The organism is Streptomyces sp. NPDC054796 (assembly GCF_053611545.1).
In genome coordinates, this window is the sequence record NZ_JBSHAO010000042.1 from 1 (window position 1) to 57,208 (window position 57,208).

At 71.2% G+C, this 57,208-nt stretch carries 51 protein-coding genes and 3 tRNA genes (1 of these 54 cut by a window edge); 34 read left to right on the plus strand and 20 right to left on the minus strand.

From position 1 onward, the window contains the following. Positions 1–29: 29 nt before the first annotated feature. Both ACWGJ2_RS28580 and ACWGJ2_RS28585 read right to left on the minus strand, forming a co-directional pair. Positions 30–1,034, minus strand: coding sequence for a hypothetical protein (locus tag ACWGJ2_RS28580; RefSeq protein ID WP_453349146.1), 1,005 nt, complete (start codon positions 1,032–1,034; stop codon positions 30–32). Next, on the minus strand, positions 1,031–1,636 hold the full coding sequence (locus tag ACWGJ2_RS28585) for a PadR family transcriptional regulator (protein ID WP_453349147.1): 606 nt from the start codon (positions 1,634–1,636) through the stop codon (positions 1,031–1,033). Before ACWGJ2_RS28585 ends, ACWGJ2_RS28580 begins: the two co-directional genes overlap by 4 nt. 240 nt (positions 1,637–1,876) lie before the next feature. On the opposite strand from ACWGJ2_RS28585, the gene ACWGJ2_RS28590 reads away from it, so the two are divergent. Further along, entirely contained in the window at positions 1,877–2,884 is a 1,008-nt protein-coding gene (locus tag ACWGJ2_RS28590) for an alpha/beta hydrolase (RefSeq protein WP_453349148.1), read from the plus strand. An 81-nt stretch (positions 2,885–2,965) separates the two neighbouring features. On the opposite strand, the gene ACWGJ2_RS28595 is transcribed toward ACWGJ2_RS28590, so the two are convergent. Next, positions 2,966–4,363, minus strand: coding sequence for a PucR family transcriptional regulator (locus tag ACWGJ2_RS28595; RefSeq protein WP_453349149.1), 1,398 nt, complete (start codon positions 4,361–4,363; stop codon positions 2,966–2,968). Positions 4,364–4,549: 186 nt separating this feature from the next. Here ACWGJ2_RS28595 and ACWGJ2_RS28600 point away from each other — a divergent pair, with 186 nt between their 5' ends. Together ACWGJ2_RS28600 and pruA are read left to right on the plus strand one after the other, a co-directional pair. Continuing rightward, entirely contained in the window at positions 4,550–5,476 is a 927-nt protein-coding gene (locus tag ACWGJ2_RS28600) for a proline dehydrogenase family protein (protein WP_453349150.1), read from the plus strand. A 111-nt stretch (positions 5,477–5,587) separates the two neighbouring features. Next, positions 5,588–7,219, plus strand: a complete 1,632-nt coding sequence (pruA, locus tag ACWGJ2_RS28605) for an L-glutamate gamma-semialdehyde dehydrogenase (protein WP_453349151.1) — start codon at positions 5,588–5,590, stop codon at positions 7,217–7,219. A gap of 100 nt (positions 7,220–7,319) precedes the next feature. Here pruA and ACWGJ2_RS28610 read toward each other — a convergent pair whose 3' ends face one another. Continuing rightward, complete coding sequence (locus ACWGJ2_RS28610; protein ID WP_453349152.1) at positions 7,320–8,057, minus strand: nitroreductase family protein; 738 nt, start codon at positions 8,055–8,057, stop codon at positions 7,320–7,322. A 58-nt stretch (positions 8,058–8,115) separates the two neighbouring features. On the opposite strand from ACWGJ2_RS28610, the gene ACWGJ2_RS28615 reads away from it, so the two are divergent. Next, a complete protein-coding gene (locus ACWGJ2_RS28615; RefSeq protein ID WP_453349153.1) occupies positions 8,116–8,880 on the plus strand; it encodes an HAD family hydrolase in 765 nt (254 codons plus the stop codon). A 244-nt stretch (positions 8,881–9,124) separates the two neighbouring features. Continuing rightward, the gene (locus ACWGJ2_RS28620) at positions 9,125–9,265 is read left to right on the plus strand and encodes a hypothetical protein (protein WP_453349154.1); all 141 of its coding nucleotides are present in this window, start codon (positions 9,125–9,127) and stop codon (positions 9,263–9,265) included. A gap of 74 nt (positions 9,266–9,339) precedes the next feature. Here ACWGJ2_RS28620 and ACWGJ2_RS28625 read toward each other — a convergent pair whose 3' ends face one another. Further along, entirely contained in the window at positions 9,340–10,983 is a 1,644-nt protein-coding gene (locus tag ACWGJ2_RS28625) for a purple acid phosphatase family protein (protein WP_453349155.1), read from the minus strand. A gap of 204 nt (positions 10,984–11,187) precedes the next feature. Between ACWGJ2_RS28625 and ACWGJ2_RS28630 the strand changes: the two genes are divergently transcribed. Further along, positions 11,188–12,225, plus strand: coding sequence for a 3-isopropylmalate dehydrogenase (locus ACWGJ2_RS28630; RefSeq protein WP_453349156.1), 1,038 nt, complete (start codon positions 11,188–11,190; stop codon positions 12,223–12,225). 237 nt (positions 12,226–12,462) lie between these two features. Beyond that, positions 12,463–13,566, plus strand: a complete 1,104-nt coding sequence (locus tag ACWGJ2_RS28635) for a branched-chain amino acid aminotransferase (protein ID WP_453349157.1) — start codon at positions 12,463–12,465, stop codon at positions 13,564–13,566. 65 nt (positions 13,567–13,631) lie between these two features. Here the strand turns inward: ACWGJ2_RS28635 and ACWGJ2_RS28640 are convergent, their stop codons facing one another. Genes ACWGJ2_RS28640 through ACWGJ2_RS28650 form a run of 3 tightly spaced genes read right to left on the minus strand, consistent with a single transcriptional unit; the run spans position 13,632 to position 16,437 of the window. After that, the gene (locus tag ACWGJ2_RS28640; protein WP_453349158.1) at positions 13,632–14,108 is read right to left on the minus strand and encodes a hypothetical protein; all 477 of its coding nucleotides are present in this window, start codon (positions 14,106–14,108) and stop codon (positions 13,632–13,634) included. 55 nt (positions 14,109–14,163) lie between these two features. Then, positions 14,164–15,933 carry an alpha/beta hydrolase gene (locus ACWGJ2_RS28645; RefSeq protein WP_453349159.1) on the minus strand — a complete coding sequence of 590 codons (1,770 nt, stop codon included), beginning with the start codon at positions 15,931–15,933 and terminating at the stop codon, positions 14,164–14,166. A gap of 9 nt (positions 15,934–15,942) precedes the next feature. Next, positions 15,943–16,437, minus strand: a complete 495-nt coding sequence (locus tag ACWGJ2_RS28650) for a hypothetical protein (RefSeq protein WP_453349160.1) — start codon at positions 16,435–16,437, stop codon at positions 15,943–15,945. A 466-nt stretch (positions 16,438–16,903) separates the two neighbouring features. Between ACWGJ2_RS28650 and cimA the strand changes: the two genes are divergently transcribed. Further along, a complete protein-coding gene (gene cimA / locus ACWGJ2_RS28655) occupies positions 16,904–18,517 on the plus strand; it encodes a citramalate synthase (protein WP_453349161.1) in 1,614 nt (537 codons plus the stop codon). Positions 18,518–18,545: 28 nt separating this feature from the next. Here cimA and ACWGJ2_RS28660 read toward each other — a convergent pair whose 3' ends face one another. The 5 genes from ACWGJ2_RS28660 to ureA form a co-directional block, all read right to left on the minus strand. Continuing rightward, entirely contained in the window at positions 18,546–19,166 is a 621-nt protein-coding gene (locus ACWGJ2_RS28660; protein ID WP_453349162.1) for a TetR/AcrR family transcriptional regulator, read from the minus strand. A gap of 135 nt (positions 19,167–19,301) precedes the next feature. After that, positions 19,302–20,555 (minus strand): cytochrome P450 family protein, encoded by a 1,254-nt coding sequence (locus ACWGJ2_RS28665; RefSeq protein WP_453349163.1) that lies wholly within the window; start codon positions 20,553–20,555, stop codon positions 19,302–19,304. Positions 20,556–20,712: 157 nt separating this feature from the next. Then, positions 20,713–21,744, minus strand: a complete 1,032-nt coding sequence (locus ACWGJ2_RS28670; protein ID WP_453349164.1) for an agmatine deiminase family protein — start codon at positions 21,742–21,744, stop codon at positions 20,713–20,715. Positions 21,745–21,807: 63 nt separating this feature from the next. Further along, a complete protein-coding gene (locus tag ACWGJ2_RS28675) occupies positions 21,808–23,532 on the minus strand; it encodes an urease subunit alpha (protein ID WP_453349165.1) in 1,725 nt (574 codons plus the stop codon). After that, the gene (ureA, locus tag ACWGJ2_RS28680) at positions 23,529–24,395 is read right to left on the minus strand and encodes an urease subunit gamma (protein WP_453349166.1); all 867 of its coding nucleotides are present in this window, start codon (positions 24,393–24,395) and stop codon (positions 23,529–23,531) included. Before ureA ends, ACWGJ2_RS28675 begins: the two co-directional genes overlap by 4 nt. A gap of 416 nt (positions 24,396–24,811) precedes the next feature. On the opposite strand from ureA, the gene ACWGJ2_RS28685 reads away from it, so the two are divergent. Beyond that, the gene (locus ACWGJ2_RS28685) at positions 24,812–26,419 is read left to right on the plus strand and encodes an acyl-CoA carboxylase subunit beta (protein ID WP_453349167.1); all 1,608 of its coding nucleotides are present in this window, start codon (positions 24,812–24,814) and stop codon (positions 26,417–26,419) included. 64 nt (positions 26,420–26,483) lie between these two features. Next, on the plus strand, positions 26,484–26,708 hold the full coding sequence (locus tag ACWGJ2_RS28690) for an acyl-CoA carboxylase epsilon subunit (protein ID WP_453349168.1): 225 nt from the start codon (positions 26,484–26,486) through the stop codon (positions 26,706–26,708). A gap of 137 nt (positions 26,709–26,845) precedes the next feature. Here ACWGJ2_RS28690 and ACWGJ2_RS28695 read toward each other — a convergent pair whose 3' ends face one another. Then, a complete protein-coding gene (locus ACWGJ2_RS28695; protein WP_453349169.1) occupies positions 26,846–27,031 on the minus strand; it encodes a hypothetical protein in 186 nt (61 codons plus the stop codon). Between the two features lie 571 nt (positions 27,032–27,602). On the opposite strand from ACWGJ2_RS28695, the gene ACWGJ2_RS28700 reads away from it, so the two are divergent. The 13 genes from ACWGJ2_RS28700 (at position 27,603) to ACWGJ2_RS28760 (ending at position 41,595) form a co-directional block, all read left to right on the plus strand. Next, a complete protein-coding gene (locus ACWGJ2_RS28700; protein ID WP_453349170.1) occupies positions 27,603–31,556 on the plus strand; it encodes a nitrate- and nitrite sensing domain-containing protein in 3,954 nt (1,317 codons plus the stop codon). A 9-nt stretch (positions 31,557–31,565) separates the two neighbouring features. Next, positions 31,566–31,979: a roadblock/LC7 domain-containing protein gene (locus ACWGJ2_RS28705; protein ID WP_453349212.1), complete on the plus strand. Its 414-nt coding sequence runs from the start codon at positions 31,566–31,568 to the stop codon at positions 31,977–31,979. Positions 31,980–32,046: 67 nt separating this feature from the next. Then, positions 32,047–32,460 carry a DUF742 domain-containing protein gene (locus ACWGJ2_RS28710; protein ID WP_453349171.1) on the plus strand — a complete coding sequence of 138 codons (414 nt, stop codon included), beginning with the start codon at positions 32,047–32,049 and terminating at the stop codon, positions 32,458–32,460. After that, on the plus strand, positions 32,441–33,055 hold the full coding sequence (locus tag ACWGJ2_RS28715) for a GTP-binding protein (protein WP_453349172.1): 615 nt from the start codon (positions 32,441–32,443) through the stop codon (positions 33,053–33,055). The genes ACWGJ2_RS28710 and ACWGJ2_RS28715 overlap by 20 nt, the downstream gene beginning before the upstream one ends. Before the next feature lie 443 nt (positions 33,056–33,498). Then, on the plus strand, positions 33,499–36,651 hold the full coding sequence (locus ACWGJ2_RS28720) for a nitrate- and nitrite sensing domain-containing protein (RefSeq protein WP_453349173.1): 3,153 nt from the start codon (positions 33,499–33,501) through the stop codon (positions 36,649–36,651). 10 nt (positions 36,652–36,661) lie between these two features. After that, a complete protein-coding gene (locus ACWGJ2_RS28725) occupies positions 36,662–37,075 on the plus strand; it encodes a roadblock/LC7 domain-containing protein (RefSeq protein ID WP_026057603.1) in 414 nt (137 codons plus the stop codon). 130 nt (positions 37,076–37,205) lie between these two features. Beyond that, on the plus strand, positions 37,206–38,042 hold the full coding sequence (locus ACWGJ2_RS28730) for a DUF742 domain-containing protein (protein WP_453349174.1): 837 nt from the start codon (positions 37,206–37,208) through the stop codon (positions 38,040–38,042). Next, a complete protein-coding gene (locus tag ACWGJ2_RS28735; RefSeq protein ID WP_453349175.1) occupies positions 38,023–38,607 on the plus strand; it encodes a GTP-binding protein in 585 nt (194 codons plus the stop codon). The genes ACWGJ2_RS28730 and ACWGJ2_RS28735 overlap by 20 nt, the downstream gene beginning before the upstream one ends. Before the next feature lie 172 nt (positions 38,608–38,779). Further along, positions 38,780–39,562, plus strand: coding sequence for a fumarylacetoacetate hydrolase family protein (locus tag ACWGJ2_RS28740; RefSeq protein ID WP_453349176.1), 783 nt, complete (start codon positions 38,780–38,782; stop codon positions 39,560–39,562). Next, a complete protein-coding gene (gltX, locus tag ACWGJ2_RS28745) occupies positions 39,555–41,078 on the plus strand; it encodes a glutamate--tRNA ligase (RefSeq protein ID WP_453349177.1) in 1,524 nt (507 codons plus the stop codon). Before ACWGJ2_RS28740 ends, gltX begins: the two co-directional genes overlap by 8 nt. Positions 41,079–41,320: 242 nt before the next feature. Further along, a tRNA-Gln gene (locus tag ACWGJ2_RS28750) sits at positions 41,321–41,392 on the plus strand. A gap of 32 nt (positions 41,393–41,424) precedes the next feature. After that, a tRNA-Glu gene (locus ACWGJ2_RS28755) sits at positions 41,425–41,497 on the plus strand. 25 nt (positions 41,498–41,522) lie between these two features. Then, positions 41,523–41,595: transfer RNA gene (locus ACWGJ2_RS28760), tRNA-Glu, on the plus strand. Between the two features lie 137 nt (positions 41,596–41,732). On the opposite strand, the gene ndgR is transcribed toward ACWGJ2_RS28760, so the two are convergent. Beyond that, on the minus strand, positions 41,733–42,449 hold the full coding sequence (gene ndgR, locus ACWGJ2_RS28765; RefSeq protein WP_453349178.1) for an IclR family transcriptional regulator NdgR: 717 nt from the start codon (positions 42,447–42,449) through the stop codon (positions 41,733–41,735). Between the two features lie 181 nt (positions 42,450–42,630). Here ndgR and leuC point away from each other — a divergent pair, with 181 nt between their 5' ends. From leuC to ACWGJ2_RS28785, 4 genes are all read left to right on the plus strand, one after another. Further along, complete coding sequence (gene leuC, locus ACWGJ2_RS28770) at positions 42,631–44,055, plus strand: 3-isopropylmalate dehydratase large subunit (protein ID WP_453349179.1); 1,425 nt, start codon at positions 42,631–42,633, stop codon at positions 44,053–44,055. Positions 44,056–44,058: 3 nt separating this feature from the next. Then, positions 44,059–44,652, plus strand: a complete 594-nt coding sequence (gene leuD, locus ACWGJ2_RS28775) for a 3-isopropylmalate dehydratase small subunit (RefSeq protein ID WP_453349180.1) — start codon at positions 44,059–44,061, stop codon at positions 44,650–44,652. A gap of 113 nt (positions 44,653–44,765) precedes the next feature. Further along, positions 44,766–45,020 carry an SCO5555 family protein gene (locus ACWGJ2_RS28780; RefSeq protein WP_453349181.1) on the plus strand — a complete coding sequence of 85 codons (255 nt, stop codon included), beginning with the start codon at positions 44,766–44,768 and terminating at the stop codon, positions 45,018–45,020. 127 nt (positions 45,021–45,147) lie between these two features. After that, on the plus strand, positions 45,148–45,840 hold the full coding sequence (locus ACWGJ2_RS28785; RefSeq protein ID WP_453349182.1) for an HU family DNA-binding protein: 693 nt from the start codon (positions 45,148–45,150) through the stop codon (positions 45,838–45,840). 230 nt (positions 45,841–46,070) lie between these two features. On the opposite strand, the gene ACWGJ2_RS28790 is transcribed toward ACWGJ2_RS28785, so the two are convergent. Both ACWGJ2_RS28790 and cofC read right to left on the minus strand, forming a co-directional pair. Continuing rightward, positions 46,071–46,274: a hypothetical protein gene (locus tag ACWGJ2_RS28790; protein ID WP_453349183.1), complete on the minus strand. Its 204-nt coding sequence runs from the start codon at positions 46,272–46,274 to the stop codon at positions 46,071–46,073. 61 nt (positions 46,275–46,335) lie between these two features. Further along, entirely contained in the window at positions 46,336–46,995 is a 660-nt protein-coding gene (cofC, locus tag ACWGJ2_RS28795) for a 2-phospho-L-lactate guanylyltransferase (RefSeq protein ID WP_453349184.1), read from the minus strand. Between the two features lie 224 nt (positions 46,996–47,219). Here cofC and ACWGJ2_RS28800 point away from each other — a divergent pair, with 224 nt between their 5' ends. The 3 genes from ACWGJ2_RS28800 (at position 47,220) to ACWGJ2_RS28810 (ending at position 50,378) form a co-directional block, all read left to right on the plus strand. Beyond that, positions 47,220–48,128, plus strand: a complete 909-nt coding sequence (locus ACWGJ2_RS28800; protein WP_453349185.1) for a lysophospholipid acyltransferase family protein — start codon at positions 47,220–47,222, stop codon at positions 48,126–48,128. Next, positions 48,125–49,126, plus strand: coding sequence for an NAD(P)H-dependent glycerol-3-phosphate dehydrogenase (locus ACWGJ2_RS28805; protein WP_453349186.1), 1,002 nt, complete (start codon positions 48,125–48,127; stop codon positions 49,124–49,126). The genes ACWGJ2_RS28800 and ACWGJ2_RS28805 overlap by 4 nt, the downstream gene beginning before the upstream one ends. A 115-nt stretch (positions 49,127–49,241) precedes the next feature. Beyond that, a complete protein-coding gene (locus ACWGJ2_RS28810) occupies positions 49,242–50,378 on the plus strand; it encodes a D-alanine--D-alanine ligase family protein (protein WP_453349187.1) in 1,137 nt (378 codons plus the stop codon). A gap of 108 nt (positions 50,379–50,486) precedes the next feature. Here ACWGJ2_RS28810 and ACWGJ2_RS28815 read toward each other — a convergent pair whose 3' ends face one another. Both ACWGJ2_RS28815 and ACWGJ2_RS28820 read right to left on the minus strand, forming a co-directional pair. Further along, positions 50,487–50,969, minus strand: a complete 483-nt coding sequence (locus tag ACWGJ2_RS28815; protein ID WP_453349188.1) for a DUF3515 domain-containing protein — start codon at positions 50,967–50,969, stop codon at positions 50,487–50,489. Positions 50,970–50,989: 20 nt separating this feature from the next. Then, positions 50,990–51,223, minus strand: coding sequence for an Lrp/AsnC family transcriptional regulator (locus ACWGJ2_RS28820; protein WP_355948010.1), 234 nt, complete (start codon positions 51,221–51,223; stop codon positions 50,990–50,992). 144 nt (positions 51,224–51,367) lie between these two features. On the opposite strand from ACWGJ2_RS28820, the gene ACWGJ2_RS28825 reads away from it, so the two are divergent. After that, on the plus strand, positions 51,368–52,378 hold the full coding sequence (locus ACWGJ2_RS28825; protein ID WP_453349189.1) for a thiamine-phosphate kinase: 1,011 nt from the start codon (positions 51,368–51,370) through the stop codon (positions 52,376–52,378). A gap of 14 nt (positions 52,379–52,392) precedes the next feature. Then, positions 52,393–53,253 carry a bifunctional hydroxymethylpyrimidine kinase/phosphomethylpyrimidine kinase gene (gene thiD / locus ACWGJ2_RS28830; RefSeq protein ID WP_453349190.1) on the plus strand — a complete coding sequence of 287 codons (861 nt, stop codon included), beginning with the start codon at positions 52,393–52,395 and terminating at the stop codon, positions 53,251–53,253. Positions 53,254–53,392: 139 nt separating this feature from the next. Here thiD and rpmB read toward each other — a convergent pair whose 3' ends face one another. Next, complete coding sequence (gene rpmB, locus ACWGJ2_RS28835; RefSeq protein WP_453349191.1) at positions 53,393–53,578, minus strand: 50S ribosomal protein L28; 186 nt, start codon at positions 53,576–53,578, stop codon at positions 53,393–53,395. Between the two features lie 240 nt (positions 53,579–53,818). Here rpmB and ACWGJ2_RS28840 point away from each other — a divergent pair, with 240 nt between their 5' ends. Next, positions 53,819–55,675 carry a DAK2 domain-containing protein gene (locus tag ACWGJ2_RS28840; protein WP_453349192.1) on the plus strand — a complete coding sequence of 619 codons (1,857 nt, stop codon included), beginning with the start codon at positions 53,819–53,821 and terminating at the stop codon, positions 55,673–55,675. Positions 55,676–55,735: 60 nt separating this feature from the next. Continuing rightward, positions 55,736–57,208 carry the 5' portion of a helicase-related protein gene (locus tag ACWGJ2_RS28845; RefSeq protein ID WP_453349193.1) on the plus strand. Its footprint extends 1,788 nt past the window's final position, so the window shows 1,473 of its 3,261 coding nt (coding positions 1–1,473); it begins with the start codon at positions 55,736–55,738; the stop codon falls past the right edge of the window.

Consider the following 57,208-nt stretch of genomic DNA (forward strand, 5'->3'; position numbering starts at 1 on the left):
GAGCCGGTGTGGTCCGGCCCGGCTCCGGCTCAGCCGCCGAGCGTGTCGATCAGCTCGCGGTACGCGGCGAACGCGGGCTTGGGCGCGTAGTCGTCGGTGAGCAGGCCGAAGCGGTGGAACAGTCCCGTCCGCGCGCTGTCCGCGTCGCGCAGCGCGAAGTGGGTGTAGCCGCTGAGCCGCAGCTCCCGCGCGTGCGCCCCGACCGTGCCGACCACCGTGCGGACCACCTCCGCCTGGCGTTCCGGGGAGCGCTCGGGGCCCGTCGGCCAGCCGTGCTCGGTGATGTGCAGCGGCAGACGGCCGAGCCCGGCGGGCGTCAGCACCGTGTCGCGGTGGTGCCGCAGCAGCCCCGCGACCGCGTCGGCGAGCTGATCGGCGGCGACGGGGCGGAACACGTCGGGGAAGAAGTCCAGGCCCACGTAGTCGAGGTCGTCCAGGAACCCGGTGCTCTCGCGCCCGGCCAGCTCCGTCAGCCCGGAGATGAAGGAGGCGCCGGGCCCGAACAGCGGGGTGGTATTGAAGCCGACGCGCAGATGCCCGTGGCCGAGCCGCCGGGCGTGGGCCTTGGCCGCGCTGACACCGCGCACAAGGGCCTGGGCCACGTCCGGGTAGTAGCCGTCCAGCGTCGGGTTGCCGGTGACGTTGGGCTCCTCGGTCACCTGGAGGGTGGACGTGACGGCCCCGTACTGCTCGACCAGCTCGCGCAGGTAGCGGCAGTAGCCCTCGACGTCCCCCGCCGCCGACTGGTACTGCGCCACCAGGTCGAGCGATCTGCCGCGGACCGCGTAGCGCGGCGCGTTGGCCGGTGCGGCGGTCGGGTGCGGGCCGCCGACGCGTGTGCCCCCGAGGCGTGTGCCGTCGTCGAAGCCGGTGTAGGCGCGCACCAGGAAGGGGCGGCCCGGCCGTCCCTGGAGCTGGTCCAGCGCCGTCGTTATCCGTTCCGGGGCGTCGGGCGGCCCGGACGCGAGGCCACCGGTGTCGTCTCCGGCGACCCCGCCCGGGTACACCCCGAAGAGCAGGCTCTTTGACGTCATGGCTGGGTGGTCCTCTCTTCGTGGGGCGCCGTGCCCTCGGGCCACGGCAGGGAGCCGGTGCGGATCTCCTCGACGGTCGCTTCGGTCCAGGCGAGTTCGGCGCGGGCGAGGCAGAGCGCGTACTCGGCCTCGATCACGTGCAGCCGCGGCACGCCGGACGCGAGCACGTCGGCCAGCCGCCGCTCGTCGGACTCCGTACGCTCCCGCAGGCGCGCAGCGCGCTCGCCCAGCGCGGCGACGGCGCCCTCGGGGCCGAGCGCGCCGAGGTAGCTGACGGCGCCCAGGAACCGCGAGAACTCCCGCGCCGGGTCACGGATCTGCGCGTCCAGGCGCCGCACCAGTTCCTCGCGACCGCTCTCGGTGAGCGCGTACACCGTCTTCTCCGGACGGTTCCCAGTGCGCTCCCGCCCCTGGGGGCCGATCCATCCGGCGGCGACAAGGGCCTCGACGGTGTTGTAGAGGGAGCCCCTGCTGATCACCGCCGTGTGGCCCTCGCTGCGTTTCCGCAGCTCGGCGAGCATCTGGTACGGGTGCGTCGGCTGCTCGACGAGCAGTCCGAGCACCGCGAGGACGAGGGGGTTGTCCAGGGCGCGACGTGGCATGGTCGAAATCTAACAGTCGAAATAGACTATGTGCGAGTCCGGTCTCGGGCCCGCGCCCGAGACCGTGCCCGAGCCTCGCGCCCGTCCGTGCGCGCTCTGGCGGGCCGGGGGAGCCCGTGGTTTCCTCTGCTGCGGCTACCGGCGCGTAGGTGCGGCGGCCCCGCCCGGCGCGGAACCCGCCCGTCCGTCACGTCCGTCGCGTAGCCGCGTCCGTGTCACTTCCCGACCAGGAGGCCCGCGTTGGGCGAGCACCGACCCACCCGCAGAAGTGTCTTAAGGACCGTCGGAGGCATCTCGACGGCGATGGCCCTCGCCGGAGGCGGCGTCGTCGCGTCCGCCTCCGGCGCCGCCGCGGCGCCGAAGGCTCCGGCGGCCGACGACGGCTTCGGGCTGCGCATCGTCGACCGCAACGAGAGCGACCCCCGCATGTGGTACTACCGGTTCGCGACCGACGCGGTCGAATGGGACCCGGGCGTCAACGTCCTGCTCCCCGACGGCTACCACACCAGCGGACGCACGTACCCCGTCCTCTATCTGTTCCACGGCGGCGGCACCGACCAGGACTTCATCACCTTCGACCGGCTCGGTATCCGCGCCTGGACCGAGGGCAAGCCGCTCATCGTCGTGATGCCCGACGGCGGGCACGCGGGCTGGTACTCCAACCCCGTCAACTCGTTCACCGGGCCGCGCAACTGGGAGACCTTCCACATCAACCAGCTGCTCCCGTGGGTCGAGGCGAACTTCCGCGCGTACGCGGAGTACGACGGGCGTGCCGTCTCCGGGTTCTCGATGGGCGGCTTCGGCGCGCTGAAGTACGCGGCCAAGTACTACGGCCACTTCGCCTCGGTGAGCGCGCACTCGGGTCCTGCCAGCCTGCGCCGCGACTCGGGGCTCGTCGTCCACTGGGCCAACGCGACCTCGGCGGCGCTGGACCTGGGCGGCGGCACGGTCTACGGGGCCCCGTTCTGGGACGAGGCCAGGGTCAGCGCGGACAACCCGGTCGAGCGCATCGAGAGCTACCGCAACAAGCGGGTCTTCCTCGTCGCGGGCACCAGTCCGGACCCCGTCAACTGGTTCGACACGGTCAACGAGACCCAGGTCCTCGCGGGCCAGCGGGAGTTCCGGGCCCGCCTCGGCGATGTCGGCATCCCGCACGAGTGGTACGAGGAGCCGGGCGGGCACTTCGTCCGCGAGCACCTGTTCCGGCGCGACCTCGACGGGATCATCGCGCGGCTCCGCCCGGCGTAACGCCTGTAACACCTGTAACGCCCGTAACGCCCGTGGTGCCGCCCGGTCCGCCGCCCCGCCCTGACATCCGCTGACCCGTCCTCACATCCGCGCCGCCTTCAGCGCCATGTGCAGCAGCAGCCGGTCCTCGCCGTCGTCCAGGTCGAGGCCCGTGAGCTGTTCTACGCGCGAGAGGCGGTAGTAGAGGGTCTGCCGGTGGATGCCGAGCGCCGCGGCCGTGCGTCCCGCCTGGCCCGCGCAGTCGAGGTACACCTCGGCTGTGCGGGCCATCTCGCGGTGCGCGGGCCGCAGCAGTTCGCGTACGGCGGGGTCCGGGACACCGCCCGGAGGCAGCGCGGTGAGCAGTCGGTACGGGCCGATCGACGCCCACTCGGCGGGCGCGCCGAGCGAGGGCTCGGCGTGTGCGGCGCGCGCCGCGGCCACGGCCTCCCGCCATGCGGCGGGCAGTTGGGCGAGCCCGGTGCGGGACGCGCTGATCCCGGCGCTCGCGCCCGTCGCACCCGTCGCACCCGTCGTGCCCGCCCCGCCCCCGCCTCCCGGGTGCGAGCGCAGCAGCCGCTGTGCCGCCGTACGGGCCGGGCCCAGGCCGTCGGAGGAGCGCAGCCGCACGAGCACGGCGAGCGCGGACGTGCCGGAGCCGTCCCCGCCGCCCCCTCCCGCTTCGCCCTCGCCCGCGCCGGGGCCGCTCGCGGCGTTCCGTGACGTCGCGTCGCCGTCCGCCCCGTCGGCACCGCCCACGGCCCCGTCCGCGGGCCCGCCTCCGCCGCTCCCGCCGTCCCCGTCCGGCCCTGCCACGGGCACCACGCACTGCGCCGCCACGTTCGGCATCCCGGCCGTGCCGCCGGGCACCGCCGACGGCGCCGCGCCCTCGCCCCCGCCCGCCCCGGTGCCGCCCCCGCCCGGCGCCCAGGGCGTGACCGCCAGCATCGCCATCGGGCCCTGCGCGCCCTGCCCCAGCACGCGGCGCAGCTCGGCGACGGTCTCGTCGCGGCGCCCCGAAGCCGCGGGCCCCGTCAGCAGTGCCCGCAGCAGCTCGCCCGTGCGGGCGCCCGCACGGGCCTCGGCCGCCAGCAGCGCGCCGATGCGCGAGGCCGACTCCATGGCGGCGGCCAGTCGCGGGCCCGCGAGGTCGAGGGCGCCGTCGTCGAGCAGCCAGATGTAGCCGTACGCCACCCCGCCGCTGCGCGCCGGGAGGCAGACGCGGCCGTGCACCACACCGGCGGCGGGCTCGGGCGGGATGCGGACGGGCCCCGTCGCGCGTGTGATGCCGAAGCTCTCGAACCAGGCGCGCACCTCGGCCGTGGAGCGGCGCTGGAGGATCGTGCGGGTGCGGACCGTGTCCAGGGCCAGGTCAGGGCTCTCGCCGTCGCTCTCGTGGGCGCCGAAGGCGATCAGCCCGAAGTCGCGTCCCTCCAGCGTGGCGGGGGTGCCCAGCAGCGTGGACACCTCGTCGATGAGCGCCTGGTAGTCCTCGCGCATGTGTCCCCGTCGCCCTCTCGTGTCCCGCTCTTCTCCACCGTCACGGACCATTCTCGTACAGCCTCATACAGATGTCTGAGATCCGGGCCACGGAAGCGTGACAGGTGTCGATGGTCCCGCGATGGCGCGATCCTTATGTTCTGGGTGGCTTCCCTGCCGTTGAAAAGATCATTTGTGGAGGTGCCCGTGCTGGGTCCCGTGCTTCTCGCCGCCGCGCGCAGCGACAGCATCCGTCGCGTCGTCTCGGCCGCGCCGGTCACCCGTCCCGTCGTGGACCGTTATGTGGCGGGCGAGCGGCTCGACCAGTGCCTCGAAACCGTGCGGTCGCTGGCCGGCCACGGCATGGAGGTCACCCTCGACCACCTGGGAGAGGACATCACGGACCGGTCCGAGGCGCTCCGCAACCGCGACGCCTACCTCGCCCTCGCCGACTCCCTCGCGAGCGAGGGCCTGGGCCCCCGCGCGGAGATGTCCGTGAAGCTGTCGGCCTTCGGACAGGCGCTCCCCGGCGGCGACGACCTCGCCTACGCGAACGTCCTCCCCGTCGTCGAGGCCGCGGCCGCCGCGGGCACGACGGTCACCCTGGACATGGAGGACCACACCACGGTCGACTCCACCCTCGCGATCCTCGCGAAACTGCGCGAGCGCTTCCCGCAGACCGGCGCCGTCGTGCAGTCCTACCTCTTCAGGACCGAGGACGACTGCCACGCGCTGGCCGGTGAGGGCTCGCGGGTGCGCCTGGTGAAGGGCGCGTACAAGGAGCCCGCCGAGGTCGCCTTCCAGGACAAGCGCGAGGTGGACAGGGCGTATGTCCGCTGCCTCAAGATCCTGATGGCGGGCGACGGCTACCCCATGATCGGCTCGCACGACCCCCGGATGGTCGCCATCGCGCAGGAGCTGGCACGGCGCTTCGGCCGCAAGCCCGACGAGTACGAGTTCCAGATGCTGTACGGCATCCGCGCGGCCGAGCAGGAGCGGCTGGTGGCGGAGGGTCACCGTATGCGCGTTTACATCCCATACGGGACAGACTGGTACGGGTACTTCATGCGCCGTCTCGCCGAGCGCCCGGCCAACCTCGCGTTCTTCCTGCGCTCACTGGCCACACGCGGCTGAACCCGGGGCCGCGCGCCCGGGGCCGCCGACGCTCGGGCGTCACCGCCCCGGCACAGACCCTGAAACCTGAGATACCTGACAGTTCGCACGAGTGAAGGAGGCACGGCAGTCATGGACGCTGTGACCCAGGTTCCCGCCCCGTACAACGAGCCGGTCCACACCTACGCGCCCGGCAGCGCCGAGCGCGCCCGCCTCGAACAGCAGCTCAAGGAGCTGGCCGAGAACCCGATCGACCTGCCGATGACCATCAACGGCGAGAAGCGCATGGGCGGCGGCGAGCGCGTGGACGTCGTGCAGCCGCACAACCACAAGGCCGTCATCGGCAGCTACCGCAACGCCACCCGCCAGGACGCGCAGGACGCGATCGACGCGGCGCTGGCCGCGGCCCCGGCCTGGCGCGCGCTGTCCTTCGACGACCGCGCCGCGATCATCCTCAAGGCCGCCGAGCTGCTGTCCGGGCCCTGGCGCGAGAAGATCGCAGCGTCCACCATGCTCGGCCAGTCCAAGACCGCGCAGCAGGCCGAGATCGACGCGCCCTGCGAGCTGATCGACTTCTGGCGCTTCAACGTCCACTTCGGCCGCGAGATCCTCAACGAGCAGCCGCTCATCCAGCCCAAGGGCGTGTGGAACCGCATGGACCACCGCCCGCTGGAGGGCTTCGTCTACGCGATCACGCCGTTCAACTTCACCGCCATCGCGGGCAACCTCCCCACGGCCCCCGCCCTCATGGGCAACGTCGTGGTCTGGAAGCCCTCCCCGACGCAGACCCACTCCGCGATCCTCCTCATGGAGCTGCTGGAGGAGGCGGGTATGCCCAAGGGCGTCATCAACCTGGTGACGGGCGACGGCAAGGACGTCTCCGAGGTCGCGCTGCCGCACCCGGAGCTGGCGGGCATCCACTTCACCGGCTCGACGGCCACCTTCCAGCACCTGTGGCAGCAGGTCGGCAACAACATCGCGGGCTACCGCTCGTACCCGCGGATCGTCGGCGAGACCGGCGGCAAGGACTTCATCGTCGCCCACCCCAGCGCCGACCGGGCGATCCTGAAGACCGCCGTCACGCGCGGCGCCTTCGAGTACCAGGGCCAGAAGTGCTCCGCCGCCTCCCGCGCGTACATCCCGCGCTCCATCTGGGAGGACGGCTTCAAGGAGGAGCTGGCCCAGGAGGCCGACGGGCTCACCATGGGCGACGTCACCGACCTGTCCAACTTCATGGGCGCCGTCATCGACGACCGCGCGTTCGCCAAGAACAAGGCCGCGATCGACCGCGCCAAGGAGGACCCGACCTGCGAGATCGTCGCGGGCGGCACCTACGACGACTCGGTCGGCTACTTCGTCCGCCCGACCGTCATCGCCTGCTCCGACCCCGAGAACGAGGTCTTCAAGACCGAGTACTTCGGCCCGGTCATCGCCGTCCACGTCTACGAGGACGGCGAGTTCGACGCCATGCTGGACCAGATGGAGTCCGCCTCGGCCTACGCGCTCACCGGCGCCGTCCTGGCCCAGGACCGCGCGGTCCTGGCCGCGGCCTCCGAGAAGCTGCGCTTCGCGGCGGGCAACTTCTACCTGAACGACCGGCCGACGGGCTCGATCGTCGGCCAGCAGCCCTTCGGCGGCGCCCGCGCCTCGGGCACCAACGACAAGGCGGGCTCGAAGTTCAACCTGCTGCGCTGGTCCTCCCCGCGCGCCATCAAGGAGACCCAGGTGGCCCCGACGGACTACCGCTACCCGCACATGGGCTGAGGTCTCCTGGCCCCCCGGCCCCGGCGGCCCCTTGCACGGGCCGCCGGGACCGGCGGCGTACGGGTCGCGCCGGGACCGGCGTACGGCACCGGCGTACGGGTCACCACCGGTCGCGGTGGATGACCTCGCTCACGGGACGGCGGCTGACGGGGCCGAACCTGCCCTTGGGCCAGCCCACCGGGACGACGCCGAAGGTGTGGATGTCCTTCGGGATGCCCAGCACCTCCTTCCACTCCCGCTCCAGGAACAGGTGCCAGACGGTCAGCGTGGCCCCCAGACCCATGCCGCGTGCCGCGAGCAGCAGGTTCTGCACTCCGGGGTAGACGCTGGACGCCTCGGCGATCGAGCCGAACACGTTGCCCCGCAGCAGCCGCGCCGTCGCGTCCGCGCCGAGCGCGTCCTCCATCGCGCGCAGCCCCTCGGCGCTGCCCTTGTCCTGGAGGTAGCGGTAGCAGGGCATGATCAGCGCGGGGGTCTCGGCGAAGTGGTCGCGCTGGTACTCGATGGCCGCGACCATGCGCCGGTAGGCGTCCGCGTCCATGGTGGGCGGGGTGGCCTTGCCCGCCGAGCCGAGGTACGCGTCCACGCACCGCTTCCACAGCGGGGCGAGGCGCGCCATCACCTCCCGGTCGGTCACCACGAGGTAGTGGAACTGCTGGAGGTTCGAGCCGCTCGGCGCCCAGACGGCGGCCTGGACGAGCCGCTCCAGCATCTCCTCCGGCACGGGATCGGGCTTGAGCCGCCGCATCGCGCGCATCGTGGACATGGTCTCGAAGAGCGGAGGCCCGGATCCGGGCACCGGCTCCGTGGCGTGGTCAGTGGCCTGGTCATCTGTCATGGCCGCGCAGTCTAGGTCCGTCGGATGACGGCGCGGCAGCCCCTGTTACCGTCCTGACATGCCGATTCGCGCCGTCCTGTGGGACGTTGACGACACCCTCTTCGACTACACGAACTCGGACCGTGCCGCCGCCCTGCGGCACATCGAGACCGAGGGGCTGCTGGAGCGGTACGGCTCGGCCGAGGAGGCGCTGACGCGCTGGGCGGCGGTGATGGAGGAGCAGTTCGGGCGCTTCGTCGCGGGCGAACTGGGCTTCCAGGAGCACCGCAGGGAGCGGGCCCGCGCCTTCCTCGGCACTCCGCTCACCGATGCCGAGGCCGACGCCTGGTTCGGGCGTTACGTGACGCTCTACGAGGAGGCGTGGACCCTCTTCCCCGACGCCCTCCCGGCGCTCGACGCGCTCACCCCCGGCTACCGGCACGGCGTCCTGTCCAACGCCGCCACCACGGTCCAGGAGCGCAAGCTGCGCACCCTCGGCATCCGCGACCGGCTGGAGCTGCTGCTGTGCGCCGACCGCGTCGGCCACGCCAAGCCCGCGCCCGAGGCGTTCCTCGCGGCCTGCGAGGCGCTGCGGCTGCCGCCGGGGGAGGTCGCGTACGTCGGCGATCGCGCCGACATCGACGCGCTCGCCGCCGAGGCCGCGGGCCTGCGGGGCGTCTGGCTGGACCGCACGGGCCCTGAACCCGCCCCTGCCCCCGCGTCCGCCGCTGAGCCCGCCCCCGAAGCGGAGGGGGCCGCGCCGGATGCCGTCGCGCCGTCGCTGCGGATCACCACGCTGGCGGAGCTTCCCGCCCTGCTCACGGGCCTTTCCCGGGCGTCCTGACGCCTTCGCCGCGAGGCAAGAGAGGGTGGCGTTCGTCTCAGATAGTAGGAAGGCCAACTAATTGGCGAGACATCACGGCTCATGGCTTCTACCTTTGTAGGAGCCGAACGTCTCGCTTCATCAGCGAATGGCGGGTGAGGCTTGGTGCCCCGAGGCAGGTGACCCCTGCCGCACCTGATGCCCCCGCCCCTTCCGGCGCGTTGAGTCCCTTCTTCGTCCATGTGTGCAGAAGGAGTTGCCGATCATGAACGCGACCACTCGCCGCCGCGCCCGCCACGCCGCCGCCGTCCGTACGGACGGCCAGGACGCCGACCGCAAGAACGCCGCCGCCGCGCTCCAGCGCGCGCTCGACCGCCGCGACAACGGCGGCGCGACGGGGCACTGACCTCCACTTTCCCGCCGCACCCCGTCCCGTCCGTCCCTCCGTCCCGTCCGCCCCGTCCCGCGAGTGCCGAGGGCTCACTGAGCCCGGCGCGTCACCCTGAAGTGGTCGACGCGCTCGCCCGACTCGGCCAGGGCCGTGACGTCCAGCGAGGGCGGACGCCCCGAAGCACCCGGGTCGGACTCGACGGCCAGGAACGAGAAGCCCGTGTAGCGCACCCGCGACCACTCGACGCGGTCCGGGTTCGGTACCCGGCTCTCCGTCCAGTGGAAGGTGCGCACGCTGTCGCGGTCGTCCACGTGACCCTCGTAGCTGTCCGGCACGGGGAAGTCGTAGAGCTTCTTGCCCGCGCCGCCCGCCGTCACGTACACCGTCCCGTCCCTGGTGGGATCGGTGGTCTCGCCGACCGGCAGCTTCCTGGTGGGCTCGCCGCCCCGCACGGGGTCGGTGCGCTCGTAGACGTGGTTGTGGCCGTTGACGACGAGATCCACCTCGTGCTTCTCGAAGAGGCCGACCCACGCGTCGCGGACGCCGCCGTCCGAGGCGTGGGTGCTCGTCGAGTACGCGCAGTGGTGGAAGAAGACGACGATGAAGTCCACCGCGTCCGAGGCCCGCAGCTCCTTGAGGCGCCGGGCCAGCCAGCGCGTCTGGGCGCCGTCCGTGTAGCCCTTGTTGGCGGGGATCTCGTAGGAGACGTCGTTGGCGTCCAGCGCGATCACGCCCACGTTGCCGTAGACGAACGAGTAGACCCCCGGCGCGTTCCTGGCGTCAGGGCCGTTCTCCGGCAGTGACCAGCGTGCCGACTGGCCGCCGTACCCGTTCGGCGAGTACCACGCCTCCATGTCGTGGTTGCCGGTCGTCACCATCCACGGCACCCGCGCGGCCACCGACTCCGTCTGCGCGAGGAACTGGTCCCACACGCGCGCGTCGTAGTGGTCGGACTCCTTGCCGTGGCCCGAGTCGTCGGCGTAGCAGATGTCGCCCGCGTGCAGATGGAAGGACGGGTTCTGGCCGAGGATCAACTGGTCGTTGGCGAGCGCGTCGTAGCTGACGCCCTGGTCGCCGAAGGCCGTGAACACGAACTTCTCGCCGGAGCCGGCCGGGGCCGTGGTGAAGGAGCCGATCGTGGCGAGCCGGTCGGCCGCCGTCGGGTCGAAGCCGTCGTGTCCGACGCCGTAGTAGTACGTGGTGCCGGGCCGCAGCCCGTCCAGCGCCGCGTGCAGATAGAGCTGGTCGACCTCGGGCAGTTCCTTGGACAGCGACGGGGTGTGCAGCGCGCGCACCTCGGCCTCGATCTTCTTGCCGAGGTCCCACGGCGCGCGCCCGACCCGCAGATAGGGCCGCTTGACCGCGAAGGGCACCTGCCACGAGACGCGCATCTGGGTCTTCGGGTCGGCCCCGAAGGCGAGATGGCGGCCGAAGGGCGCGACGAGCGAGCCGTCCACCCGCACCGGGCTGACCGCGAGCGTGGGCGAGAGCTGCTGCCCGCCCGGCGCGGCCGAGCCCAGCGCGGAGTCGCCCGCGGTGACCAGTCCGGCGCCGCCGAGCGCGCCCGCCGTCACGATGCCGCCGCCGCGCAGGACGCCGCGCCGGGACACCGCACTCCGCTTCGTGCCGCGCGACAGCTTGCCGCGCAGGTACTCGTGCTGCTCGGCCATGCTCATCCGCTCGGCGAGCCGTGCCGGAACTCCCATGTTCGGTAGATCGCGCGCTGAGGTCATGACGTCCAAATTCCCAGCGGGTGCCAACTCGCGGTAGACCCTGGGGCGTACACACGGTGAACGACACCCGACTGCCACGGTGAAGGACCGTGGTGAGAACTCACGGTGGGAGACCGAGCGAGACCCCACCGCGGAAGCCCACTGCGCGCGTCCGCGATGTGGACGGGTTGTGTCATCCCATGGGACGGGGAGTAGGGTCCCCCCATGTCTCGCAGCATCAGCCTCGCAGTGATCCCCGGTGACGGAATCGGCAAGGAGGTCGTGGCCCAGGGTCTCAAGGTCCTGTCCGCCGTCCTTCCGCAGGACGTGAAGCTGGAGACCAAGCAGTACGATCTCGGCGCCCAGCGCTGGCACGCGACGGGGGAGACCCTCCCGGACGCCGAGCTGGAGCAGCTCAAGGAGCACGACGCGATCCTGCTGGGCGCGATCGGCGACCCGAGCGTCCCCTCCGGTGTGCTGGAGCGCGGGCTCCTGCTGAAGCTGCGCTTCGCCTTCGACCACTACGTGAACCTCCGCCCCTCGAAGCTGTTCCCGAACACGGAGAGCCCGCTCGCGGGCCGCCCGGACATCGACTTCGTCGTCGTCCGCGAGGGCACCGAGGGCCCGTACGTGGGCAACGGCGGCAGCATCCGCACCGGCACCCCCGCCGAGGTCGCCAACGAGGTCAGCGTGAACACCGCGTACGGCGTCGAGCGCGTCGTGCGGGACGCCTACGAGCGGGCCAACGCACGCACCCGCAAGAAGCTGACCCTCGTGCACAAGAACAACGTGCTCGTGCACGCGGGCCACCTCTGGAAGAACCTCTTCGACAAGATCGGCGAGGAGTACCCCGAGGTCACCACCGACTACCTCCACGTCGACGCCGCGACGATCTTCCTCGTCACCGACCCGGCCCGCTTCGACGTGATCGTCACCGACAACCTCTTCGGCGACATCCTCACCGACCTCGCCGCCGCCGTCAGCGGCGGCATCGGCCTGGCCGCCTCCGGGAACGTGAACCCGACCGGTGAGTTCCCCTCCATGTTCGAGCCCGTCCACGGCTCGGCGCCCGACATCGCGGGCACCGGCAAGGCCGACCCCACGGCGACGGTCCTCTCCGTCGCCCTGCTGCTGCGGCACCTCGGCTTCGAGGCCGAGGCCGCCCGTATCGAGGACGCCGTCACGGCCGACCTCTCCGAGCGCGCGGACTCCCGTACGACGGACGAGATCGGCGACGCGCTCGCGGTACGAGTAGCGCAGTAGCCCCGGCTGTCACACCACAGCGGCCGGGCCTCAGACGCCCGGCCGCTGTGCTACTCAGCGGTTGGGTGTCACCATCGATCTCAGGACCGCCCACCCGCGATCCCTGTGCGGAACTCCGCGAGCGATAATCGGACGCGGGGCCGCAGCACGAGGGAAAGCTCGGACGTCCACGTACCCCAGCGCACAGGGGCGACGGGAGCGCGGTCCGCCACGACACTCAGCGAAGGACGCGCTCACATGACGACGCCCCGTATCGACTTCGATCTCAAGCCCTCCTCTCAGCCGCTGTCCGACGCGGAGCGCGAGGCAGTGCTGGCCGACCCGGGCTTCGGCCGCCACTTCACGGACCACATGATCACCATCAAGTGGACCGAGGGCCGGGGCTGGCACGACGCGCAGCTCCAGCCGTACGCGCCGCTCCAGATGGACCCGGCCAACATGACGCTGCACTACGCGCAGTCGATCTTCGAGGGGCTGAAGGCCTACCGCCAGCCCGACGGCTCCGTCGCCGTCTTCCGCCCCGACGCCAACGCCAAGCGCTTCCAGCGCAGCGCCCGGCGGCTCGCCATGCCCGAGCTGCCCGTCGAGACCTTCATCGAGGCGTGCGACCTGCTCGTCCAGCAGGACAGGGAGTGGGTCCCCGGCGTGGGCGAGGAGTCGCTGTACCTGCGGCCCTTCATGTTCGCGAGCGAGGTCGGCCTGGGCGTGCGCCCGGCCAACGAGTACCTCTTCATGATCATCGCCTCGCCCGCGGGACCCTACTTCTCCGGCGGCATCAAGCCCGTCTCCGTCTGGCTCTCCGAGGACTACGTGCGCGCCGCGCCCGGCGGCACGGGCGAGGCCAAGTGCGCGGGCAACTACGCCGCGTCACTCGTCGCCCAGGCCGAGGCCGCGCAGCACGGCTGCGACCAGGTGGTCTGGCTGGACGCGAACGAGCGCCGCTGGATCGAGGAGATGGGCGGCATGAACCTGTACTTCGTGTACGGGACCGGCCCGGAGGCCACCATCGTCACCCCCGAGCTGACCGGCACCCTGCTGCCCGGCATCACCCGCGACTCCCTGCTCACCATCGCGGCCGACCTCGGCTACAAGACGGCCGAGGCCCGCATCTCCACCGACGACTGGCGCCAGGGCAACGCGGACGGCTCCATCAGCGAGGTCTTCGCCTGCGGCACGGCGGCCGTGATCACCCCGGTCGGCGAGGCGAAGTCCACCAGCGGCTCCTGGACCGTCGGCGACGGCGGACCCGGCGAGATCACGATGCGGCTGCGTGAGGCGCTGCTCGGGGTCCAGACGGGGCGCGCGGAGGACGCGCACGGGTGGATGCACCGGTTGGGCTGAGGCTGTGCCGGTACGGCTGACGCCGGTGCCGCCGCCGACGGGGTCCGCCCGTCGGCGGCGGGGTCTCAGTACCGGTCGACTGTCTCGCCCTCCGGGACCCGGTAGCAGCCGGAGACCACATTCACGATCAGCTTCGGCTTCTCGCCGCTGCCTTCTGCTTCCTCCCACAGCTCCACGTTGAGGCCGAACCTCTTCTCGTGGTTGTCAGCCGTCAGCTCCAGGGACTTGTCCTTGCTGTTGTTCCTGCCGTAGCCCACGATCTTCCAGCCCTTTTTCGGCAGGTTCTCCCTGAGCCGGGTCATCGCTTGCCGCAGCTCTTCATTGCTGGTTCCGGTCAGGCTCCAGGGGTGCAGCATCTTGAAGAATTTTTCTGCATTCTTATCCGAGCAAGAAGTCACTCTGGGGCCTGGTTCCGAGACTTTGCCTTCCACGTCGATAATGTCGAGTACCTGACTGGAAACCCGCTTTGTTTCTGCGTCCGCTTTTTCGATGCTCCGCACGGTGGCAGGCTTCGAGTCTTCTGAGGGCTCCGGATCGCTCAAGCCGCATCCTGTGAGTAGTAGACATGCCGATAGAAGCGAAAGGGGGATGGTGGGGTTAGTCCTCAATTTTCACCTTGTCGTACGCGCCGACAACGACTGCTGCTTGATTTCTCAGGCTCTCTGATTCGGGGAGCCAGTAATCACTGTGTCCCTCAGTGTCAGTTGCCATTTGACGGGCGCCAAAAGCGTCGTCGCTGGGGATGAGCTGTGTGCCGCCGCCGATCTTCCACTGGCTCCCGCCGTGGCCGTAGCGTCCGATGTCCGGAACCGCATCCCCCTCCGCCTCTTCGTTCCAGACGTGCCCCTTGGGGACATCCAGTTCGGAAGCCTCGCCCACCTGCACACCCGGGCTCCCGGCGAACACCACGTCATCCGCGTTCAGCTCGCCCTGACGGGCCGCCGAACCGATGAGTGTGGTGCCATATGAATGGCCGACGGCGGTGTGGTGGCCACCCGAATCCGTGGTGTTGGCCGCCGCCAGTCCGTCCATGAACTTGTTGAAGGCGGGTGCCCCCTCATCTGCGTAGTGACTCTGGGGTGAGTCCTTCACGATGTCCTGCGGGGCGTCGTAACCTAGCCATGTCACGGTCGATACCTTGCTGTCCGAGGCCATGGAATGGGATTCCTGCCATAGATCGTTCGCGCGCCTGAGGTCGCCGTCGATCTTCCCCAGATTCGACGTGGTCCCCGGCACGTACACCGCCGTGTGGTCGGCCGTGTCCGGGTTCCCGTTCGCCACGATCGCCCGGCCGTTTCCTTCCGGGGAGAACCCCATCAGGTAGGCGGGCGGGAGGCCGTTGCGGCCCGTGGAGGCGAAGCGGTTCTCAATGGCTTTCATGCCGTCGATCGAATCCTTGAGGGGCTGAGCCTTCTTGTTCCAGGTGATCCACTCGTCGCTCTGGACCATCCCCACCTGTCCGCCGCCGTTCACATACCTGGGCCACGGCTCCGGACCGATGGCGGCCAGCTTCATCTCGTACTGCCCCCTCTTCTCGGCCAGCACCACGCGGTTGGCGTCGTCGCGTACGTCGGCGGGCAGCCCGTCCATCTTTCCGACGCTTGCCGGATGCAGGGAGGCGTAGTCGGCTCTCTCGTCCTCGGAGAGGCCCTTCCACCACGCGGCGTTCTCCTTCGGGCTGCCGTTCCCCGGCGGCTCCTTGATGCCGTCCAGGTACTCTTCGGCGCCCTTCCGGACACCTCCCATGTCCCTCTGGACGTCGGCCCAGTCCGCGTAGGACACCTCCAAGTCGTCGTCGGCCCTGAGATGGCGCAGTTTCGGGGCCCACTTCTCGTCGGCCTCGGTGGCCTCCCGGACGGCGGCGGCGATGCGGTCGGCGAACTCCTGCGCACGCGCGCGGTTCGGGTTCGGGTCGGCTCGGGCCGCATGGTCGTACTCCGTGCGCGTCTGTTCCTGCGTGGTGCCGACGACGGTGCCGCCCTCGGGTTCCTCGCCGTCGACTTCGTCGCCCCCGGCCGGGTAGCGCACCGATCCGTCGGGCTCCACGGTGAAGTGCGCGGCCCGCGCGTCCTCGGCCGCGCCGTCGAGCTTCTTCTTGGCGGCGCGGAGGTCGGAGGCGAGGGCGTTCAGCGCGGTGCTGATCAGGCCGCACTCGGTCTCGATGTAATGGAAGTTCTTCGCCAGTTCCGCGAGCTGGCCGAGTGCCTTGTCCGGCGCCTTGCCCGCCAGCGCTTCCCGCATCTTGGCGCCGACCTGCTTCTCGACCCGGTCCTTGGCCGCACCGGCCATGTCGCTGGTATCGCGGTAGCTGTCAGCGGCGTCCTCGAACTCGGAGGGCTTCAGGGCGGTGAGCGTCTTGTAGTCCACGGCCCCCGGTCACCCCCGCCGGTCCTGGCCGCCGACGGGCGAGGTGTCGTCGTAGCGGTCTCCGAGCCGTCCGAACGCCGCCTTGATGGCCTGGTCGTTCTTGTAGAAGTGCCCGCCCGCCTTCTCCAGGCGGTCCTGGAGGAGATCGCATCTCTTGTCCACGTCCCCTAAGTAGCGCTTCCACGAGCGGTAGACCTCCCGCTGCGCTGCCGCGCTCTCCACGTCACCGGTGTCCGAGCCGGGACCGAGCCCCTTCTGTTCCCGCCCCAGCTCGGTGAGGCTCTTGCCGATGTTCTTGCGGAGCGCGCCGACCCCTTCCCCCGCCCTGGTCCACGCGGCCTTCTCGGACCTCACCCCGCCCGATTCGGGACCCTCCATCCACGGCTCTCGGTGCTCTCTGCCGTCGCTGGAGGCGAGGGCCATGCTTGTCCCCGAGTCCCCACGGGGGCGGCCTGCCTGATCGATGAGCCGCTGCCAGCTCTCCGTGTGCTCGCCCTCCGGCATTTCCCGTCCGCTCCTCGCTCGCCGCAGCCTGTGACGGGCCCATCTTCTGGTGTGGCAACGCAGCGCGCATGAGTATGCACACTCAGATACACCCCATCGGGTCGGATTGTCGTAAGAGGCCGCCGGGAGAGGTCGAAAGGGGGGCGTCCCGAGGCGTTGTCCACCTCACATCCGCATCGTGAGACGACGGGCGAATCGGGCGCGGGCCTGTGCAAGACTGCCACCGTGCCCTCGTTCGCCATGATTATCGGCAGCAGGCGCGCCGGTCCGCAGTGACCGGTTGCCGCAGACAGATCCGTGCGGCAGCCGGCACCGTGTCCCAGACCCGCGCGCAGACCTCTCGCACCCGCGAGGGGTTTTTTCGTTTTCTGGCCCCACCAGGGCCGGAGGCGGGGGCGCGAGGGAAGATGGGGGCAAGTGGAGCGCTTCCTTCCGGAACCACTGACCCAGCCAGGAGCCACCAGCCATGACAACCGAAGTGCCGGACGACACCTTCCACGTCTTCGACACCACGCTGCGCGACGGCGCACAGCGTGAGGGCATCAACCTGACCGTCGCCGACAAGCTGACCATCGCCCGCCACCTCGACGAGTTCGGGGTCGGCTTCATCGAGGGCGGCTGGCCGGGAGCCAACCCGCGCGACACGGAGTTCTTCGAGCGGGCCCGCAAGGAGATCGACTTCCAGCACGCCCAGTTGGTCGCCTTCGGCTCCACCCGCAGGGCGGGCGTACCCGCGCAGACCGACCCGCAGGTCAAGGCGCTGCTCGACTCGCAGGCGCCGGTCGTCGTGCTGGTGGCCAAGTCGCACGACAAGCACGTCGAGCTGGCCCTGCGCACGACGCTCGAAGAGAACCTGGACATGGTCAGGGACACCGTCTCCCACCTGCGTGAGCAGGGGCGGCGGGTCTTCGTCGACTGCGAGCACTTCTTCGACGGCTACCACGCCAATCCCACCTACGCGAAGCGCGTCGTGCGTGCCGCGCACGACGCGGGCGCCGAGGTCGTCGTGCTGTGCGACACCAACGGCGGGATGCTCCCGGCCCAGATCCAGGCCGTCGTCCGCACCGTGCTCGCCGACACCGGGGCCCGTCTGGGCATCCACGCGCAGGACGACACGGGCTGCGCGGTGGCCAACACCCTCGCCGCCGTCGACGCAGGCGCCACCCACGTGCAGTGCACCGCCAACGGCTACGGCGAGCGGGTCGGCAACGCCAACCTCTTCCCCGTCGTCGCCGCGCTCCAGCTCAAGTACGGCAAGCAGGTGCTGCCCGAGGGCGCGCTGCGCGAGACCACCCGCATCTCGCACGCCATCGCCGAGGTCGTCAACCTCACCCCCTCCACGCATCAGCCCTACGTGGGCACCTCCGCCTTCGCCCACAAGGCCGGGCTGCACGCCTCCGCGATCAAGGTGGACCCCGACCTCTACCAGCACATCGACCCGGAGCTGGTCGGCAACACCATGCGGATGCTCGTCTCCGACATGGCGGGCCGCGCCTCCGTCGAGCTGAAGGGCAAGGAGCTGGGATACGACCTCGCGGGCGACCGCGAGCTGGTCGGGCGGATCGTGGCGCGGGTCAAGGAGCAGGAGCTGAAGGGCTACACGTACGAGGCCGCCGACGCCTCGTTCGAGCTGCTGCTGCGCGACGAGGTGCACGGCGGTGTCACCGGTGTGGCCCCGCGCTTCTTCCGGCTGGAGTCCTGGCGCGCCATCGTCGAGCAGCGCCCCGACGGCACCCAGGCCAACGAGGCCACGGTCAAGGCGTGGGCCAAGGGGGAGCGGCTCGTCACCACGGGTGAGGGCAACGGCCCGGTCAACGCGCTGGACCGCGCCCTGCGCGCCGGCCTTGAGCGGATCTTCCCGCAGTTGGCGCGGCTCTCCCTCGTCGACTACAAGGTCCGCATCCTGGAGGGCACGCACGGCTCCTCGTCCACGACCCGCGTGCTGATCTCGATGAGCGACGGCACGGCGGAGTGGTCGACGGTGGGTGTCGCGGACAACGTCATCGCCGCGTCCTGGCAGGCGCTGGACGACGCGTACACCTACGGGCTGCTGCGCGCGGGCGTCGAGCCGCCGGAGTAGCCGACAGGGAGGCGGAGGGGCGGGGCCGTCACGGGGTGAGGGCCTCGTCGAAGAAATCCCGCACGTGGCCCAGCACCCGCGCGCGGTCCGTGCCGGGCAGGCCCACCACCAGGTGCGTGCCGAACCCGTCGAGGAGGGCGCGGGTGCGGGTCGCGAAGCGGTCGGCGTCGACCGCCCGGAACTCGCCCCGCGCCGTGCCCTCCGCCACGAGGGCCACCAGGTCCCGGTGCCAGGCCAGCTCCAGCTCCAGTTGCCGGGCCCGCACCTCCTCGTCGGCGTTCTGCGAGCGGTTCCACACCTCCAGCCACAGCGCCCACGCCGGGTCGCGGTGGCCGGTAGGCAGATAGAGGTCGACGAGGACGTCGAGCCGCTCGCGCGCCGGGACCTGCCGGGCGAGCGCCGCGCGGCGCTCGGCGCCCAGCCGCTCCTCGCTCCACTGGAGGGTCTGGAGCAGCAGCTCGTCCTTCGTCTTGAAGTAGTAGAGGAGATGGCCGCTGCTCATGCCCACCTGACGGCCGAGGCCCGCCATGGTCAGCCGGTCCAGGCCGTTCTCCGCGATGGTGGCCATGGCGGCGGCCAGCAGCCGCTCCCGGGGCTGTGCGGGGCGGCGCTGACGCCCGCCCCCGTCGCGTGCTGGCCGTGCTGGCACTCCCGCCGCCTCCTTCGTGGTACGGGCCGTGGTACGGGCCCGGCGAGCGCCGTCGCGTCGGCGTCGGCGTCGGTGCCGGGCTTCGGCACCAGGACTATAGACGCCGTGAGCTGCGCGGACACACACGGCGGAGCGTCAGGGAGCCGACGTCCCCAGCGTGACGGGGAGGACGCGGGTGCTGTTGCCGACGAAGCTCGGGTGGGGCGGCAGGTGCGCTTCGGGCACCGCGAGAGCGAGCCCGGGGTAGCGGCGGAAGAGGGCGCCGAGAGCCGTGGCCGCCTCCAGCCTGGCCAGGGGCGCGCCGATGCAGTAGTGCGCGCCGTGTCCGAAGGACAGATGGCGGACGGCGGGCCGTCGCGTGACGTCGAAGCGGTCCGCGTCGGGCCCGTACGCGCGCGGGTCGCGCCCCGCGCCCGTGTAGCCCGCCAGCACCGGAGTGCCCGCGGGGACGTGGGTGCCGCCGATGGTGAGGTCGGCGGTCGGATAGCGGAACGGGAAGAAGCTGACGGGGCCGTCGTGGCGCAGCGTCTCCTCGACGACGTCGGACCAGGTGGCAGCGCCGGAGCCGACCAGCTCCCGCTGGTCCGGGTGCGCGCACAGCGCCCGGACGGCGTTGGTGATCAGGTTCAGCGTGGTCTCGTGCCCGGCGACGATCATCAGCAGCAGCGTGCCGACGATCTCCTCCTCGCTCAGCCGGTCGCCGTCCTCCTCGCGCACCGCGAGCATCGCGCTGGTGAGGTCGTCGCCGGGGGAGGCGCGGCGGTCCTCGACGACGCTCGCGAGGATCGCCAGGACCTCGCGGTTGGCGGCCACCACCCGCTCGGGCTCGACGGCGGTGCTCACCACACGTTCGGACAGGGTGTGCAGCCGGTCGTGCAACGCCGGGTCCACGCCCAGGAGTTCGCAGATCACGCGCATCGGCAGCGGGTAGGCGAAGTGCCGCCGCAGATCGACGGCGCCCTCGTACCCGTCCGCGCCGACGGCCGACGGCAGGCGGTCGAGCAGTTCCCCGGTCAGCTCCTCGACGCGCGGGCGCAGCGCCTCCACCCGGCGCGCGGTGAACGCCTTGGTGACCAGGCCGCGCAGCCGACGGTGCTCAGCACCGTCGGCCGTGGTCATGCCCCGTACGGTCGCGAACGTGGTCAGCGGCCAGCCCTCCGGTATGCGCCCGTCGCGGAGTGCGGCGAAGTGGCAGGCGTCCTTGGCCACTTGAGGGTTCGTCAGGAAGTCGCGCAGCTCCTCGTACCCCGTGACGGCGACCGCGGCCACCTCGCCGGGCAGCACGACGTGGGCTGCGGGGCCGTGCTCGCGCAGTCGCGCGTTGACGGTGTGCGGGTCGGCTCCCGTGGGGTCCAGACGGTGTGCGTCCTGGGCGGCGGTGTGGCTCATCCTGGGCTCCTCACGTGTGGCGTGGCGTGGTGCGACGGGACGTGCCGTTCGCCGGGTGCGCGGTGGGTGCGCGGTGGGTGCGCGGTGGACGCCGCCTCCGCCGACCAGGATGACGGGCACGGGCCCGCACGTCAGCCCCGTACGCCGGTCCCGCCGCTCAGGCCCTCGGCTGCTGCTGGGTGACGCAGTGGATGCCGCCGCCCGCGGCGAAGATCGTGCGCGCGTCGACCAGCGTCACCGTACGGCCGGGGAACAGCCGCCGGAAGATCCCCGCGTTGTGCTCGTCCATGGGGTCGCCGAAGCCGCACAGCACGACGCCGCCGTTGCACAGGTAGTGGTTGACGTAGGAGTAGTCGACGAGTTCCCCGTCGGCCTCGGTCACGGTCGGCGCCGGCAGCTCCACGACCTCCAGGGGGCGCCCGTGCGCGTCCGTCGCGGCGCGCAGCAGCTCGACCGTCTCCCGGCAGATGTCGTGGTCGGGGTGCGAGGGATCCGGCTGGGTGTGGGCCACGACCACGCCGGGGCGCGCGAAGGCGGCGACGATGTCCACATGGCCGCGGGTGCCGAACCCGCCGTAGTCGGCGGTCAGGCCGCGCGGCAGCCAGATCGCCTTGCGCGTGCCGAGCCGTGCGTGGATCTCGGCCTCCACCCGCTCGTGCGTCCAGCCCGGGTTGCGGTCCGGATCGAGCTGGACCGTCTCGGTGAGCAGGACGGTGCCCTCGCCGTCGACGTGGATGCCGCCGCCCTCGTTGACCAGGGGCGAGCCGTACGTACGGGCCCCGGCGCGCGCGGCGACGAACCGGCCGACGCGCGCGTCGTGCTCCCACCGGGCCCAGGACTGGGCGCCCCAGCCGTTGAACGTCCAGTCGACGGCGGCGAGGCGCCCGTTCCCGGTGAGGAATGTCGGCCCGATGTCCCGCATCCAGGCGTCGTCCAGGGGTGCTTCGACGACGTCGATCCCCGGGCCCAGCACGGCGCGGGCCCCCGCTGCCTCCCCTGGGCTCGCGACGACGGTCACCGGTTCGAACCGCCGCACGGCCCGCGCGACCGAGGCCCAGGCGCGACGGGCCTCGTCCAGCTCGTGCTCCGTACCGAAGGTGGGGTTGGCGCCCGGCCACGCCATCCAGGTCCGCTCGTGCGGCGCCCACTCCGGTGGCATACGGAATCCGTCGGCGGCGGGGCTGTTCATGGTGCGGACGTCCTGATTCTGTGAGTGGTGGTACGGGTCCGAGGCATGGGGGAGAGGTACGGGTCAGAGGAAGTAGAGCCGGTTCAGGGAGACCCGCTCGGCCGGGGCGGAGCGGAGGGGGGAGCCGTCCAGCGTGACGAGCCCGGTGCGCTCGTCCACCCGCACCTCGCCCAGGCGCGAGTTGCGCACCAGATCGCCGGGGCCGATGCCCCGCGTGCCGTGGACAGCGACCCGGCGGCGGCGCGTGGGCATCCCGTCGCCGCCCTGCTCGGCCGCCGCGCGGGAGACGAAGGCGACCGACAGCTCGGCGGGGGCAGCGCCGTGGGCGCCGAACTGCGGCCCGTAGACGAGGGGTTCGGCCGTGTCGGTGGCCGCGTTCGGGTCCCCGGTCACCCCGTAGGCGGGGAAGCCGGACTTCAGGACGAGCTGCGGCTTCGCACCGAAGAAGGCGGGGTTCCACAGGACGATGTCGGCCATCTTGCCGACCTCGATGGAGCCGATCTCGTGCGAGAGGCCGTGCGCGATGGCCGGGTTGAGGGTCAGCTTGGCGATGTAGCGGAGGACGCGCGCGTTGTCGTCGCCGCTGCCCTCGCCCCTGTTCTCGTCGCCCTCCATGGGGCCCAGTTCGGCCTTGAGCTTGCCCGCCATCTGGAAGGTGCGCCGCACGGTCTCGCCCGCGCGGCCCATGCCCTGCGCGTCCGACGAGGTGATGCCGATGGCGCCCAGATCGTGCAGCACGTCCTCGGCGCCCATCGTGCCCGCGCGGATGCGGTCGCGGGCCATGGCGGCGTCGCCGGGCAGGCCGGGCTTCAGATCGTGGACCGAGACGATCATCCCGTAGTGCTCGTCGATCGCGTCGCGCCCGAAGGGGAGCGTCGGGTTGGTCGAGGAGCCGATGACGTTCGCGACGCCCGCCATGCGCAGCACGTTGGGCACATGGCCGCCCCCGCAGCCCTCGATGTGGAAGGCGTGGACGGTGCGCCCCTCCAGCACGGCGAGGGTGTCCTCCACGGCCAGGGACTCGTTCAGGCCGTCGCTGTGCAGGGCCACCTGGACGTCGTGCTCCTCGGCGACCCGCAGCGCCGTGTCCAGGGCGCGCGCGTGGGCGCCCATGTCCTCGTGCACCTTGAAGCCGCAGGCCCCGCCCTCGGCCAGCGCCTCCACCAGCGGCGCGGGGTGCGAGGACGAACCCCGGCCCAGGAAGCCGATGTTGACGGGCCAGGCGTCGAAGGCGGCGAACGCGTGCCGCAGCGCCCAGGGCGAGTTGACGCCGACGCCCCACACGGGGCCGAACTCCTGCCCCACGATGGTGGTCACCCCGGAGGCGAGCGACGCCTCCATGATGCGCGGGGAGAGCAGATGGACATGGGTGTCCACCGCTCCGGCCGTGGCGATCAGCCCCTCGCCGGACACGATGGACGTGCCGGTGCCGACGACCACGTCGACGCCGTCGAGCGTGTCCGGGTTGCCCGCCCTGCCGATGGCGTGGACGCGGCCCTCGCGGATGCCGACGGACACCTTGCGTATGCCCTGGACGGCGTCGATGACCAGCACGTTGCTGATGACAACGTCGCACGTCTCGCGTACGGCCGCCGCCTTGAGGTGCAGCCCGTCGCGGGCCGTCTTGCCGAAGCCCGCCAGGAACTCGTCGCCGGGCCGCTGCGCGTCCGACTCGACGCGCACGACCAGCCCGGTGTCCCCGAGCCGCACCCGGTCCCCGGCGCGGGGGCCGTGGACGGCGGCGTACTCGTACGGGTTCGTGCCGTGGCCGGTGTGCGGCGTGCTCATCGCTCCACCTCCGGAAGCCCAGGAGCTCCAGGAACCCCAGGAGCTCCAGGAACCCCACGAGTCCCAGGAACGCCCAGGTATCCGCAGGCCGCGGCCCGCCGCAGTGCCTCCTCCTTCGCGCCCGGCGCGTCCAGCGGGCCGTCGACCAGCCCCGCGAACCCGATCGCGACCCGCTGACCGCCCAGCGGCACGAGCACGACGTCACGCTCGGCGCCCGGATCGAAGCGCACGGACGATCCGGCGGGCACGGACAGCCGCATCCCGTAGGCGGCGGCGCGGTCGAAGTCCAGGCGGGGGTTGGCCTCGAAGAAGTGGAAGTGTGAGGTGACGCTGACGGGGACGGTGGCGGTGTTGCGCACGGTGACCGTTGCGGCGGGTGCGGGTGCGGGTGCGGGTGCGGGTGAGGGTGCGGCGGGGGACGTGCCGGGCGCGACGGGTGGCGCCGACGGCACCGGAACCGGCCCACCGTCCGGCTTCGGCTTCGCCTCCGCCTCTCCCTCCAGCTCCGGCCCCGGACCGGGCAGCACCGCGCCCGGCCCCTCGTCGCCGCCCGGCGACCCCGCGCCGAGCGGCGCTTCCACGACCGCGAGCCGTGAGCCGTCGTCGAAGACCGCCTCCACCTGCACCTGAGTGACGACCTCCGCCACCCCAGGCAGCACGTCGTCCGGGCCCAGCACGGCACGCGCCGTCTCGATCGCCTCCGCGAGCCGCCGCCCGTCGCGGGCCGCCTCGCAGACGGTGTCGGCGATGAGCGCCGTCGCCTCCGGGACGTTGAGCCGGAGCCCCCGGGCTCTGCGGGCCCGTGCCAGTTCGGCGGCACCGAACAGCAGCAGCCTGTCCCGCTCCGTCGGGGTCAGTCGCATCCCGCCCTGCCTCTCCGCACCTGTGTGCACGCGCTCGCCACGGGCCGGGACCCGGTCCCGCCGTCCCGGCCCATGTTTTAGATCGCCGCTCTAAGAGTCAAGCCCCTATTAGTGAGCGATTACCTGCGACACTGCGATGTGCGTTATTGAGTGACGCTCAATATTCCGGATACCCCTCCTCGCGTTGTAGGGTTCTGACCCGCTGGGCGGGCCGACCGCGCGGGCGCGGGAGCGCCGCAAGGGGTCGTGGGGGCGGACTGTAAGAACCCCACAGCTCCGGGCGCCTCTGGTGAGAGACTTCCCTGCCTCATGGCAAGGAGAGGTTCCAGTTCTGTCCAGCGCAGCCATGAATCCGCCGCAGAGACTGTGCGAATCTGACGACGGCGAAGCGGGGTCGGGCTTCGTAGGATTCATACATGACCGATCTGTCCCAGCCGTCGCCGCAGGCGAAGGAGACCGAACCCGCCGAGGCGCCGGACGCGCGAGGGCGTGTGGCCGAGCTGCACGCGATCCGTGACGAGGCGCTGCGGGGCCCGAGCGAGCGGGCGACCGAGGCGCAGCACGCCAAGGGCAAGCTCACCGCGCGCGAGCGCATCGAGCTGCTGCTGGACGAGGGCTCCTTCCGCGAGGTCGAGCAGCTGCGGCGGCACCGTGCGACCGGGTTCGGGCTGGAGTCGAAGAAGCCTTACACGGATGGTGTGATCACCGGGTGGGGCACGGTGCACGGGCGGACGGTGTTCGTCTACGCGCACGACTTCCGTATCTTCGGCGGTGCCCTCGGTGAGGCGCATGCGACGAAGATCCACAAGATCATGGACATGGCGATCGCGGCGGGTGCGCCGCTGGTGTCGCTGAACGACGGTGCGGGTGCGCGTATCCAGGAGGGTGTGGCGGCGCTCGCGGGGTACGGGGGCATCTTCCAGCGCAACACGAGGGCGTCGGGTGTGATCCCGCAGATCTCGGTGATGCTGGGTCCGTGCGCGGGCGGCGCCGCCTACAGTCCCGCGCTGACGGACTTCGTCTTCATGGTCCGCGACACCTCGCAGATGTTCATCACGGGTCCTGATGTGGTGCAGGCGGTCACGGGTGCGGAGGTGACGCAGAACGGGCTCGGCGGTGCCGATGTGCACGCCGGGACCTCGGGCGTCTCCCACTTCGCCTACGACGACGAGCAGACCTGTCTGGAGGAAGTGCGCTACCTCCTCTCCCTGCTGCCCTCCAACAACCGGGAGAACCCGCCGCGCGAGACCAGCGGCGACCCCGTCGACCGCCGCTCGGACGCGCTGCTGGACCTGGTACCGGCCGACGGCAACCGCCCGTACGACATGCGCAAGGTGATCGAGGAGATCGTCGACGACGGCGACTTCCTGGAGGTCCACGAGCGCTGGGCGACCAACCTGATAGTGGCTCTGGCCCGCATGGACGGCCAGGTGGTGGGCATCGTCGCCAACCAGCCGCAGTCGCTGGCGGGTGTGCTGGACATCGAGGCGTCCGAGAAGGGCGCCCGCTTCGTCCAGATGTGCGACGCCTTCAACATCCCCATCGTCACCCTGCTGGACGTGCCCGGCTTCCTACCCGGCGTGGACCAGGAGCACGGCGGGATCATCCGGCACGGCGCGAAGCTGCTCTACGCCTACTGCAACGCCACCGTGCCCCGCATCTCCATCGTCCTGCGCAAGGCGTACGGCGGCGCCTACATCGTCATGGACAGCCAGTCCATCGGCGCCGACCTCACCTACGCCTGGCCGACGAACGAGATCGCGGTCATGGGGGCCGAGGGTGCGGCGAACGTCATCTTCCGCCGCCAGATCGCCGCGGCCGACGACCCCGAGGCCATGCGCAAGCGGATGGTCAAGGAGTACAAGGCCGAGCTGATGCACCCGTACTACGCGGCCGAGCGCGGCCTCGTCGACGACGTCATCGACCCGGCCGAGACCCGCGAGGTCCTCATCCGCTCCCTGGAGATGCTCGCGAACAAGCACGCGGACCTGCCCGCGCGCAAGCACGGCAACCCGCCCCAGTAAGCCCCCGGCACTCAGCAAGCCACCCAGCGCCCAAGCAGTACGTACGCCCACAGGAGAGTCCCGCATGGAGCAGCACACCACCGCTGACGCGACCAGTCTCGTGCGCGTCGAGAAGGGTGAGGCCAACGCCGAGGAACTGGCCGCCGTCACGGCCCTCCTCCTCGCCCGCGCCGCCGCCACGGCCCGCCACGCCCACGTTCCCGCGGCCCGCGACCGCTCCTCCAAGGCGGGCTGGCGCCGCCTGGAGCGTCAGCACGGCTTCCGCGCCCCGCACAGCTGGCAGGGCTGAGCCCGACAACTGAGCCGGGCCGCCGCGCGGCGGCCTCAAGCGCCGAAACGCGTTGAGGGGCCCACCGGATGTTCCGGTGGGCCCCTCAACGCGTACAAGGAGGAACCGTGTACGCGTGCGTCGCGCGCCTCGCGCGGTCAGTCGGTGGGCGCGTCCATGAGGACGGTGCGGCGCGGGTTGGCGGTCTGCGCGGGGAGTTCGGCGGCGTCCTGATCAGGCTGCTCGGCGACGACCTGGGTGGTCAGCTCGTCCGCGTCACCGAGGTGGGCCAGGGTGGTGCGACGCGGGTTGGCTATGTTCCGCATAATCATCGTGGTCTTCACTCTCGACCGTTCCTCGCTCAGCTCGTCGGTACTTGCTGTGACTTGTCGTTCTGACGTCCCGTGTAAACGCCGAGAGTAGGCCCGCTATTCCCCTCAGCGACGTGACCTAGACAACGCCAGGGCTGTGAGTTTCCTCACTTAGGTACGGGCAAATTGGGCATAGTGGGGCATCAACTCCACGCGGTGAAGCGGACATTCAGGTTCAGAAGCGAAGTTCCGTACCCACTGCTCGCTAGCCGGACAGGGGGCGCGGCTGAGCTGTTCACCCGGGAAAGTCCGTTATCTCCTTCATTGGTCTACACAGCACGTGACGCTCCGTCTGCGCAGCGTCACGTGCGTCACAGGGTTATCCACAGACCTTGTTGGAGATCCGGCACTGTGCTGGAATTCCACGGACCGCCGCAGGAGAACAGCCGGCGCGCAGGGGGCGCAGAGCAGCGCCGCGTGGCGGGATGAGGGGGACGCGCCGGTCACACCCACGACCGCCAAGGGGGACCGGGGACCCCCACGACTCGATACCGTCCCGCCGTCGCTGAGCGGTGGGACGCCTGGTCCAGAGGTTGCGACGCTAGTGCAGGGACGTTTCAAGAGGGAAGGTACGGGGTCTCCCCAGGCCCGCCAGGGCCGAGGGGAAGCTGCGGCGAACCCGGAGCCGCGCGGTACGACCGACCGCGGTTCCTCACCCCAGCGCGCCCACGAGAGCGGCCCCACGGCCGCCGTGCAGGAGTCAGGCGGCACGGGGCCGGACCGCAAGGGCGGCGGCGACGGAGGTGCCGCGAGCAAGTCCGGCAGTGGTCCCGGGACGCGGATGGCCCTGCGCAACTGGCGGATCAGCACCCGCCTCGTCTCGCTGCTGGCCCTCCCCGTGGTCGCCGCGACGACGCTGGGTGCGCTGCGTATCCAGACCTCCCTCTATGACGTCGACCAGCTCGACAACATGAAGCGCCTCACGGAGATGACGGAGCAGGCCACCGAGCTGGCCGCCGCTCTCCAGGAGGAGCGCGACCGCTCGGCGGGCCCCCTGGTCGGCACGGGCAACGCCAAGGACGACACCGTCGTCGCGCCCCGCGAGAAGACCGACCAGGCGTTCCAGGCGTTCAAGGAAGCCACCGGGGACATCGACGGCAGCGACAAGGTGATGGCGGGCGTCCAGTCGACCGTCCTGGACATCACCCGTCAGCTCACCGCGATCAAGGACATCCGCGAGCGGGCCTACGAGAACCCGGCCTACGTCTCGCAGTCCGTCAACAGCTACAACCAGCTCATCGAGTCCCTGCTGTCCCTCTCGCAGGACATGGCGCAGGCCACGAGCAACTCGGACATGATCCAGAGCACGCGCGCCCTGGCGGCCTTCTCCACCGCCAAGGAGTACGCGTCCATCCAGCGCGCGATCATCTCCGCCGGTCTCGCCCGCAAGGGCGGCCCCGAACTCTCCGAGAGCGACCGCCTCTACGCCAAGACGGCCAGCGAGAGCGAGCGCGCCTCGCTCAACAGCTTCGGCCAGATCTACGGCGAGGAGCGCGCCGCCGAGCTGACGAAGCCGCTCGACGGCGGCATCGTCAACATCACCTCGGCCGACAAGTACCGGGACCGCGTCCTCCAGAACTCGGACGGCATCACGCGCGAGAACCGGTCCTATATGGACTGGTACGACCAGGACCGCACCAAGATCGACGAAATGTCGAAGATCGAGGCCACGCTCCTCTCGCAGATGGAGCAGCAGGCCCGCGAGCTGCGGTCCGACGCTCAGCAGCAGGCGTTCCTCAACGGCGCCGTGATCCTCCTCGTCCTCGGCATCTCGCTCGTCGGCGCCTTCGTCGTCGCCCGCTCCATGGTCCGCTCGCTGCGCCGCCTCCAGGACACGGCCCAGGACGTCGCCCGCAAGCGGCTGCCCGAGCTGGTCAAGCAGATGTCCGAGGCCGAGCCGCACGACGTGGACACCTCGGTCGAGTCCGTCGGTGTGCACAGCCGGGACGAGATCGGCCGTGTGGCCGCCGCGTTCGACGACGTCCACCGCGAGGCCGTCCGCCTCGCGGGCGAGCAGGCGCTGCTGCGGGGCAACGTCAACGCGATGTTCACCAACCTCTCGCGCCGCAGCCAGGGCCTCATCCAGCGCCAGCTCTCGCTCATCTCCGAGCTGGAGTCCCGCGAGGCCGATCCGGACCAGCTCTCCTCGCTGTTCAAGCTCGACCACCTCGCGACGCGCATGCGCCGCAACGGCGAGAACCTGCTGGTCCTCGCGGGCGAGGAACCCGGCCGCCGCTGGACCCGCCCCGTCCCGCTCGTCGACGTGCTGCGTGCCGCCGCCTCCGAGGTGGAGCAGTACGAGCGCATCGAGCTGAACTCCGTGCCGAACACCGAGGTCGCGGGCCGCGTCGTCAACGACCTCGTGCACCTCCTCGCCGAGCTGCTGGAGAACGCCACCTCCTTCTCCTCGCCGCAGACGAAGGTCAAGGTCACGGGCCACGCCCTGCCCGACGGGCGGGTGCTGGTGGAGATCCACGACACCGGCATCGGGCTCTCGCCCGAGGACCTCTCCGCGATCAACGAGCGGCTGGCCAACCCCCCGACGGTCGATGTCTCCGTCTCCCGTCGCATGGGCCTCTTCGTGGTCGGCCGCCTCTCGCTCCGGCACGGCATCCGCATCCAGCTCCGCCCCTCCGACTCCGGTGGCACGACCGCGCTGGTCATGCTCCCCGTCGACGTCGCACAGGGCGGTGCACAGGCGGCCAAGGGCAAGCCCGGAACCACGAGCTCCGGGATGCCGGGCGGCTCCGGCGGGCCGGGCGCGCCGAAGGGCGGCGGCGGTCTCGCCGCCGCGCTCCAGCGCGGCGGCCCCGGGGGAGCGGGCCCCGGCACCGGGGCCGGTGCGGGCAGCCGCCTCGGCGCGCTGCCGCCGCGCGGCCAAGTCGCGGGCGGCGCCCAGCGCCCCGCGCTCCCCGGCAGCGGCGATCCCGGACGCTCCGGAGCACCCGCCGGCGTCGGCTCGGGCTCCGGCGGCGATGCCCCGGCCACCGACTTCTTCGGCAGCCCCAGGCCCAGCGCCGGTGCGCCCCAGCCCACGCCGCCGCGTCCCGGCACGCCCGGCGAGGCCCCCGCGCCCTCGGGCGCTTCCGTCACGGGCCGCCAGGGCCCGCCGCCCCTGCCCAGCCGGGGCGGCCCCGCGGGCGAACTGCCCGGCGCCCCCTCGACGGGCGGCCAGGGCGGTCCGGGTGACACGGGCGAGTTCCCGCGTCCGCAGACGGGCGGTCCGGGCGACGCCGGTGAGTTCCCGCGTCCGCAGACGGGCGGTCCCGGTGACACGGGCGAGTTCCCGCGTCCGCAGCCCAGCCGCGGCCCCGGCGACACCGCGGAATTCGCGCGGCCCGATTTCAACGCCCCGCCGCCCGGCGACGGCGAGGGCTGGCGCGACGGCATCCCCGTCGGCGAGTTCCCCCGTCCCGAGATCGGCGGCCCCGTCCAGTCGGACATCCCGTCCGACGACCAGGGTGAGCAGGTCCCGCTCGCGCGCCCGAGCTGGGCGTCAGGGCCGCTCTCCGGCGATGACGCGCCGCGCGGCCACGAGGACCCCGAGTCCACCGGCGAGTTCGCCCGCCCCGGCTACACCAGCGCGTCCGGCGGCGGCCAGAACCCGGCCGGTCAGGACCGTTACCCGGCGCAGGCCGGTCAGCAGGGGCAGCCGGGTCAGCGGCAGTACGAGCAGCACCAGGACCCGCACCAGCCGCAGGGCGGCCAGGACCCGCACGACACCGGCGAGTTCGCCGTCCCCGGTCTGGGCCAGGGCCAGAGCCAGGACCCGCACCAGGGCCAGGGACAGAGCCAGGGCCATGGGCAGCAGGACCAGGGCCTCGGGCCGGACCCGTACGCACCGTCCTACGGCAGCCCCGACACCGACCCGGACTTCGGCATACCGAGCGTCCCCCCGGCCGCGGCCGACGCGCCGACGCCGATCTTCGCGTCGATGGAGTCGAACTGGTTCCGTACCTCGGGCGGTTCCTCGGGCGCCGCTGCCCAGCCGGAGGCGGCTCCACAGAACCAGCAGGCCCCGCAGTCCGCGGACCTGTTCGGCAACCAGGCTTCCCAGGAGCGGGAGCAGCCGCAGGCGCCCGCCCCGCGCCCGGGGCAGGCCGCTTCCGCCGTCCCCCCGATGCCACAGCGCCAGACGGCGCGCGGCACCGCGGCGGGCGGCACAGCGGGCGACGCCGCGGCCGGAAACGGCGGCGGCGAATCCGGCGGCTGGGGAGCTTCCCCGAACGACGAGGTCTGGCGCAGGGCCGAACAGGTCCGCCAGCCCGCCGCAGGGGGAGTCACCACCTCGGGTCTGCCGCGCCGCGTGCCCCGCGCGAACCTCGTCGCGGGTACCGCACAGCAGCAGTCCACGGCGAGGTCAGGTCCGCAGGTCTCGCGTGCGCCCGATGACGTACGCGGTCGGCTGACCAACCTCCGTCGCGGTATCCAGCAGGGTCGTCAGGCCGGGAACACGGATGGCCGCGGTCTTGGTCCCACTTACCAGCAGGAGCGTTAGTTGAGTCCGATGAGCCAGGCGGCGCAGAACCTGAACTGGTTGATCACCAACTTCGTGGACAACACCCCAGGTGTCTCCCACACGGTGGTGGTCTCCGCGGACGGCCTCCTTCTGGCCATGTCCGAGGGCTTCCCGCGCGATCGCGCCGATCAGCTTGCCGCGGTCGCCTCCGGGCTGACCTCGCTCACCGCAGGTGCCTCCCGGATCTTCGAGGGCGGCACGGTGAATCAGACGGTGGTGGAGATGGAGCGGGGCTTCCTCTTCATCATGTCCATCTCGGACGGCTCCTCACTGGCCGTCCTCGCCCACCCCGAGGCCGACATCGGCCTCATCGGGTACGAGATGGCGTTGCTGGTCGACCGCGCGGGCACGGTCCTCACACCGGACGTGCGCGCGGAGCTCCAGGGGAGCATTCTCCACTGACGTGTCAGCTCCCCCCACATGAGCACCACAGTCCGCTAGCCGATCTCATGCCTCGCCCGGAGGAGCCATGACCCCGCCGCCCGCCTCGCCCGGCCCGTACGGTGCCCCGAATCATCACGCGCCGTACGGGGGTGAGGGCGACCAGCCGCTGGTCCGCCCGTACGCAATGACGGGCGGACGCACCAGGCCGCGTTACCAGCTCGCCATAGAAGCACTGGTGAGCACCAGCGCCGAGCCGGTCCAGTTGCAGGGTCTGCTGCCGGAGCACCAGCGCATCTGCCACCTGTGCCGCGAGGTGAAGTCGGTGGCGGAGGTCTCCGCACTGCTCGCCATCCCGTTGGGGGTGGCCCGCATTCTTGTCGCCGACCTGGCCGAGGCCGGGATGGTGGCCATCCACCAGCCCGGCGGCGGTTCCGAGCCCGGTGGCGCGCCAGATGTGACCTTGCTCGAAAGGGTGCTCAGTGGACTTCGCAAGCTCTAGCCCGCAGGCGGGCCAGATGTCGGGATACGGGGCGCCCGCCGCAGGCCGCTCGACGACCTCCGCGAAGATCGTGGTGGCCGGTGGCTTCGGTGTGGGCAAGACGACCTTCGTGGGTGCCGTGTCGGAGATCAATCCGCTGCGTACCGAGGCCGTCATGACCTCCGCTTCGGCGGGCATCGACGACCTCACGCACACCGGGGACAAGACCACCACGACGGTGGCCATGGACTTCGGCCGCATCACGCTGGACGACGATCTGATCCTGTACCTGTTCGGTACGCCTGGTCAGGACCGGTTCTGGTTCATGTGGGACGACCTGGTGCGCGGTGCCATCGGCGCCGTCGTGCTCGTGGACACCCGGAGACTCGCCGACTGCTTCCCGGCGGTCGACTACTTCGAGAACTCGGGCCTCCCCTTCGTCATCGCGCTGAACGGTTTTGACGGGCACCAGCCCTATACGCCGGAGGAAGTGCGCGAGGCGCTCCAGATCGGTCCCGACACGCCGATCATCACCACCGACGCGCGCCACCGCGCCGACGCGAAGAGCGGGCTCATCACGCTCGTCGAGCACGCTCTGCTCGCCCGCCTGAAATAAAACCGCCGGTCCCGCCCGAATGAACCGGCAGGTAAGGAAACGGATCCGGGGCGGCGGCTGACCGTGCGGGCCCCCGGGTCCCGCACGAGGTCAAGTGGCCGCTCTGGACGCGGAGTTGATCACACAGTGCTGTGGCATATGCCAATGACTCGGCCTGTGTTCTTCGCCATGCCCGGCTCCACCTTCATAACGTTTCGACAGAGAATTGAACCGCCGTGAACACTGCTGGCGAGCGGAAGGCTTCACTCCGCGCACGATTCTCTGGCCTTTTGGCGCAGCGCGACCGCAATGCCCGGTTTCAGCGGGCCGCCTCCGCGTCGTATGCGGCTCAACCAAGTGTTTGGAAAGGGTCGCCCTGACGTGCTGGAATTCGCTGAACTCAGCAGTAGCGAACGGCGCGTCGCCGACGATGGGGTGCCGAGCGCCGAGAGGTGAGGAGTCGAGTGAGGCGTAGCAAGACGGGCTCTGCACCGCAGGCTCGTGGAGAGTCGCGGGGTAACTTCACCCCGCCGTCCCGCGCGGCTGCGGCGTCCCACGGTGTCCGGACGGCGCCCGGGGGAGCTTCCGGAGGACCGGGTGGCGGCGGCAGTCGCAGCCGTATGGCCGTACGCAACTGGCGGGTGCCCACCCGTCTGAACGCGATCCTCCTGATCCCCGTCATCGTCGCCCTCATCCTCGGCGGTTTCCGCGTGTGGGACTCGATCTCGACCTGGAACGAGGCCGAGGACGCCCAGCGCACGGCCGAGCTGGTCGAGGCCGCCGCCACCTACGGCAACGCCCTCATCAACGAGCGCGACCGCACCGCCGAGCCCCTCCTCAAGGGCGACCGCAACGCGCCCGAGGTCCAGAAGGTCCGGGCGGCGACGGACGAGGCCGGGCGCAAGTTCGACCGCGCCGTCAAGCGCATGCCCGACAAGCCAGGGCTCAAGCGCCGGCTCGCCGTCTTCGAGAAGCAGGAGCCCAAGCTGGCCGCCCTGCGCCAGGCCGCCTACAGCGACCGGCTGAGCGGCGTGAAGACGGAAGAGGGCTACGTAGCCGTCCAGCACCCCCTGATGGAGTTCGCCAACGAGCTGGGCTTCGGCACCGGCAACGTGACCTCCTACGGGCGCACCGTCTACTCCGTCTCCCTCGCCAAGGCCGCCGAGTCCCTGGAACGTTCCATCGGCACCCACCTGCTGGTGAAGCCGGGCCCGGAAGCGGCGGACAAGAAGAAGCAGCTCACCGCCTTCGCCTCGTACGCCTACCTGGAGCGCATCGCGCTGGAGGAGTACATCGGCGGCGGCCGTCCCGAGGACGTCTCCCTCCTCAAGCGCGAGCTGGCCAAGGCGGAGGCAGCGGGCAAGAAGAAGTCCGAGGCGGCGAAGAACGAGGCCGCTGCCAAGGGTGTGCCCTTCGTCACGCCGCCCGCCATGGACCAGATGATCGAGGCCATCGGCACCGGGGCCCGCGCCTCCACGCTCAAGGGCAAGGGCATCACCCAGGACACCTGGTTCGCCACGGCCACGGGCAAGTTCGACGCCTACCGCGCCGTCGAGCAGGACCTCACCAGCCACGCGGTGGAGGAGACCGAGCAGATCGCGGCCGACGCCAAGCGCGACGCGATCATCAACTCCGTCATCGTGCTGCTCGCCCTGCTGCTCGCCTTCATCGTCGCCGGGCGCATGGCCCGCTCGATGAGCCGCAGCATGCGCAGCCTGCGCACGGCGGCCTTCGACGTCGCGGAGCAGCGCCTCCCCGCGATCGTCGACCAGCTCTCCCGTACGGACCCGGGCCGCGTGGACACCCGCGTCACCCCGATCCCCATCGACACCCGCGACGAGATCGGCGAGGTCGCCCGCGCCTTCGACCAGGTGCACCGCGAGGCCGTACGGCTCGCCTCCGAGCAGGCCATGCTCCGCGGCAACGTCAACGCGATCTTCACCAACCTCTCCCGCCGCAACCAGGGCCTCATCGAGCGCCAGCTCGGCCTGATCACGGACCTGGAGAACAACGAGGCCGACCCGGACCAGCTGGAGAGCCTCTTCCGGCTGGACCACCTGGCCACCCGTATGCGCCGCAACGGCGAGAACCTGCTGGTCCTCGCGGGCGAGGAGCCGGGCCGCCGCTGGACCGAGCCCGTCCCGCTGGTGGACATCCTGCGCGCCGCCTCGTCCGAGGTGGAGAACTACGAGCGCATCGAGCTGTCCGGCGTCCCGGAGACCGAGATCCACGGCCAGGTCGTCAACGACCTCGTGCACCTCCTCGCCGAGCTGCTGGAGAACGCCACCTCGTTCTCCTCCCCGCAGACCAAGGTCCACGTCACGGCGACCCGGCTCCCCGACGGCCGGGTGATGACGGAGATCCACGACAAGGGCATCGGCCTCACCGCCGAGGACTTCGCCGACATCAACCACAAGCTGGCCAACCCGCCGACCGTGGACGCGGCGGTCTCCCAGCGCATGGGCCTTTTCGTGGTCGGCCGCCTCGCCGACCGGCACGGCATCCGCGTCCAGCTCCGCCCGTCGGGCGAGCAGGCGGGCACCACCTCGCTCGTGATGCTCCCCGAGGCCATCACCCACGGCGGTGGCGGCGAGGGGGAGTACGAGGAGGACTTCACCGTCTCCCGGATCATGCCGCAGCAGCCACAACAGCCCCAGCAGACCCAGCAGCCGCAGATCCAGCCCGGCTACGACAGCCAGGCACCCTCGGCCGCAGAGCTGGGCTTCGACGACAGGCGCTACGAGGTCCCCGACGACCTCTCGACGCTGGACCCGGTCAACAGGTCCCTGATGCGCGAGGGCCGCCGAGCGGCGCTGGAGGCCCAGCAGGACGAGTCCGGGGGTTTCCAGCCCCCACGGCCGCCCCAGCCCGCTCAGCCCTCCCCGCAGCAGGGGTACGAGCCGCCTCAGCAGCCGGGACAGCAGCCGGGGCAGCAGGTGCCGCCGCAGGACGCGGTGCCGCAGCAGCCGTACGGACAGCCCCATGAGCAGGCGCGGCAGGAGTACGAGCAGCCGGGGTACGCACAGTACGGTCAGCCCCAAGAGCCGCTGTATGAACGGCAGTACAGGACTCAAGAGCCCGAAGCGGAATCTGCTCCCGGCGTTCCCGACGCCCCCCAGGACCGCGTAGGCTTCGATCGTCCGGGCCCCTCCCCGAGCAACTTCCGCTCCACGACCGGCGCAGGTCTTCCTCGTCGTGAGTCGGCGCGACCGCTCATGGGAGACGGTTCGGAAGCGCAGCAGACCCAACCGGAACCTCCGGCCCAGCAGGCGCAGGGGTTCTCCGCGGCTCCGGCCGACGGAGAGACCGGAACCGGTTCGGAGTGGCGTTCGGCCAACGACGAGCGCTGGGACCGGGCGGGCAGGCTGCGCGACCCGCAGGCCGGCGGTGTCACCGCCTCCGGTCTCCCGAGGCGGGTGCCCAGGGCCAACCTGGTCGAGGGCACCGCGGAGCAGAGCTCGCAGGGCGGCCCCTCGGTCTCCCGCGCCCCCGAGGACGTACGGGGCAGGCTGAGCAATCTGCACCGTGGCGTCCGCCGCGGGCGTACAGCGGGCGACGCGACCCAGAATGACCAACAGGGCTTCGGCCCCGGCAGCACCTACGATCAGGAGCGTTAGTGTGAGCCCGATGAGCCAGGCGGCGCAGAACCTGAACTGGTTGATCACCAACTTCGTGGACAACACCCCAGGGGTGTCGCACACGGTGGTGGTCTCCGCGGACGGACTTCTGCTCGCGATGTCCGAGGGCTTCCCGCGCGACCGGGCCGATCAACTGGCCGCGGTCGCCTCCGGGTTGACCTCGCTCACCGCCGGTGCCTCCCGGATCTTCGAGGGTGGCGCCGTGAATCAGACGGTGGTGGAGATGGAGCGGGGCTTCCTCTTCATCATGTCCATCTCGGACGGATCGTCCTTGGCGGTCCTCGCGCACCCGGAGGCCGACATCGGTCTCGTGGGGTACGAGATGGCACTGCTGGTGGACCGCGCGGGCACCGTCCTCACCCCGGACCTCCGCGCCGAACTCCAGGGCAGCCTCCTCAACTAGTTCTCAACCAGTAGACACGCCGTGCGCATTGCGTCTCCGCGCCATAGGGTGCGGAGACGCGGCGCCCGCTCAGGAGTTGAAGCAGTACTGGAAGATGTGGCCCGCACGTCAGTGACTCGGAGGAGGAATCGTGGCAACGCCCCCAGGCGGTCCGTCGTCGTACGGCAGTGGTCATGAGGACGAGCCGTCCTCTGCCGCACGCGGAGAGTCGCCGGCTCTCAAGCGGTTCAACTTCCCCTCCGCGCCCAGCGAGCACGTCAGGCAGCAGCAGCAGCAACAGCAGCAGTACGAGCAGCAGCAACAAGAGCAGCAGCGGCGCTACGAGCAGCAGCAGTACGAGCAGTGGCAGTACGAGCAGCGGCGGGCCGCGCAGCAGCAGCACTACGAAGCGCAGCAGCCGCAGAGCCCGCAACCGCCCCCCTTGTACCAGCAGCCGGGGCAGCCCCACCAGCCCCACCAGCCCCACCAGCCTCAGCAGCAGCCCCAGGCACCGCGGCAGCAGTACCAGCAGCAGCCGCACCAGCCTCCCCAGTACGGCCAGGCGCCCCCGCCGCCCCGCATCCAGCCGGTGCAGCCCCCGCCCCGCCAGCGTCCCGAGCCCCGCTCGGGTGGGCGCAGCGAGCAGCAGCCGCTCGTGCGCCCGTATGCCATGACGGGTGGCCGGACCCGTCCCCGCTACCAGCTCGCCATCGAGGCACTGGTGCACACCACGGCCGAACCCGCCAAGCTCCAGGGCCAGTTGCCCGAGCATCAGCGGATCTGCCGCCTGTGCTACGAGATCAAGTCAGTCGCCGAGATCTCCGCACTCCTCTCCATTCCGCTCGGCGTCGCCCGGATCCTCGTCGCCGACCTGGCCGAGGCCGGACTCGTGGCCATCCACCAGCCCGGTGGCGACGAGACGACCGCCGACGGCCAGCCAGACGTGACCTTGCTCGAAAGGGTGCTCAGTGGACTTCGCAAGCTCTAGCGGCGGTGCTGCCGCCCGATCCACCACCTCCGCGAAGATCGTGGTGGCCGGTGGCTTCGGTGTGGGCAAGACGACCTTCGTGGGTGCCGTGTCGGAGATCAATCCGCTGCGTACCGAGGCCGTCATGACCTCCGCGTCGGCAGGCATCGACGACCTGTCCCACACCGCCGACAAGACCACCACGACGGTGGCCATGGACTTCGGCCGTATCACCCTGGACCAGGACCTGATCCTGTACCTGTTCGGTACGCCTGGCCAGGACCGGTTCTGGTTCATGTGGGACGACCTGGTGCGCGGTGCCATCGGCGCCGTCGTGCTCGTGGACACCCGGAGACTCGCCGACTGCTTCCCGGCGGTCGACTACTTCGAGAACTCGGGCCTCCCCTTCGTCATCGCCCTCAACGGCTTCGACGGCCACCAGCCGTACACGCCGGAAGAGGTGCGGGAAGCGCTCCAGATCGGGCCCGACGCGCCGATCATCACCACCGACGCGCGCCACCGCGCCGACGCGAAGAGCGCGCTGATCACCCTGGTCGAGCACGCGCTGATGGCCCGCCTGCGCTGATCGCGGCCCCGGCCGCCGCACACCGTGGGCCCGGCAGCGGGCCCCCGGTGCCGGGCACGGCGCGAGACGCGCGACGCGATACGCCCGTGCCCCGGCCGGAAAACGGTGGCGCCCCGGCGTGGAATACGCTGGGGTGTCAGCCCGGCTCCGGTCACCAAAGGACATCGCACCCGTGCGCATCGCAAGGTTTTCCCTCGACGGGAACGTCGCGTTCGGCGTCGTCGAAGGCGACGCGAATACCGAGGGCGGACCCGTCCTCGACATCATCAAGGGCCACCCCTTCGCCGAATTCGAGCGCTCGGGCCAGAAGCTGCCCCTGGACAAGGTGCGGCTGCTGCCGCCCGTCCTGCCCAACAAGGTCGTCGCCGTCGGCAGGAACTACGCCGAGCACGCCAAGGAGCTGGGCAACGAGGTCCCCGACGCGCCCGTCGTCTTCTTCAAGCCCTCCACCTCCGTGTGCGGCCCCGGCGACCCCGTCACCTACCCGTCCTTCTCCTCCGAGGTCCACCACGAGGCCGAGCTGGCCGTCGTCATCGGCCGCATGTGCAAGGAGGTCCCGCGCGAGCGCGTGAAGGACGTCGTCCTGGGCTACACCTGCGGAAACGACATCACGGCCCGGGACGCCCAGCGCCGCGAGGAGCAGTGGGCGCGGGCCAAGGGCTTCGACTCCTCCTGCCCCCTCGGCCCCTGGGTCGAGACCGAGCTGGACCCCTCCGACCTGGGCATCATGTGCACCGTCAACGGTGAACAGCGTCAGCTCGGGCGCACCAGCGAGATGGTCCGCTCCATCGAGGACCTGGTGGTCCACATCACGGAGGCCATGACGCTGCTCCCCGGAGACGTCATCCTCACCGGCACCCCCGCGGGCGTCGGCCCCCTGAACGTCGGCGACGAGGTCGCCGTCACCATCGAAGGCATCGGCACTCTCACCAACAAGGTGATCAAGCGTGACTAACGCGACGAACGACGTCCGCGTACGTTTCTGTCCCTCCCCGACCGGCAACCCCCACGTGGGCCTGGTCCGCACAGCGCTCTTCAACTGGGCGTTCGCCCGGCACCACGGCGGCAGCCTCGTCTTCCGCATCGAGGACACGGACGCGGCCCGCGACTCCGAGGAGTCCTACGAGCAGCTCCTGGACGCCATGCGCTGGCTCGGCCTCGACTGGGACGAGGGCCCCGTCGCGTTCGACGGCTCCGGCGAGGGCGAGGTGGGCCCGCACGGCCCGTACCGCCAGTCGCAGCGGATGGACATCTACCGCGACGTGGCGGCGAAGCTGCGCGAGGCGGGTTACGCGTACCCCTGCTACTGCACCGCGCAGGAGCTGGAGGAGCGCCGCGACGCGGCCCGCGCGGCCGGGAGGCCCTCGGGCTACGACGGCAAGTGCCGCGATCTGAACGACGGCGAGATCGCCGCGTACGAGGCGGAGGGCCGCAGCCACATCATCCGCTTCCGGATGCCGGACGAGCCGATCACCTTCACCGACCTGGTGCGCGGCGAGCTGACCTTCGCGCCGGAGAACGTCACGGACTACGGCATCGTCCGCGCCAACGGCGCGCCGCTGTACACGCTGGTCAACCCCGTCGACGACGCGCTGATGGAGATCACGCACGTGCTGCGCGGCGAGGACCTGCTCTCCTCCACCCCGCGCCAGATCGCGCTCTACAAGGCGCTGACCGAGCTGGGCCTGGCCAAGGCCACGCCCGCCTTCGGGCACCTTCCGTACGTGATGGGGGAGGGCAACAAGAAGCTCTCCAAGCGTGACCCGCAGTCCTCGCTCAACCTCTACCGCGAGCGCGGCTTCCTCCGCGAGGGGCTGCTCAACTACCTCTCGCTGCTGGGCTGGTCGATCTCCGAGGACCGCGACATCTTCTCCCTGGACGAGATGGTCGCGGCCTTCGACATCGCCGACGTGAACGCGAACCCGGCGCGCTTCGACCTCAAGAAGTGCGAGGCGATCAACGCCACGCATCTGCGCGAGATGCCCGTAGCGGACTTCGCCGCGGCCTGTGAGCCCTGGCTGAAGGCCCCGTACGCGCCCTGGAAGCCGGAGGACTTCGACCGCGCCGCCTTCGAGGAGCTGGCCCCCTTGGCGCAGACCCGCCTCACGGTCCTCTCGGACATCACGGCCAACGTCGACTTCCTCTTCCTGCCGGAGCCCGCCGTGGACGAGGCGTCCTGGGCGAAGGCGATGAAGCCGGGCGCGGCCGAGCTGCTGGGCACGGCCCGCGAGAAGCTGGCCGCTGCCGAGTGGAAGGCCGAGCCGCTGAAGGAGGCCGTCCTGGCGGCGGGCGAGGAGCACGGCCTGAAGCTGGGCAAGGCCCAGGCGCCGGTCCGCGTCGCGGTCACGGGCCGCACGGTGGGCCTGCCGCTCTTCGAGTCGCTGGAGGTGCTGGGGCGCGAGCGCACCCTGGAGCGGGTGGACGCGGCGCTGGCGAAGCTGCCGGCGTCGTCGGAGCCGTCCGAGGGCTGACCGGCGGGACGTCCGGCAGGACGCTCACACGCGGTTCCAGAGGGGCCATGAGCCGTTTCCGGCTGATGGCCCCTCGGCCTTTCTCAGGCGGAAGCCGGCGCGTTGGTTCCGGCGCGGAACCCGTTTTGGAGCACCGTCCACGATCAGGTAATGTTCTTCCTGTCGCCGAACGGGGCAGGGCCCAAAAGCCCGACCGGGAGGCGGTCACCCAAACAAGATCCCCGCAAGGGGTTGCGTTTTGGTGGGCTATGGTGTAATTGGCAGCACGACTGATTCTGGTTCAGTTAGTCTAGGTTCGAGTCCTGGTAGCCCAGCGCGATCTTTCTCTTCACTGCGTCAGATCGATGCCCCCGTTGTGTAGCGGCCTAGCACGCCGCCCTCTCAAGGCGGTAGCGCCGGTTCGAATCCGGTCGGGGGTACTGATCCTCAAGGGATCACGCTAGGGCCCCCGTTGTGTAGCGGCCTAGCACGCCGCCCTCTCAAGGCGGTAGCGCCGGTTCGAATCCGGTCGGGGGTACTCGATCAAGAAAGCCCCGCACCTCACGGTGCGGGGCTTCTTTCGTGTGTACGGCCACTTTTTCGCGTGTACGGCCATTTTCGTGTGTACGGAAACGCAGGCGCGAGGCCCCCCTCCGGTGCCCCGCGCCGTTCCGCTCAGCCCGTGCGGCGCAGCGACTCGCTCAGCCGTGCCGCCGCGTCCACGATGGCCTGCGCGTGCATGCGGCCCGGGTGCCGCGTCAGGCGCTCGATGGGGCCCGAGACGGAGACGGCGGCCACCACGCGGTTCGAGGGGCCCCGTACGGGCGCGGAGACGGACGCGACGCCCGGCTCCCGCTCACCCACGGACTGGGCCCAGCCGCGGCGCCGTACGCCGGAGAGTGCCGTGGCGGTGAAGCGGGCGCCCTGGAGGCCGCGGTGCAGGCGCTCGGGCTCCTCCCAGGCCATGAGGATCTGCGCGGCGGAGCCCGCCTTCATCGGCAGGGTGGAGCCGACGGGGACCGTGTCGCGCAGGCCCGAGAGGCGCTCGGCCGCGGCGACGCAGATGCGCTGGTCGCCCTGGCGGCGGTAGAGCTGGGCGCTCTCGCCCGTCACGTCCCGCAGGTGTGTGAGCACGGGCCCGGCGGAGGCCAGCAGCCGGTCCTCACCGGCCGCGGCGGCCAGCTCGCCGAGCCGGGGGCCGAGAATGAAACGGCCCTGCATGTCGCGCGCCACCATGCGGTGGTGCTCCAATGCCACCGCGAGCCGGTGAGCCGTGGGGCGGGCGAGGCCCGTCGCCGCGACCAGTCCGGCGAGGGTGGCCGGACCGGACTCCAGAGCGCTCAGTACGAGAGCCGCCTTGTCGAGAACGCCGACGCCGCTAGAGTTGTCCATGCGTCGATACTCGCGTCTCAAAGTGTGAAACGCAAGTTCAATTTCGCGGGGAACCCGCCAACCTGTAGTGGCGATCCCCACCGCCCACGGGGGAGGGGGCCTCCGGCCGCGGGCCGGAGGGAGGGGTGGGGCAATGGATCTCGACATGTGGCCGGCAACGCGGCCGGCCGGAGGGAAAGCGATGGGACGGACACTCGCGGAGAAGGTCTGGGACGACCACGTCGTCAAGCGCGCGGAAGGCGAGCCCGACCTCCTCTTCATTGATCTGCACCTCCTGCACGAGGTGACCAGCCCGCAGGCTTTCGACGGGCTGCGCAAGAACGGCCGGACCGTGCGCCGGACCGATCTCACCATCGCTACCGAGGATCACAACACCCCGACCCTCGACATCGACAAGCCCATCGCCGACCCCGTCTCGCGCACCCAGCTGGAGACGCTGCGCAAGAACTGCGCCGACTTCGGTGTGCGGCTGCATCCGCTCGGTGACGTCGAGCAGGGCGTCGTCCACGTTGTGGGACCGCAGCTCGGCCTGACGCAGCCCGGCATGACGGTGGTGTGCGGGGACTCCCACACCTCCACGCACGGCGCCTTCGGCGCGCTGGCCTTCGGCATCGGGACGAGCCAGGTCGAGCACGTGCTGGCCACCCAGACGCTGACGATGGCGCCGTTCCGGACCATGGCGGTCACCGTCAACGGCGAGCTGCCCGACGGCGTCACCGCCAAGGACCTGATCCTCGCCATCATCGCGAAGATCGGCACCGGCGGCGGCCAGGGATACGTCATCGAGTACCGCGGCGAGGCCATCGAGAAGCTGTCGATGGAGGCGCGGATGACCATCTGCAACATGTCCATCGAGGCCGGGGCCCGCGCCGGGATGATCGCCCCCGACGAGACCACCTTCGCGTACGTCGAGGGCCGCGCGCACGCGCCCCAGGGTGCCGACTGGGACGCGGCCGTCGAGTACTGGAAGACGCTGCGCACGGACGAGGACGCCGTCTTCGACCACGAGGTCGTCATCGAGGGCAGCGAGCTGGCCCCGTTCGTCACCTGGGGCACCAACCCGGGACAGGGCGCGCAGCTCTCCGCCAGCGTGCCGGACCCGGCCTCCTTCGAGGACGCCAGCGAGCGGTTCGCCGCCGAGAAGGCCCTGGAGTACATGGGGCTCACCGCGGGGCAGCCGCTGCGCGAGGTGAAGGTCGACACCGTCTTCGTCGGCTCGTGCACCAACGGCCGTATCGAGGACCTGCGTTCGGCCGCGGAGATCCTCCGGGACCGGCAGGTCGCCGAGGACGTGCGGATGCTGGTCGTGCCCGGTTCCGTACGGGTGGCGCTCCAGGCCGTCGAGGAGGGTCTGGACAAGGTGTTCACCGCGGCGGGCGCCGAATGGCGGCACGCGGGCTGCTCGATGTGTCTGGGCATGAACCCCGACCAGCTCCAGCCCGGCGAGCGTGCCGCCTCGACCTCCAACCGCAACTTCGAGGGCAGGCAGGGCAAGGGCGGCCGTACCCACCTGGTCTCTCCGCAGGTCGCGGCGGCCACCGCGGTCCTGGGGCACCTCGCCTCCCCGGCCGACCTGTCCGACGTACGCGAGCCCGCTGGAGTCTGAACCATGGAAGCCTTCACCACCCACACCGGGCGGTCCGTCCCGCTGCGCCGCAGCAACGTCGACACCGACCAGATCATCCCCGCGCACTGGCTCAAGAAGGTCACCCGCGACGGCTTCGAGGACGGCCTCTTCGAGGCGTGGCGCAAGGACCCGGAGTTCGTGCTCAACCAGAGCGCGTACGAGGGTGCCACCGTGCTGGTCGCGGGCCCCGACTTCGGCACGGGCTCCTCGCGTGAGCACGCCGTCTGGGCACTCCAGAACTACGGCTTCAAGGCCGTGATCTCCTCGCGCTTCGCCGACATCTTCCGCGGGAACTCGCTGAAGAACGGCCTGCTGACCGTCGTCCTGCCGCAGGAGACCGTCGAGCGGCTGTGGCAGCTCGCCGAGTCGGACCCCACGGCCGAGGTCACCGTGGACCTCGTGGAGCGGAAAGTCGTCGCCCAAGGCATCGAGGCCGACTTCGACCTCGACGAGAACGCCCGCTGGCGGCTCCTGGAGGGTCTGGACGACATCAGCCTCACCCTGAAGAACGAAGACTTCATCGCGGATTTCGAGTCCAAGCGCCAGTCGTTCAAGCCGCTGACGCAGCAGGCTTGAGCATCTGAGCAGCGGCTCCGTACGGTGCGCCCCCAGCCCCTCCGGGCCGGGGGCGCACCCGTGTGTTGAGGCCCCTCGAAGCGACAACTCACCCCAGATGGCACAATCGGCGCATGGAACGCGACGGTCAACTGGAGCTGTACGACCGCCTCGCCGCCCGCTTGAAAGAGGCGCACACGCGTGTGCGCACCCTGCAAGTCCCCGAGGGCGTACGGGTGGCGCTGACCCGGAAACTGCTCGTCATCACGGCGGCGTCGAAACACGATCTCTCCGAAGCGGAGAGGCGTCTGGACCGTCTGATGGCGGACATCGACGAGGGCCGATTCCCCGAGGAACAGGCGGATGCGCGCACTGACGGAACTCCGTGACGGACGAGTTCGTTGCGGCACAAGGGTGATTCGCCCGTTTCGTGTTTGATTTGCGGTATATATCTGCCTAGCGTGCGAAAAAGCTTGAACGCATTCGTTCCGGCAATGTGTCTCTGAAGGGGAAGACGTGAACAAGGCGCAGCTCGTAGAAGCAATCCAAGACCAGCTCGGCGGACGGCAGCAGGCCGCGGACGCGGTCGACGTCGTTCTGGACGCGATCGTCCGCTCCGTGGTCCAGGGCGAGAGGGTCTCGGTCACCGGTTTCGGCTCGTTCGAGAAGGTGGACCGTCCGGCCCGCTACGCCCGTAACCCGCAGACCGGCGAGCGGGTCCGGGTCAAGAAGACCTCCGTGCCGCGCTTCCGCGCCGGTGCGGGCTTCAAGGACCTGGTCAGCGGTGCGAAGAAGCTCCCGAAGAACGACGTCGCCGTGAAGAAGGCCCCGAAGGGGAGCCTCTCGGGTGGAACTTCCACCAAGAAGGCGGCCACGAAGAAGGCGGCGGCCAAGAAGACCACCGCGGCGAAGAAGGCCACCACCGCCAAGAAGGCGGCGGCGAAGAAGACCACGGCGGCCAAGAAGACCACTGCCAAGAAGACGGCGGCGGCGAAGAAGGCCACCGCCAAGAAGGCGCCCGCCAAGAAGTCCGCCGCGAAGAAGACCGCGACGGCCAAGAAGGCCACGCCTGCCAAGAAGACGGCGACGGCGAAGAAGGCCACCGCCAAGAAGGCCCCGGCCAAGAAGAGCACCGCCAAGAAGGCGCCCGCGCGCAAGACCGCGGCGCGCAAGACCACCGCCAAGAAGACCACCGCGCGCAAGCGCTGAGGCAGGCGGCGACCCGACTGCGCCGGGCCGGGCTCCCTCGGGGGAGCCCGGCCCGGCGGGCGTGTGCGGGGCGTGTGCGGGGTGCTGAGGAGGCCGGGGGGCCGGAGGGGCGGGAGGGGCGGTTTCCCGTACGTGTGTGCGCGCGGGCCCGTAGCGGCCGGAGCGGGGCCTGCGCGACACGCGCGGGCGGCCCCGTGACCTGGACGAGCGTCAGAAGGTCCGGAGCGTCGTCAGAAGGTCTGGAGCGTGACGAAGGTGACGCGGCGCGCGTCGCCCTCGCCCTCCACCTCGACGCGCACCCGCTGACCGGGGCGCAGCAGCCGCAGCCCGCCCGCGTCGAAGGCCGCGGTGTCGAAGGGGAGCGGGGTGCCGTCGTCCAGCAGGACGCTGCCGGAGCGGGTCTCGGGGTCGTACGTGTACGAGGTGGCCTGCATGCCAGGCAGCCTAACGGGGCCCGGCGGGGACGAGCGGGGCCCGGCGCAGCCTCAGCGGGACCTAGCGGGGCGCGGCCGTGCCGCAGCGGGCCGTGAAGGGCCCCACGCCCAGTGCCAGCGCCGCCGTCAGATCCGCGCCGGTGTCCACGTCCTGGCGCACGCTCTCGACCCCGGAAAGTGTGATCTCCACCGCGCCCGAAGCCAGGTGACGGGCTCCGGAAGGCCCCCCAAAGGCGGGCGCGAGTTCCACGCCGGGAAGCGCCGACAATAGCGTCGTGCCCATTCCCGCCGCGTCCCGGAGAAATGCGCGCGGAAAACGGGAGGCCGCGTGGAGAACCCTCGCCAATTCCTCCGGGCGCAGTGCGGGCAGATCGGCGTTGAGCGCCGCGACGGCCGCGCCGGGCGCATGGCCGCGCACCTGGGCCGCGCCGTGCGCGAGCGCCGCGTTCAGCCCGTCGGCCGGTGAGTCGGGCACGACGCGGGCGCCGAGGGCCGCCAGCTCCCGCGCGGCGCGCCGGTCGTCCGTGACAACTGCCACACCGCTCACCGCCTCGCAGGCCAGCGCGGCACGCACCGTGTCCTGCGCGAACGCCAGCGCGAGACCCTGCCTTCCTTCAGGCCCCGCCGCGTCGGCGAGCCTGCTCTTGGCCCGTCTCAGCGGCTTCAGCGGCACCACGAGGGTCCACGCCACGGGCGTCACTTGTGGCTGCATCGTTCCCATTCTCGCCTGCTGCCGAGGCGGCCTCGTACGGCCGGGGTTACGGTGTGCACGACAGACGGAGACAGACAGTGTGCTCGACACGGCGGCGGTTGGGGGCGACACTTTCCCCTTGCCCGTGGGGGACCCCGCGTTTGCTTCGCCGCGGAGCGGATCAGATCCCCGAGGCCGCTCCGCCGGGAGACCCCATGTGGCTGTCGGATCAGGAAAGAGGAGATGGTGTCCGGGTGTCCCGCCGCAAAATCGGCTTCTGGTACCGCCTTGCCGCGGTTTTGCTGAAACCCCCGCTGGTGATCCTCTTCAAGCGGGACTGGCGGGGCGCGGAGCATATTCCGGAGGACGGCGGATTCATCACCGTCGTCAATCACAACTCTTATCTGGACCCGCTCTCCTACGCGCACTTCCAGTACAACACCGGACGCGTCCCCCGCTTCCTCGCCAAGGTCGCCCTCTTCACCGACGGGTTCGTCGGAAGGGCGATGCGGGGCACCGGGCAGATTCCGGTCTACCGCGAGTCCACGGACGCGATCGGCGCTTTCCGCGCCGCCGTCGAGGCCATCAACAAGGGCGAGTGCGTGGCCTTCTACCCCGAGGGCACGCTGACTCGCGACCCCGACATGTGGCCCATGGAGGGCAAGACCGGGGCAGCGCGTGTCGCGCTGCTCACCAAGGCGCCCGTGATCCCCGTCGCGCAGTGGGGCGCCAATCTGGCGATGCCCCCGTACGCCAAGGAGAAGAAGCTCCGGCTCTTCCCGCGCAAGACGCTCACCGTCCAGGCGGGCCCGCCTGTGGACCTGTCCGAGTTCTACGGGCAGGAGCCGACGGCCGAGGTCCTGCGCAAGGTCACCGATCACCTCATGGACGCCGTCGCCGAGCAGCTCTCCGAGATCCGGGGCGAGCCCGTGCCCGCCGAGCGCTACGACCACCGCAAGGCCGCCGCGGCACGGCGGAGCAGGGCGCGAGGCACCGGGGAACAGCCCACGGCACCGGCACCGGAACCGGCCCCCGCGGCCCCGGCGGGCAGCGCGACGGGAGCCGCGAGCACCACAGGCACCGCGAGCACCGCGAGCACGACAAGCACCACAGGCACGGCGGGCAAGACAGAGCCCGGGGCCGCCGAGGGAGAGAACGCGTGACGAAAGCCGCCGTATTCGGCACCGGTTCCTGGGGCACCGCCTTCGCGATGGTGCTCGCCGACGCCGGGTGCGAGGTGACGCTCTGGGGGCGCCGCGCCGGGCTCGTCGACGCCGTCAACGAGCGCCGCGTCAACCCGGACTACCTCCCCGACATCGAACTCCCCCCGTCCGTGCGCGCCACGACGGACGCGGCCGAGGCCGCGGCCGACGCCGAGTTCACCGTCCTCGCCGTCCCCTCCCAGACGCTGCGCGGCAACCTGGAGAAGTGGCGGCCCGTACTGCGCCCCGACACCGTCCTCGTCTCGCTGATGAAGGGCGTCGAACTGGGCACGGCCAAGCGCATGAGCGAGGTCATCGGCGAGGTCGGGGAGGCCGAGCCCGAGCGGGTGGCCGTCCTCACGGGTCCCAACCTCGCCAAGGAGATCGCCGCCAGGCAGCCCGCCGCCTCCGTCGTGGCCTGCCGGGACGAGTCCGTGGCGCAGCGGCTCCAGAGCGCCTGCCACACCCCGTACTTCCGCCCGTACACGAACACCGACGTCGTCGGCTGCGAACTCGGCGGCGCCGTCAAGAACGTCATCGCGCTGGCCGTCGGCATCGCGGACGGCATGGGGCTCGGCGACAACACCAAGGCGTCCCTCATCACCCGGGGGCTCGCGGAGACGTCCCGGCTGGGCCTGGCGATGGGCGCCGACGCGCACACCTTCGCGGGACTCGCGGGGATGGGCGACCTCGTGGCCACGTGCTCCTCGCCGCTCTCGCGCAACCACACCTTCGGCACCAACCTCGGCCGGGGCATGACGCTGAGCGAGACGATCGCGGTCACCAAGCAGACGGCGGAGGGCGTCAAGTCCTGCGAGTCCGTGCGGGAACTGGCCCGCAGGCACCACGTCGAGATGCCGATCACCGAGACCGTCGTCGGCATCGTGCACGACGGCAAGCCGCCGCACGTCGCGCTCAAGGAGCTGATGTCGCGCAGCGCGAAGGCGGAACGCGTCTGAGCGGACGCGGGGCGGGCGCGGGCGCGTGGACAGGGCCCGAGTGACGGCGGTGACGCGTGACGCGGCCCTTCCTGCTCCTGACTCTTCCGGGAGCAGACGGTAAAGTCGTCGCGATATGAGCAGCCAGACCCCCTCCCGCAAGCCCCGCGTAGCCGTCGTCTTCGGCGGGCGCAGCTCCGAGCACGCGATCTCCGTCCTCACGGCGGGCGCCGTCCTCGGGGCCATCGACCGCGAGAAGTACGAGGTGCTGCCCATCGGCATCACCTCGGACGGACGGTGGGCGCTGACCGCCGACGATCCCGCGCGGATGGCCATCGAGGACCGCCGCCTCCCGAGCGTCTCGGAGCTGGCCGAGTCCGAGACGGGCGGCGTGCTGCTGCCCGTCGACCCCGGCAGCCGCGAGGTCACCTACACCGAGCCCGGCTCCGTGCCCAAGGCGCTCGGCGAGGTCGATGTGGTCTTCCCCGTGCTGCACGGCCCGTACGGCGAGGACGGCACCCTCCAGGGGCTGCTGGAACTGTCCGGAGTGCCCTACGTGGGCGCGGGCGTCCTCGCCTCCGCCGTGGGCATGGACAAGGAGTACATGAAGCGGATCTTCGAGTCCTTCGGGCTGCCCGTCGGCCCGTATGTGACGATCCGCCCCCGCGAGTGGGAGCAGGACCCGTCAGCGGCGCGCAAGAAGGTCGTGGACTTCACCGCCGACCACGGCTGGCCGGTCTTCGTGAAGCCCGCCCGCGCGGGCTCGTCCATGGGCATCACCAAGGTGGAGGACCTGGCCGGTCTGGACGAGGCCATCGAGGAGGCCAGGCGCCACGACCCCAAGGTCATCGTGGAGTCGCTGCTGCGCGGCCGGGAGATCGAGTGCGGGGTCCTGGAGTTCGAGGACGGGCCGCGCGCGAGCGTCCCGGCCGAGATCCCGCCGGTCAGCGCGCACGACTTCTACGACTTCGAGGCGAAGTACATCGACTCCGCGTCCGGGATCGTGCCAGCGCCGCTGACGGAGGAGGAGACGGCGCGAGTGCGGGAGCTGGCCGTGCGCGCCTTCGACGCCGCCTCCTGCGAGGGACTCGTCCGGGCGGACTTCTTCCTTACTGAGGACGGGGAGTTCGTCATCAACGAGATCAACACGATGCCCGGGTTCACGCCCATCTCCATGTACCCGCGCATGTGGCAGGAGGCGGGCGTCAGCTACCCCGAGCTGATCGACCTCCTCGTCCAGGCCGCACTGCGCCGCCCCACGGGCCTCCGCTAACCCCTCCGCGGGGCGTGGCTCTCTTCGCGTGATGCGGAAGGAAACGCAGGGTTCCCCCTTCACGGGGTACGAAAAACGGCGAACCGCATCCCGCGAAGGGGCCCGCGGCTAGTCGGCCGTTCGCTTCAAGGGCGTCGCGAGGTCCGTCAGGGCGCCGACTTCGGGTGCGTACGCGTCCGGAACCGTCACCTCGACGCGGGCCGCGCGTTCCGTGGTCGTGAAGCGGTAGCCGCCGTCGCGCTCCTCGATCAGCCAGGAGATCCCGTTCACTTCCGCGGCGTCCGCGGTGGGGTTGTAATGTTCACTGCCGGGCGTCAGCTTCGCGGGCCGCGGCACCCCGCACCGCAGCTCGATGGCGGGGTCGCCCCACGCCGCTGTGTACGGGGAGCCGGGTTCGAGCGCGATCCGCTCCTGCCCGTTCACGTGCTCGGGCAGCCGGTCGTGGAGCGCGCGGCAGGACTTCGCGGTCTTGCCGGAAGGGCTGGGACTGGGAACCGCGGGCCCGGCCTCGTCCCCCAGGGACGAGCAGCCCGCGACGCAGACCAGCGTGGCGGCGAGGACAATCGCTTCCCGGGGATGCCAAGTGCTCACCGGGCGAGCATACGGGGGAGCTAGAGATGGACGACCGGGCAGGTGAGGGTGCGGGTGATGCCGTCCACTTGCTGGACCTTGGCGACCACCATGCGGCCGAGCTCGTCGACGGTGTCGGCCTGCGCGCGCACGATCACGTCGTACGGGCCCGTCACGTCCTCGGCCTGGATCACCCCCGGCAGCTTGGCGATGACGTCGGCGACGGTCGACGCCTTGCCGACCTCGGTCTGGATCAGGATGTACGCCTGTACCACGGGACCTCCAGGGCGGCTACGAGGATCATGTGGAGAGAGGGGACGCCACGTTACCGCGTCGCCGCTCCCGCGGGGGAGACCCGCACCACCGCCGGTCACGGCGGGTTGACGACGCAGACGCTCGACATGTGAAGGGGCAGCGCAATGCAGGATCTGAGCGGGGGTTACCCCGGTGGTCACCCACGGTCCCCGGGGACCGTGGGTGAACTCGGAGAGTTCGGGCTGATCCGGGAGTTGACCTCCCGGCTCACCACCACCCCCGCCGTCAGGATCGGACCGGGCGACGACGCGGCCGTGATCGCGGCGCCCGACCGCAGGATCGTCGCCAGCACGGACATTCTGCTGGAGGGCAGGCACTTCCGCCGCGACTGGTCAACAGCGTACGACGTGGGCCGCAAGGCCGCAGCTCAGAACTGCGCGGACATCGCGGCCATGGGCGCGGTGCCCACCGCCCTCCTGCTCGGCCTCGTCGTCCCCGCCGAACTGCCGGCGAACTGGCCCACGGAGCTGATGGACGGCATCCGCGACGAGGCGCAGGTCGCCTCGGCCGCCGTCGTCGGCGGCGACGTCGCGCGGGGCGACACCATCACCGTCTCCATCACCGCGCTCGGCGACCTGCGCAACCAGGATCCCGTCACCCGCGCCGGGGCCCGTCCCGGCGACACCGTCGCCGTCACCGGCTGGCTCGGCTGGTCGGCGGCCGGGCACGCCGTGCTCTCGCGCGGTTTCCGCTCCCCCCGGGCCTTCGTCGAGGCACACCGGCGTCCCGAGCCGCCGTACCACGCGGGTCCCGCGGCGGCGGCGCTCGGCGCGACCGCGATGACGGACGTCAGCGACGGACTCATCGCGGACCTGGGGCACATCGCCGAGTCCAGCAAGGTGCGTATCGACGTACGCTCCGGCGCGCTGGACGTGCCCGCGCAGATGTCGGACATCGGGCAGGCCGTCGGCGTCGATCCGCTGCACTGGGTGCTCACCGGGGGCGAGGACCACGCCATCGTGGCCACCTTCCCGCCCCAGCAGAAGCTCCCGGCCCGCTGGCGCAAGATCGGCGAGGTGCTCGCGCCCTCCGCGCTGCCCCAGGTCACCGTGGACGGCGCACCCTGGGACAAGGCGGGCGGCTGGGACCACTTCGGCGATCAGGACGAGGACTGAGTAGCGTCGTGCCCATGGACATACCCACGCAGCCCGTGCCGTCCGCCGAGCGGGGGGCCGTCGCGCCGCCGAGGGTGCTGACCGTCGCCGGGTCCGACTCCGGCGGGGGAGCGGGCATCCAGGCCGACCTCAAGACGATGATGGCGCTCGGCACCCACGGCATGAGCGTGATCGTCGCGGTCACCGCGCAGAACTCCCTCGGCGTGCAGGGCTTCTGGGAGCTGCCGGTGGAGGCCGTACGGGCACAGTTCCGCAGCGTCGTGGACGACATCGGCGTCCAGGCGGTCAAGACCGGGATGCTGGCCTCGGCCGAGCTGGTGGAGACCGTAGCGGAACTGCTCGCGGGGGTACGGGCGCCCGTCGTGATCGACCCGGTGGGCGTCTCCAAGCACGGCGACGCGCTGCTCGCGCAGGAGGCACTGGACTCGGTCCGCACGAAGCTGCTGCCCACGGCCACCGTCGTCACCCCCAACCTGGACGAGGTCAGGCAGCTCACGGGCGTCCAGGTCACCGACGAACCCGGCGCGCGCGAGGCCGGGATGCGGAAGGCGGCCGCGGCGCTGCTCGCGTACGGGCCGCGCTGGGCGCTGATCAAGGGCGGGCATCTGCGCGGGGAGGCCGTCGATCTGCTGACGGACGGCTCCGAGGAGCACTGGCTGCGCGCGCCCCGCTACGACAACCGCCACACCCACGGCACGGGCTGCACCCTCGCCAGCGCGGTGGCGGCGCAGCTCGCCAAGGGCGGGACGGTGCCGGAGGCCGTGGCGGCGGCCAAGGACTACGTCACGGGCGCCATCGCCGCCGGTTTCCCGCTGGGCGAGGGGCTCGGCCCCGTGGACCACCACTGGCGGCAGCGCGCCGAGAACGCGGAGTAGTTGTCCCTGGGGGCGGGGGCGGGGGCGGGGGCGGGCCGGGGGCCGCAGGGCATGAAAAAGCCGGTCCACCGAGGTGGACCGGCTTTCACAGCAACCAGCAAGGTGGCCGCACTGCCGTTACGTCAGGGACGTATTGACGTCAGCGCGCGACCTTGCCGGCCTTGATGCACGAGGTGCAAGCGTTGAGGCGCTTCGGCGTCCCGCTGACCACGGCACGCACACGCTGGATGTTGGGGTTCCAACGACGGCGGGTGCGGCGGTGCGAGTGCGAGATGTTGTTGCCGAAGTTTGGCCCCTTGCCGCAGACGTCGCAGTTGGCAGCCACGGGTCACTCCAAAGACTTCAGATGCACGTACGGTGAATCCCGGCGACGCGTGATCAGAGATTGACCGGCAGTGCCAGGGAGGTAATAGCTCCTGACTTACGTCAGGCAACCGGAGCAGCATACAACGGCTGCTCACGAACAGCGAAACTAGCACGGTCGGCCCGGCACCCCGGCGGGGGCTTCCCCCGGTCCGGGACTAGCCTTCCGGGCAATCGCCGCCGTTCGCAGGAGGTCCCTCACGTGCCGCACCCGCTCGACTCCGCCGCGGTACGTACCTGGTGCGCGCTCGCCCTGGAGGCGCTGGACAGAGGCCGCGAGGAGACCGACGCCATCAACGTCTTCCCCGTGGCCGACGGGGACACCGGCACCAACCTCTACCGCACGCTGGAGGCCGCGGCCCGCGCGCTGGACGCGTATCTGGAGGGCGGCGGTGGGCAGGGCGCGGGCGGCGCGGGTGGCGTCGGCGAGGAGACCTCGGACACACGCGCTGGTTCCGGTGCTGGTTCCGGTGCGGGTTCCGGTTCCGGTGCGGCTTCGGCCGCCGGGGCGCTCGCTGCCCTCGCGCGGGGCGCGCTGCTCGGCGCCTGCGGCAACTCCGGCACGATCCTGGCCCAGCTCCTGCGCGGCATGGCCGAGTCGGCGCAGGTGACGCGGCCGATGTCGGCGGCAGGGCGGGGCGAGCCCGAGGGCGCGGGCTTCCGGCTGGCGGCGGCGCTGCGGCGGGCCGCCGAGTCCGCTTACGAGGCGGTCGCCCGGCCCGTCGAGGGCACGATGCTGACCGTCGCGACGGCCGCCGCCGACGCGGCCGAGGACGCGGCCGGGGACCCCGCCGCGAGCCCGGACGGCGCGGAGTGCGCGGCCGTGGTCGCGCGCGCCGCGTACGAGGGCGCCCGTGCCGCGCTGGCCGGGACGACGGGGCAGCTCGACGTGCTGGCCCGCGCCGGTGTCGTCGACGCGGGCGGGCGCGGGCTGACCGCCGTGCTGGGCGCGCTGGCCGAGGCGCTGGACGGGGCGCCGGACGGCGCGCGGGAGAGCCACGGTGCCCGGGGCGGGACGGTGCCGTCCGGAGCGGGAGTGTCCGCTTCCGGTGAGTGCGACGTCACAGAGGACGCCGGCAGCGGCAGCGGCACCGGGCCCGCGTACGAGGTGATGTACCTCATGGAGGCGGACGAGGAGGCGGTGCGAACGCTGCGCCGTCGGCTCGACAAGCTCGGCGACTCCCTCGTCGTGATCGGCGGCGACGGGCTGTGGAACGTCCACGTCCACGTGGCCGACGCGGGCGCAGCCGTCGAGGCGGGCATCGAGGCGGGCCGCCCGTACCGCGTCCGCATCACCCACCTTCCGGCCGCCGCCGACGCCCACGGAGCGCACTGCGACCACGGCGCCGCGGACCACGCGGACCACGCGGGCCGGGCGCCCGCGACCGGCCGCGCCGTCGTCGCCGTCGTCCCCGGGGACGGGCTCGCGGGCCTGTGCGAGGAGGCCGGGGCCACCGTCGTACGGGCGGTCGAGGCGGCGGAGGGCGAGGAGAGCGTCGGCCACGAGGCGCTGCTCGAAGCGCTGTGCGCGACCGGCGCTGCCGAGGCCGTGCTGCTGCCCAACGACTACGGCCTGCGCGAGACCTCGGCCCGTGCGGCGCACGAGGCGCGGGCGCGGGGCGTACGGGTCGCCGTCATCCCCACCCGCGCCGCTGTCCAGGGCATCGCCGCGCTCGCGGTGCACGAGCCGGGCCGGGACTTCGACGAGGACGTGGTCGCCATGACGGCGGCGGCCGGAGCCACCCGCTACGGGGAGGTCACCTTCGCCGAGCACCAGTCGTGGACCATGGCGGGCATCTGCCAGGCGGGCGACGTGCTCGGCCTGGTCGAGGGCGATGTCGCCGTGATCGGGGCCGACGTCGCCGAGATGGCCGCCGACGTGCTGGAGCGGATGCTCGCGGCGGGCGGCGAGATGGTGACCCTCGTCCTGGGCGCCGACGCGCCGCCAGGGCTGGCCGCGCGCCTGGAGGAACAGGTGCGCCGCGGACACCTCGCCGTCGACACCGTCGTCTACGAGGGGCGGCAGCAGACGTCACCGGTGCTGATCGGCGTCGAGTAGGCCGGGCGGCGGCCTCGCGGCGCGGCGCTGTCGCACCCGTTGTCAGCGCCATGGTGTGCAATGGGACACGTGCCAGCGCTCGACGAACCCCTGAAGAAGATCCTCGGCGGCAACACCGCGAAGGTGATGGCCGAGCACCTCGACCTGCACACGGTCGGGGACCTCCTCCACCACTACCCGCGGCGTTACGAGGAGCGCGGGCAGCTCACCAAGCTGTCCGAGCTGCCGCTGGACGAGCATGTGACCGTGGTCGCACAGGTCGAGAAGGCCGCCGTGCACCGGTTCAACGGGGGGCGGGGGCAGCGGCTCGAAGTCGTCCTGACGGACGGCAGCGGGCAGCTCCAACTGGTCTTCTTCGGCAAGGGCATCTTCAAACCGCACAAGGACCTCGTGCCGGGGCGCCGCGCGATGTTCGCGGGCAAGGTCGGCGTCTTCAACCGCCGCCTCCAGCTCGCCCACCCGCAGTACGAGCTGCTGGACGCCGACACTGGCAGCGATGCCGTGGACGCCTTCGCCAACAGGCTGATGCCGATCTATCCGGCCGTGGCGCAGATCGCCTCCTGGAAGATCGCCAAGGCGGTCCAGATGCTCCTGGCCTCCATGGAGGCCACCGGCTGGGACGGGCTCGGGGACCCGCTGCCCGCCTCGATCCGCGAGGAGCGGCGGCTCATCGCGCTGCCCGAGGCGTTCGAGAAGGTGCACCGCCCCCGGCACAAGGCGGACATCGAGGACGCGCGGGCGCGGCTGAAGTGGGACGAGGCGTTCGTGCTCCAAGTCGCCCTCGCCCGCCGCCGCTTCGCCGACGCGCAGTTGCCCGCCGCGCCGCGCCGCCCCGTCGAGGGCGGCCTCCTGGACGCCTTCGACGCCAAGCTGCCGTTCACCCTCACCGAGGGCCAGCGGCACGTCAGCGCCGAGATCTTCGCCGATCTGGCGACGGACCACCCCATGCACCGCCTCCTCCAGGGCGAGGTGGGCTCCGGCAAGGCGCAGCCCCTCGACTCGCTCGTGCTCACACCAGCCGGCTTCCGCCGGATGGGGGATATGAGAGTGGGGGACGAAGTCGTCGTGCCGGACGGGACGATCGCGTTGATCGACGGCGTTTTCCCGCAAGGGGAACGCGACGTCTGGCGCCTGGTCCTCTCCGACGGCAGTTCCGTGGAATGTGACGACGAACACCTCTGGATCGTCGGTACCAGCTGTGGAGGGCACCGCGGCCAGCCCCCCAAGGTCATGACGACTCGAGAAGTCCGGCTCGACACGTTCAAGGCCAATGGATCATCGAAGTGGTACATCCCAGGGGCAACACCTGTGGATCTCGGACACGACTCTGGACTGCCGCTGGATCCGTACCTGCTCGGAGTCCTTCTGGGGGACGGCTCATTCCGGCACAACCTGCGTCTTTCCATCATCGACGACGAGATGCGTGACGCCGTGGCGGCCGTCGTGGCGCCCGAATGCCACCTTGTCCCGGCGAAGGGTTCCCGTTGCGACTACACGATCCAGCTGACGCGACGTGTCGGCGGCGTACGCAAT

Bases quoted from the DNA above. Each gene is read 5' to 3' on its own strand.
- ACWGJ2_RS28580 (WP_453349146.1), bottom strand. From the start codon at position 1,034: ATGACGTCAAAGAGCCTGCTCTTCGGGGTGTACCCGGGCGGGGTCGCC.
- ACWGJ2_RS28585 (WP_453349147.1), bottom strand. From the start codon at position 1,636: ATGCCACGTCGCGCCCTGGACAACCCCCTCGTCCTCGCGGTGCTCGGA.
- ACWGJ2_RS28595 (WP_453349149.1), bottom strand. From the start codon at position 4,363: ATGCGCGAGGACTACCAGGCGCTCATCGACGAGGTGTCCACGCTGCTG.
- pruA (WP_453349151.1), top strand. From the start codon at position 5,588: ATGGACGCTGTGACCCAGGTTCCCGCCCCGTACAACGAGCCGGTCCAC.
- ACWGJ2_RS28610 (WP_453349152.1), bottom strand. From the start codon at position 8,057: ATGACAGATGACCAGGCCACTGACCACGCCACGGAGCCGGTGCCCGGA.
- ACWGJ2_RS28615 (WP_453349153.1), top strand. From the start codon at position 8,116: ATGCCGATTCGCGCCGTCCTGTGGGACGTTGACGACACCCTCTTCGAC.
- ACWGJ2_RS28620 (WP_453349154.1), top strand. From the start codon at position 9,125: ATGAACGCGACCACTCGCCGCCGCGCCCGCCACGCCGCCGCCGTCCGT.
- ACWGJ2_RS28625 (WP_453349155.1), bottom strand. From the start codon at position 10,983: ATGACCTCAGCGCGCGATCTACCGAACATGGGAGTTCCGGCACGGCTC.
- ACWGJ2_RS28630 (WP_453349156.1), top strand. From the start codon at position 11,188: ATGTCTCGCAGCATCAGCCTCGCAGTGATCCCCGGTGACGGAATCGGC.
- ACWGJ2_RS28635 (WP_453349157.1), top strand. From the start codon at position 12,463: ATGACGACGCCCCGTATCGACTTCGATCTCAAGCCCTCCTCTCAGCCG.
- ACWGJ2_RS28650 (WP_453349160.1), bottom strand. From the start codon at position 16,437: ATGCCGGAGGGCGAGCACACGGAGAGCTGGCAGCGGCTCATCGATCAG.
- cimA (WP_453349161.1), top strand. From the start codon at position 16,904: ATGACAACCGAAGTGCCGGACGACACCTTCCACGTCTTCGACACCACG.
- ACWGJ2_RS28665 (WP_453349163.1), bottom strand. From the start codon at position 20,555: ATGAGCCACACCGCCGCCCAGGACGCACACCGTCTGGACCCCACGGGA.
- ACWGJ2_RS28670 (WP_453349164.1), bottom strand. From the start codon at position 21,744: ATGAACAGCCCCGCCGCCGACGGATTCCGTATGCCACCGGAGTGGGCG.
- ACWGJ2_RS28675 (WP_453349165.1), bottom strand. From the start codon at position 23,532: ATGAGCACGCCGCACACCGGCCACGGCACGAACCCGTACGAGTACGCC.
- ureA (WP_453349166.1), bottom strand. From the start codon at position 24,395: ATGCGACTGACCCCGACGGAGCGGGACAGGCTGCTGCTGTTCGGTGCC.
- ACWGJ2_RS28685 (WP_453349167.1), top strand. From the start codon at position 24,812: ATGACCGATCTGTCCCAGCCGTCGCCGCAGGCGAAGGAGACCGAACCC.
- ACWGJ2_RS28690 (WP_453349168.1), top strand. From the start codon at position 26,484: ATGGAGCAGCACACCACCGCTGACGCGACCAGTCTCGTGCGCGTCGAG.
- ACWGJ2_RS28705 (WP_453349212.1), top strand. From the start codon at position 31,566: ATGAGCCAGGCGGCGCAGAACCTGAACTGGTTGATCACCAACTTCGTG.
- ACWGJ2_RS28710 (WP_453349171.1), top strand. From the start codon at position 32,047: ATGACCCCGCCGCCCGCCTCGCCCGGCCCGTACGGTGCCCCGAATCAT.
- ACWGJ2_RS28725 (WP_026057603.1), top strand. From the start codon at position 36,662: ATGAGCCAGGCGGCGCAGAACCTGAACTGGTTGATCACCAACTTCGTG.
- ndgR (WP_453349178.1), bottom strand. From the start codon at position 42,449: ATGGACAACTCTAGCGGCGTCGGCGTTCTCGACAAGGCGGCTCTCGTA.
- leuC (WP_453349179.1), top strand. From the start codon at position 42,631: ATGGGACGGACACTCGCGGAGAAGGTCTGGGACGACCACGTCGTCAAG.
- leuD (WP_453349180.1), top strand. From the start codon at position 44,059: ATGGAAGCCTTCACCACCCACACCGGGCGGTCCGTCCCGCTGCGCCGC.
- ACWGJ2_RS28780 (WP_453349181.1), top strand. From the start codon at position 44,766: ATGGAACGCGACGGTCAACTGGAGCTGTACGACCGCCTCGCCGCCCGC.
- ACWGJ2_RS28790 (WP_453349183.1), bottom strand. From the start codon at position 46,274: ATGCAGGCCACCTCGTACACGTACGACCCCGAGACCCGCTCCGGCAGC.
- cofC (WP_453349184.1), bottom strand. From the start codon at position 46,995: ATGGGAACGATGCAGCCACAAGTGACGCCCGTGGCGTGGACCCTCGTG.
- ACWGJ2_RS28810 (WP_453349187.1), top strand. From the start codon at position 49,242: ATGAGCAGCCAGACCCCCTCCCGCAAGCCCCGCGTAGCCGTCGTCTTC.
- ACWGJ2_RS28825 (WP_453349189.1), top strand. From the start codon at position 51,368: ATGCAGGATCTGAGCGGGGGTTACCCCGGTGGTCACCCACGGTCCCCG.
- thiD (WP_453349190.1), top strand. From the start codon at position 52,393: ATGGACATACCCACGCAGCCCGTGCCGTCCGCCGAGCGGGGGGCCGTC.